Origin of the sequence: Rufibacter sp. XAAS-G3-1 (assembly GCF_013623775.1) — a bacterium.
Taxonomy (GTDB): Bacteria; Bacteroidota; Bacteroidia; order Cytophagales; family Hymenobacteraceae; genus Nibribacter.
Map to the genome: position 1 here is coordinate 1 of NZ_JABFAM010000005.1, position 57671 is coordinate 57671.

The 57671-nt window shown below is 48.6% G+C and carries 41 protein-coding genes (1 of these 41 running past the window's edge); 28 read left to right on the forward strand and 13 right to left on the reverse strand.

Annotated features, from left to right (window positions below; all coding sequences use genetic code 11):
- Positions 1-763: 763 nt before the first annotated feature.
- The gene (locus HHO50_RS04355) at positions 764-2479 is read right to left on the reverse strand and encodes a RagB/SusD family nutrient uptake outer membrane protein (RefSeq protein ID WP_181304791.1); all 1716 of its coding nucleotides are present in this window, start codon (positions 2477-2479) and stop codon (positions 764-766) included.
- Between the two features lie 11 nt (positions 2480-2490).
- Positions 2491-5745: a TonB-dependent receptor gene (locus HHO50_RS04360; protein ID WP_181304792.1), complete on the reverse strand. Its 3255-nt coding sequence runs from the start codon at positions 5743-5745 to the stop codon at positions 2491-2493.
- A 600-nt stretch (positions 5746-6345) separates the two neighbouring features.
- Between HHO50_RS04360 and HHO50_RS04365 the strand changes: the two genes are divergently transcribed.
- The 3 genes from HHO50_RS04365 (at position 6346) to HHO50_RS04375 (ending at position 9047) form a co-directional block, all read left to right on the forward strand.
- A complete protein-coding gene (locus HHO50_RS04365; RefSeq protein ID WP_370457521.1) occupies positions 6346-7521 on the forward strand; it encodes an acyltransferase family protein in 1176 nt (391 codons plus the stop codon).
- Between the two features lie 449 nt (positions 7522-7970).
- Complete coding sequence (locus HHO50_RS04370; RefSeq protein ID WP_181304793.1) at positions 7971-8363, forward strand: diacylglycerol kinase; 393 nt, start codon at positions 7971-7973, stop codon at positions 8361-8363.
- A gap of 198 nt (positions 8364-8561) precedes the next feature.
- Positions 8562-9047 (forward strand): DinB family protein, encoded by a 486-nt coding sequence (locus tag HHO50_RS04375; RefSeq protein ID WP_181304794.1) that lies wholly within the window; start codon positions 8562-8564, stop codon positions 9045-9047.
- A 917-nt stretch (positions 9048-9964) separates the two neighbouring features.
- Here the strand turns inward: HHO50_RS04375 and HHO50_RS04380 are convergent.
- Positions 9965-12985, reverse strand: coding sequence for an AsmA-like C-terminal region-containing protein (locus HHO50_RS04380; RefSeq protein ID WP_181304795.1), 3021 nt, complete (start codon positions 12983-12985; stop codon positions 9965-9967).
- A gap of 45 nt (positions 12986-13030) precedes the next feature.
- Between HHO50_RS04380 and HHO50_RS04385 the strand changes: the two genes are divergently transcribed.
- Positions 13031-14107, forward strand: coding sequence for a PorP/SprF family type IX secretion system membrane protein (locus HHO50_RS04385; RefSeq protein WP_181304796.1), 1077 nt, complete (start codon positions 13031-13033; stop codon positions 14105-14107).
- Between the two features lie 73 nt (positions 14108-14180).
- A complete protein-coding gene (gene gldJ / locus HHO50_RS04390) occupies positions 14181-15368 on the forward strand; it encodes a gliding motility lipoprotein GldJ (protein WP_181304797.1) in 1188 nt (395 codons plus the stop codon).
- Between the two features lie 76 nt (positions 15369-15444).
- Here gldJ and HHO50_RS04395 read toward each other — a convergent pair whose 3' ends face one another.
- On the reverse strand, positions 15445-16158 hold the full coding sequence (locus HHO50_RS04395) for a ComF family protein (protein ID WP_181304798.1): 714 nt from the start codon (positions 16156-16158) through the stop codon (positions 15445-15447).
- Positions 16159-16228: 70 nt separating this feature from the next.
- On the opposite strand from HHO50_RS04395, the gene HHO50_RS04400 reads away from it, so the two are divergent.
- The 10 genes from HHO50_RS04400 (at position 16229) to HHO50_RS04445 (ending at position 28034) form a co-directional block, all read left to right on the forward strand.
- Positions 16229-16582: a carboxymuconolactone decarboxylase family protein gene (locus HHO50_RS04400; protein ID WP_181304799.1), complete on the forward strand. Its 354-nt coding sequence runs from the start codon at positions 16229-16231 to the stop codon at positions 16580-16582.
- Positions 16583-16844: 262 nt separating this feature from the next.
- Positions 16845-17189, forward strand: coding sequence for a hypothetical protein (locus tag HHO50_RS04405; RefSeq protein WP_181304800.1), 345 nt, complete (start codon positions 16845-16847; stop codon positions 17187-17189).
- Positions 17186-17959, forward strand: coding sequence for an exodeoxyribonuclease III (locus HHO50_RS04410; protein ID WP_181304801.1), 774 nt, complete (start codon positions 17186-17188; stop codon positions 17957-17959). Before HHO50_RS04405 ends, HHO50_RS04410 begins: the two co-directional genes overlap by 4 nt.
- A gap of 359 nt (positions 17960-18318) precedes the next feature.
- A complete protein-coding gene (locus HHO50_RS04415) occupies positions 18319-21639 on the forward strand; it encodes a DUF4175 family protein (protein ID WP_181304802.1) in 3321 nt (1106 codons plus the stop codon).
- Between the two features lie 33 nt (positions 21640-21672).
- Positions 21673-22092 (forward strand): ATP-binding protein, encoded by a 420-nt coding sequence (locus HHO50_RS04420; RefSeq protein ID WP_181304803.1) that lies wholly within the window; start codon positions 21673-21675, stop codon positions 22090-22092.
- Positions 22073-22504, forward strand: a complete 432-nt coding sequence (ybeY, locus tag HHO50_RS04425) for an rRNA maturation RNase YbeY (RefSeq protein ID WP_181304804.1) — start codon at positions 22073-22075, stop codon at positions 22502-22504. The genes HHO50_RS04420 and ybeY overlap by 20 nt, the downstream gene beginning before the upstream one ends.
- Before the next feature lie 69 nt (positions 22505-22573).
- Positions 22574-24436 carry a tRNA uridine-5-carboxymethylaminomethyl(34) synthesis enzyme MnmG gene (mnmG, locus tag HHO50_RS04430; protein WP_181304805.1) on the forward strand — a complete coding sequence of 621 codons (1863 nt, stop codon included), beginning with the start codon at positions 22574-22576 and terminating at the stop codon, positions 24434-24436.
- A gap of 1 nt (position 24437) precedes the next feature.
- Positions 24438-25325, forward strand: a complete 888-nt coding sequence (locus tag HHO50_RS04435) for a class I SAM-dependent methyltransferase (RefSeq protein WP_181304806.1) — start codon at positions 24438-24440, stop codon at positions 25323-25325.
- A 67-nt stretch (positions 25326-25392) separates the two neighbouring features.
- Positions 25393-26982: an Ig-like domain-containing domain gene (locus HHO50_RS04440; protein ID WP_181304807.1), complete on the forward strand. Its 1590-nt coding sequence runs from the start codon at positions 25393-25395 to the stop codon at positions 26980-26982.
- Between the two features lie 572 nt (positions 26983-27554).
- Entirely contained in the window at positions 27555-28034 is a 480-nt protein-coding gene (locus HHO50_RS04445; protein WP_181304808.1) for a hypothetical protein, read from the forward strand.
- Positions 28035-28841: 807 nt separating this feature from the next.
- Here the strand turns inward: HHO50_RS04445 and HHO50_RS04450 are convergent.
- A complete protein-coding gene (locus HHO50_RS04450) occupies positions 28842-30248 on the reverse strand; it encodes an inorganic phosphate transporter (RefSeq protein WP_181304809.1) in 1407 nt (468 codons plus the stop codon).
- A 242-nt stretch (positions 30249-30490) separates the two neighbouring features.
- Between HHO50_RS04450 and HHO50_RS04455 the strand changes: the two genes are divergently transcribed.
- On the forward strand, positions 30491-31987 hold the full coding sequence (locus tag HHO50_RS04455) for a glycine--tRNA ligase (RefSeq protein ID WP_181304810.1): 1497 nt from the start codon (positions 30491-30493) through the stop codon (positions 31985-31987).
- Between the two features lie 322 nt (positions 31988-32309).
- On the opposite strand, the gene HHO50_RS04460 is transcribed toward HHO50_RS04455, so the two are convergent.
- Positions 32310-33395: a dipeptide epimerase gene (locus tag HHO50_RS04460; protein WP_181304811.1), complete on the reverse strand. Its 1086-nt coding sequence runs from the start codon at positions 33393-33395 to the stop codon at positions 32310-32312.
- Between the two features lie 598 nt (positions 33396-33993).
- Between HHO50_RS04460 and ileS the strand changes: the two genes are divergently transcribed.
- Both ileS and HHO50_RS04470 read left to right on the forward strand, forming a co-directional pair.
- On the forward strand, positions 33994-37488 hold the full coding sequence (gene ileS, locus HHO50_RS04465; protein ID WP_181304812.1) for an isoleucine--tRNA ligase: 3495 nt from the start codon (positions 33994-33996) through the stop codon (positions 37486-37488).
- A gap of 99 nt (positions 37489-37587) precedes the next feature.
- Entirely contained in the window at positions 37588-38205 is a 618-nt protein-coding gene (locus tag HHO50_RS04470) for a lipoprotein signal peptidase (protein ID WP_181304813.1), read from the forward strand.
- Positions 38206-38258: 53 nt separating this feature from the next.
- Here the strand turns inward: HHO50_RS04470 and HHO50_RS04475 are convergent, their stop codons facing one another.
- Positions 38259-38750 (reverse strand): hypothetical protein, encoded by a 492-nt coding sequence (locus HHO50_RS04475; RefSeq protein WP_181304814.1) that lies wholly within the window; start codon positions 38748-38750, stop codon positions 38259-38261.
- A 363-nt stretch (positions 38751-39113) separates the two neighbouring features.
- Between HHO50_RS04475 and HHO50_RS04480 the strand changes: the two genes are divergently transcribed.
- From HHO50_RS04480 to HHO50_RS04505, 6 genes are all read left to right on the forward strand, one after another.
- Positions 39114-40937 (forward strand): ABC transporter ATP-binding protein, encoded by a 1824-nt coding sequence (locus HHO50_RS04480; RefSeq protein ID WP_181304815.1) that lies wholly within the window; start codon positions 39114-39116, stop codon positions 40935-40937.
- Positions 40938-41131: 194 nt separating this feature from the next.
- On the forward strand, positions 41132-43480 hold the full coding sequence (gene rnr, locus HHO50_RS04485; RefSeq protein ID WP_181304816.1) for a ribonuclease R: 2349 nt from the start codon (positions 41132-41134) through the stop codon (positions 43478-43480).
- A 184-nt stretch (positions 43481-43664) separates the two neighbouring features.
- Positions 43665-44639, forward strand: coding sequence for a polyprenyl synthetase family protein (locus HHO50_RS04490; protein ID WP_181304817.1), 975 nt, complete (start codon positions 43665-43667; stop codon positions 44637-44639).
- Between the two features lie 168 nt (positions 44640-44807).
- A complete protein-coding gene (locus HHO50_RS04495; protein WP_219921441.1) occupies positions 44808-45428 on the forward strand; it encodes a rhomboid family intramembrane serine protease in 621 nt (206 codons plus the stop codon).
- A 93-nt stretch (positions 45429-45521) separates the two neighbouring features.
- Positions 45522-46031, forward strand: a complete 510-nt coding sequence (locus HHO50_RS04500) for a fasciclin domain-containing protein (protein WP_181304818.1) — start codon at positions 45522-45524, stop codon at positions 46029-46031.
- A 297-nt stretch (positions 46032-46328) separates the two neighbouring features.
- A complete protein-coding gene (locus HHO50_RS04505) occupies positions 46329-47057 on the forward strand; it encodes a head GIN domain-containing protein (RefSeq protein WP_181304819.1) in 729 nt (242 codons plus the stop codon).
- Positions 47058-47473: 416 nt separating this feature from the next.
- On the opposite strand, the gene HHO50_RS04510 is transcribed toward HHO50_RS04505, so the two are convergent.
- The 4 genes from HHO50_RS04510 to HHO50_RS04525 all read right to left on the reverse strand — a co-directional run bounded on the left by HHO50_RS04510 (position 47474) and on the right by HHO50_RS04525 (position 53018).
- Positions 47474-47752 carry a hypothetical protein gene (locus HHO50_RS04510; protein ID WP_181304820.1) on the reverse strand — a complete coding sequence of 93 codons (279 nt, stop codon included), beginning with the start codon at positions 47750-47752 and terminating at the stop codon, positions 47474-47476.
- A 114-nt stretch (positions 47753-47866) separates the two neighbouring features.
- On the reverse strand, positions 47867-50182 hold the full coding sequence (locus HHO50_RS04515) for a patatin-like phospholipase family protein (protein WP_181304821.1): 2316 nt from the start codon (positions 50180-50182) through the stop codon (positions 47867-47869).
- Positions 50183-50612: 430 nt separating this feature from the next.
- Positions 50613-51995 carry an HTTM domain-containing protein gene (locus HHO50_RS04520; RefSeq protein WP_255478595.1) on the reverse strand — a complete coding sequence of 461 codons (1383 nt, stop codon included), beginning with the start codon at positions 51993-51995 and terminating at the stop codon, positions 50613-50615.
- A gap of 699 nt (positions 51996-52694) precedes the next feature.
- Positions 52695-53018, reverse strand: a complete 324-nt coding sequence (locus HHO50_RS04525; RefSeq protein ID WP_181304822.1) for a hypothetical protein — start codon at positions 53016-53018, stop codon at positions 52695-52697.
- Between the two features lie 113 nt (positions 53019-53131).
- On the opposite strand from HHO50_RS04525, the gene HHO50_RS04530 reads away from it, so the two are divergent.
- The 3 genes from HHO50_RS04530 to HHO50_RS04540 all read left to right on the forward strand — a co-directional run bounded on the left by HHO50_RS04530 (position 53132) and on the right by HHO50_RS04540 (position 55070).
- Positions 53132-53287, forward strand: a complete 156-nt coding sequence (locus HHO50_RS04530) for a DNA cytosine methyltransferase (protein ID WP_181304823.1) — start codon at positions 53132-53134, stop codon at positions 53285-53287.
- A 54-nt stretch (positions 53288-53341) separates the two neighbouring features.
- Positions 53342-54088, forward strand: a complete 747-nt coding sequence (locus HHO50_RS04535) for a protein NO VEIN domain-containing protein (protein WP_181304824.1) — start codon at positions 53342-53344, stop codon at positions 54086-54088.
- Between the two features lie 325 nt (positions 54089-54413).
- The gene (locus HHO50_RS04540) at positions 54414-55070 is read left to right on the forward strand and encodes a hypothetical protein (RefSeq protein ID WP_219921442.1); all 657 of its coding nucleotides are present in this window, start codon (positions 54414-54416) and stop codon (positions 55068-55070) included.
- Here the strand turns inward: HHO50_RS04540 and HHO50_RS04545 are convergent.
- Both HHO50_RS04545 and HHO50_RS04550 read right to left on the reverse strand, forming a co-directional pair.
- Positions 54999-55862 (reverse strand): hypothetical protein, encoded by an 864-nt coding sequence (locus HHO50_RS04545; protein WP_181304825.1) that lies wholly within the window; start codon positions 55860-55862, stop codon positions 54999-55001. The genes HHO50_RS04540 and HHO50_RS04545 overlap by 72 nt on opposite strands.
- Before the next feature lie 161 nt (positions 55863-56023).
- Positions 56024-57400, reverse strand: coding sequence for a M20/M25/M40 family metallo-hydrolase (locus HHO50_RS04550; protein WP_181304826.1), 1377 nt, complete (start codon positions 57398-57400; stop codon positions 56024-56026).
- 228 nt (positions 57401-57628) lie between these two features.
- On the opposite strand from HHO50_RS04550, the gene HHO50_RS04555 reads away from it, so the two are divergent.
- Positions 57629-57671, forward strand: partial view of a Glu/Leu/Phe/Val dehydrogenase gene (locus tag HHO50_RS04555; protein ID WP_255478597.1) — the start only. It continues 1382 nt past the right edge of the window; the window shows 43 of its 1425 coding nt (coding positions 1-43); the start codon lies at positions 57629-57631; the stop codon falls past the right edge of the window.

Here is a 57671-nt window from a genome sequence, read left to right on the forward strand (position 1 = left end):
CCCCAGAAGGGTTCCTGCTCAAGATAGTCCTGTTCCTTTTTGCCTACACAATCAACAAATGTATTTAATCGCAACTTGAGTTAAATAAGTAGTCGCCCATTTTTCCCTACAAGATCAGCCTGGGAGCGAGGGGTAGGTTCTGCCTCTCCACCTCGTTCTAAGCGCACCAAGCATTCAGTAAGGGACAAATACATTTCAAAAGAAGTTATCCTTTGTTTTAGCTTGAAGCTGTTTAGAGTTTTGCGCCTGTTTTCCTAAAAACACCCTGAAAACGGCGGTACAAGCGGATGCTTGCGGTAGTATGCAAATAACGGCCTCTGGTTTTTGGCCTATTTTCATAAAAATAGCCTAAAAACCAGAGGCATAACCGGACGTTTGCCCCAGAGGAATTGCTTTAAATACCGGTTCATGAAAAACTCTAAACAGGTTCCTTGATTAGAAAACGAACCTGTTTAGTAAAGCCGAACTAATACCCTCGCCCTTGCTGCGTGTTTTCACCCGCAAGCGAAAAGGCCTATTTCCTCTGCATGAGTACCTCGCTACAGGGTAAAGAGGCTGACATTATTTGGTTTTCCGTAGCGACGTTCCCCTGTAACGTCATACGCATTCCTCTCCTAAGCCTAACGCCTAGGTGAAAACACCAAAATGGTGGCTGAATTGGCTATTCTTGTGCTTTCCTGAACAGCCTCAACGGCAAAAAAAGAAGGGCCTGCATGACGCAGGCCCTTCTTTAAAATTTGCTAGTGGTTTAGTAAGAGAAAGATTATTCCCACCCAGGGTTCTGGGTTAACGTTACTCCTTTTTCTTTGTAGAGAACAATTTGATCCAGCGGGATCGGGTTCAGATAGTACTTAGGATTTATATTGGTTCGCTGGGTGGCAGCAGTCCAGGCTGGCGTAATATAACCTTCCACATCGGTTTGGCTCTTATCCAGTACCACGGCAGCGCTAATACCCGGATGATCAGCTTTTCTAATCCAGGCTCCCATGTTGATCTCAGGGTTTGTTACAGTATTGGTATACTCTAACTTCTTCCATCTTTTCAGGTCATCTAGTCTGAAGCCTTCAAAGACCAGTTCAATTCTTCTTTCGCGGCGAATTTCCCAAATTAAGGATGGTACGGTTGCATCTCTTTCTGGATCATCATACACTTGACCATTCACGGCTGGCTGGCCACCCATTACCTGTAAGTGGGGGATATTGATGCCTGGTCTGCTTCTCAGTACATTGATAGAGATATTCAGATCATTCTGAGTTAAAGCAGGCCCGCCAACGGTGGCTAATTCTGCCGCCGCCTCAGCGTAGTTGATAAGCACCTCTCCGTAACGGATAACAGGAGCATCAGCATAGCCACCACTCAAACTTCCTTCAGGCAAATCTTTTATCTCTTCATTCAGGAATTTATGGGTGGCAACACCTGTGGTAGAGTAATTACCCGCTATCCCATTCAGCCTTAATTGATTTGAAACAAAAGTTTGGGTGATTCTTGGGTCTCTATTGGCCATTAACTTCGTAATGCCTTGATCGCCCTGGTAGACTGGAGAAATTCTCACTGGAAGTCCATCATTGGCTAAATAAGAATCTAACAAGTCTTTGGATGGCCCACTCTGAGGCTCTTTGTTGTTATAGCTATTAAGGGCATGGGTAAGTATACCAGGCGCATATTCTCTGTAGAGAATCACTTCAGGATTTCCTGCTAAGTTAAGAGAGTTGAATACTTCTCTGTAATTGCCTAAACGGTATCTGCCTGATTTGATTACCTCATTGGCAGCCCACTTAGCTGCCTCAAGGTATTCTGCTGCTTTGGCAGAATTGTTAAGGTGGTATTTCTGCCAAGTACCTTCAAATAAGAATACTCTTGACATGTGGGCTAACACCACATCTTTATTCACAGTAAGACCTTTAGTACCATTGCTGAGACGTACATGTTCAGCCGCATACCTAAAATCAGCCAAGACACTGTCCATCACTAGGGTACGGGAATCTCGTGGTTTATAAAGTTCCTCAAGATCAGTTTCTACCAGTGCATTACTGTACCAAGGAACATCACCAAAACGCTTAGTCAAATCATGGTACTCTAATGCTCTGAAGAAACGGCCAATGCCTCTCCAGTGGTTGATGGCTGCTTGATCCATTGGCACCGTTTGTACCCGGTTAATGAAGATATTAGCCTTTCTAACCCAAGTGAAAGTCCAACCACCACCAGAAGATGGAACAGCATTGGGTGTGAATTGGACTGGGGTAGTAGGAGCAAAATCATCATTCAATGCTTGCCCAGTAAAGTACCTACCCCAGGTATTACCAGAACCATACCCGGTAAAGTAAGCGGTATAGAACCCGTAGGAAAAGGTTCTAACACTATTTTCATTTACCCAATAGGTTTCGTCCCTTAATTGATCTATAGGGGGGGTTTCAAGATAGTCTTCACAGCTAAACAAGGTTAGCGCAAAGAAAAAAACTGCTATTAATCTAGTTTTCATGTAGTTACGTATTAAAGGGTTACCTGAAGACCAAAGGAAAGATTCGTTTGGTAAGGGTATACCCGGCCAAATGTTGCTGGGTCATTCAAACCAGAAGTTGTATAATTCACTTCTGGGTCAATTGGAATATCACCTAAGTTGTCAAAGGTAAGAAGGTTCTCCCCGCTAAAGTAAACCCGTACGCGCTCAAGCTTTGCTCTACGGGTTAACGTTTGAGGCAAAGTATACCCAATTGCTAAGTTCTTAACTCTCATGTAAGAAAGATCAAGCAAATACTTAGTTTGTGGCAGGAAGTTTCTGAAAGCCGTTGATTGTTCAGCATCTGTAGGGCGAGGGTAGAAGGCATTTGGGTTCTCTTCTGTCCAGTAGTCTGTTTGATGGGCAAAATAGGTTGCTTCACCAGCCCTGAAACCAGGGATAATGATCTGTCCTGATCCCCAGAAATCACGTTTTCCTACTCCTTGGAAGAAAACACTCAAGTCAAATCCTTTCCATTCTGCCCCAAGGCGTAAACCATACTGGTAACGGGGAGTAGAGTTACCTATCACTTTCTGATCGCCAGGGTTAGTTACCGTTCCAGAACCACGGTCAATTTTACCGTCACCGTTTAAATCTTTGAATTTAATGTCGCCTGGGCCGTAGAAGAAACCAGCATTTTCAAAAAGTGTCTGGGTAGCAATTCCTTCTTTTAAGACATACTTGCCGTTTTGTAGGATGAGGTTTCCATTAGCATCCTGTCTAAAATCATCTTTGGTGAAATAACGATCTGTTTCAAATCCCCAGATTTCGCCTAGAACTCTACCAGGTCTATTGGCAGTAAGGCCTGTGTTATTAGCAAATTCAGTGACTTCTTCTTTGAAGTCAGACAACATGGCCGTAGCAGTGAAACGTAAATTGTTTTTAAACTCGTGAGTAAAGTCAACCGCTAATTCCCAACCAGTAGTGGTCAATTCACCAAAGTTCCTGAGCGGAACCGGGGCACCTAATGTAACTGGTAGTACTTCTCCTGCGCTGTGTATATCAGTGGTTTTTCTTTGATACCAGTCAAAAGTAATCCCAAACTTATCTCTGAAGAATCTTGAATCCAACCCGAAATCAAGGGTAGTTACTGTTTCCCAGGTCAGCGCCTCTTGTATATAAGAAGGAGTTCCTACTTGAGCAGTATTCACTCCGCCTATCACCCAACCGGACGTACCCGGCGTCATAGTAGAGTAGATGTTGTTAATGTTAGCGTTCTGGTTACCTATAGATCCCCAAGAACCTCTAAGCTTTAAGAATGTCAAAACTGGCTGAGTAAATTCCATGAAGGACTCTTCACTGATCACGTAACCAGCAGACATGGATGGGAAAAAGCCCCATTTCTGGGCCCTAGATAATCTAGAAGACCCGTCATATCTTCCGTTTACTTCCAAGAGATATTTATTCTTGAAAGAGTAGTTGATACGCCCAAAGAAACCAAGGGTAGTCCATTTGTCACGGTTTCCGCCTACTAGTTGGTCTCCTGTGGCAAGAGGAAGTTCTCCTTGATCTGGGTTTAAAAGGCCTCTTCTCTCAGCGTAATTCCACCAGTACTCCATCTCCTCTACATCGCCCCCGGCTATCACTTTGAAGGAATGGTCATTGACATCTTTCACATAAGTAGCAAAAGCCTTACCTGTTAACATTTCTCTGCGGCTGTTCTCATACCGCACTTTATCATAGGCAGCCGTAGTATAAGGCCCATATGGCCAGGTTCCTCCGCCAGTCCAGTAATTATAGGCTGTGACAGCCCCACCTGTCTGGTGAACCTGACCGGAAGTATTGTTATAAGTAAAGTCTGCGTCTACTGTTAAACCAGGCATTGGTTTTAGGGTTCCACCTACCGCAATTCTAGATAAAGAGGTTCTATTATCATTCATTTTGGCCTGCTCTACTTCTGTAATGGCACTTCTGAATGGCCTACCTTCATAGGTACCATATGGGAAGTTGCCAGGCCATCTGAATAAATAAAACCAAGGATCATACGTAGCAGAACCGTAGTTGAAGGGCTCAGTAGTCAAAGTGTTTGCATACAGAACTCTGGCTCTGGTATCTAGCCAATCTGTCACCGCAGTGGTAACGTTAAGGTTAAGGGTATATCTATTGAACTCATCTGGGTTCACTTTCAACACTCCTTGTTGTCCTAGAAAACCAGCACCAATACGGAAGGTGGTTTTTTCACTTCCGCCAGAAACAGATAAGTCATGCTTTTGCATAGGCGTCCATTCACGTATGAACATATCAGCAGGGTCCCAGGTTCTATAGAAAAACAAACGTCCGTTTCTAACCTCAAAGTCACGGCCCATTACCATTTCAGGCCCTAAGTCCTGGCCTCCGTATTGCTGCTCCCAATCACGTATTTTCTGGATAGCAACGTCATCAAAGTAAACCCCTACAATCCCCATCTCGGTTAAATTAGGGTTTGTTCTTCTGGCAGAAGCAAGCGCCATTTCACCGGCGTCAGCCGCATTGGCCATTTCAGCCGTTTGCGTTGGCCTGTTCCAGGAGAAGTTATTGTTGTAGTTCACCCGGGTAGGTGCGCCTTTTTTCCCTGTTTTAGTAGTAATCAAGATAACACCCCAGGCAGCTCTGGCTCCGTAAATAGAAGCAGAAGCTGCATCTTTCAAGACAGAGATAGACTCAATATCTTCAGGGTTCACCAATTGCAAACTAGGCACCTCCACGTTATCTACTAAGATCAATGGCTGCGCACCTCCTCCACCACTCAAAGTACCGGCCATACCCCGTAAGTTAATGGTAGGGTTTTGCCCAATCTGACCGGTAGGACTGGTGATCGTTAAACCTGGGGTGGTTCCCTGCAAAGCACGTCCCACATCAGTAACTGGCCTAGATTCCAGCACCTTAGTATCTACAGTAGAGACCGCGCTAGTTACATCACTTCTTTTTTGGGTACCGTAACCTACTACCACTACCTCATCAAGTGCTTTAGCATCTGATCCTAATCTCACATCAATGGTATTAGCAGCCCCTATTGTATGCTCCTGCGGAAGCGCTCCAATGAAGCTAAACACTAACACACTGCCTGGTGCCGCTTGTATTGAATACCGGCCATCAACATCAGTGGAGGTACCGTTGGTTGTTCCCTTCACCACCACACTAACCCCGGGCATGGCGGAGCCGTCATCGGAAGAAGTCACTCTTCCGGTTATAGTTTTGCTTTGGGCAAAACCTGCCTGAGCAATACAAATGCTCAAAGCAAATAGCAGTAGCCGTAACATTATTTTCATAAAAAAAGAATTAGGGTATTAAGTGATTTTGTTGAAGATCTGCGGAATTCTTGAAACATTGGAAAATCAATTCATAAACATGAAACTACATTAGGTTGGCAGGACTTCTGCCAAATACAGATTCTAATGAAACCAAGTGCAATATTAAGGAATTGTTAAAAACTCTTCCTGTTATGAAGCTGCAATTATTTTTTCCATGCGAAAATACCTTGATTTAGGTAAGTTTTCAATAAAACCAGGTATAAACGAGGGCCTTCAGGCATAATTTAAGTGAGCTTCTCCCTGCTACAAGCAATAATGGGGAAAATTTAAAAAAGCTTTTGTAGCCACACAAGAAATATTAAGTATTTTTATCTTAATTCTTTGATGAGTTAAATTTTTTTTTAAAATTTTATATAGTTCCTAAATTTATTTATTAATTAGCCTTTCCTGATTTAATAACAAATCAAACAAATAACCTCTAAATCTGTAAAAGTCCCTACTCGGGCTCAATTGCTGTCTTAGATATAGAAAATCTGTCTCTCCTAACACCCTAAGTGCCATTACTGCTCTCTGAAACCACTTTCCCTGTTTTACTACCACCAAAAAAAGCACCCTATTGTGACAACAACTTCTACCTCAACCCAGCCCTCAGAAGACACCATCTCTCCAGACAAGCTTGCGGCACCCACCAAGGCAAGGCTCAGGTCACTGGATGTATTCAGGGGAATCACGGTTCTGGCCATGATTCTGGTGAATAACCCTGGAAGCTGGGGAAAGATCTATGCCCCGCTCAGGCACGCGGCCTGGCACGGGTGCACGCCCACCGATCTGGTGTTCCCGTTCTTTCTCTTTATAGTAGGGGTGTCTATTGCCTATGCGCTGTCTGGGGCCAAGCTGATGCCGGAAAAACATACGTCTACCATCTTAAAGATCGTTCGGCGGGGCCTTACCTTGTTTGCCCTGGGTCTGTTTCTGGCCCTGTTTCCCAAATTTGACTTCGAAACAGTCCGGATACCGGGGGTACTCCAGCGCATTGGGGTCGTGTTCATCATTGCCGCCATCATCTTCCTGAAGACCGAACGCCGTACCCAGATATTGATCTCCATTTTCTTACTGGTGGGTTATTGGGTTTTGATGATGTTCGCACCGGTACCCGGCATAGGCCAGTCTAATTTGTTACCCACTACTAACCTGGCAGCCTGGCTGGACAACACCTTGCTGCCTGGCCATCTGTGGAAGTCTACCAAAGTATGGGATCCGGAAGGCATTTTAAGTACGTTGCCCGCCGTGGTCACCGCGCTCTCTGGGGTGCTGGTAGGGCAGTGGCTCAAAAAGAAAGACGATGCCGGAAACAAAATAGCCTGGTTAATGGTGTGGGGCGTCATTTGCACCTGCCTGGGACTGATCTGGGACTTGCACTTCCCCATCAACAAAAGCCTCTGGACTAGCTCTTACGTATTATATACCTCTGGTTTGGCCATGTTGGGGCTTGGAATGTGTTACTGGCTCATAGATGTGAAAGGCTATCAGAAATTCACCACGCCGTTTCTGGTTTATGGCGTCAATGCCATTACCGTCTTCTTTCTCTCTGGGCTTATCCCCAGAATCCTGGGCATGATCAAGGTCAATACCCCAACCGGCGAGGTAGACAGTAAGACGTATCTATATGAATCTTTCTACACGCCCCACCTAAGCCCTTATAATGCTTCCCTGGCCTGGGCCTTGACCTGGATCTTCTTCTGGATGGTCATTCTCTGGATCATGTACAGAAAAAACATCATCATCAAAGTGTAACGTCGTACACTATATATAATAGAGTGACAGGAAGGGCCATTTTACAGTGGCCTTTCCTGTACGGCACCAAATTAGGTACAAAGTTTACAGATAACTTCTTCTTTTATATCTCACCTGCAGGTGCCAAACCTGTTTAGAGTTTTCATTCACCGGCAGTGTACCGCTAAACCTTTTGTTTTTAGGCTATTTTTATAAAAATAGCCTAAAAACAAAAGGTTTAGCGGTACACTGCCGCATGCAGAAGCTTGTACCCTCGTTTTCAGGCTACTTTTACAGAAACAGGCCTGAAACTCTAAACAGCCTCGCCTATTACTTCCTGAGAGTTCTCCGTTTTCAACCCGATTTCACAAAAACTGCCGTAAAACAAGAGCTACAGAAAACCGGCTTGGTAAGATTTACGGAATAGCAGAACTTGCACCCGCCACATCGGTATTCCGTAAGTTCTGAAGATGGAAAGACAACGCCCCACGTTTATAAGAAGTAGGCTGAACAGCTTTGGCTATGCCCTTAAAGGGATTTCGGCGGCTTTCAGGTCTGAGGCAAACATGCGCTGGCACGTGCTTTCGGCGGGAGCCGTAGTGGCGGCTGGCTTCTACTTCGGGCTGACGAACATGGAATGGGTGGTCATCTGCTTCGCGATTGGGTTGGTCTGGATGGCCGAACTCTTCAACACGGCTTTAGAGGTAGTGGTCAACCTGGTTTCGCCGGAACGGCACCCGCTGGCGGGCAAAGCGAAAGACATTGCCGCCGGTGCGGTATTGATCGCCTCTCTCACAGCCGCAGTGGCGGGACTTCTGGTATTCCTGCCTTATCTGTGGGCTTTGCTGCAAATGTACACCTAAGAGCAAGCATGTTTACATTTCATCTTTGCGCTGCTACGCGGCTCCAAAAATGCCTCCGCAGCACCTTTCTCTGGCCGTTTTCGCCTGCAAACCTCAAATTTAAACAAGCTCTAAACATTCTTTCTAAACGCCACGTTTACTACTTTTGCCCGATTCCAAAAACCGGAAGTCTCTTCTGTTCCTCAATTTACCTGACCAATGACTACAAACGACGTTCTTAGAAACCTGACCGAATATAACGTATGGGCTAACTGGCGCATCCTCAAAAGCCTAGACCGCATTGAAGGAGAGCTTCCAGATTATGCTCAGCTCATGTTCAGCCACGTGTTAAATGCCCAAGCCATCTGGATTGCCCGTATCACCGGCACCAAAAGCCCGGTAACGGTTCTGCAAAGACACAGCTTGCAGGAGCTGCACCAACTGCATGAACAGACATCGGCGAAGCTGATAGAGCTGTACGCCAACGCAGATGAGGCCGAACTGAACCGCACCATTGAGTACACCAACACGCAAGGCAAAGCTTACTCCACCAAAGTGCAGGACATTCTTACCCACGCCATCAACCATGCCACGTACCACCGGGGCCAGGTAGCCCGTGAACTCCGTTTAGCCGGCCATGAGCCCATCAACTCAGACTACGTGACCTACGTGCGCATTCAGTACGGACAGGATCTGGAGATCTGATTTCCAAATACTCTGTTTTCAGGCTGATTTCTGAAAAGAAGCTTAAAAACACATTCATAAAAAGAAAAGGAGGAGGGAAGGCCGCTATGGCTTTCCCTCCTCCTTTTTATTTATACAATTACACCTTTACAGGGGATGGTGCAGAAGAACCCACCCCTGCCCCTCCTCGGAAGGGAAAACGCCTTTGTATAGGAAAGGAATGCGTGTGACCGGCAGGTGTACACATCCCCCTTCGCCCCCTTCAAAGCTCATCCTACCCCATATGTCTAAAACAAAGGAGCACGATATGTGAACGTCCCCCTTTGCAGGGGTAGGGGGATGTTTACTCCTGCTGATAATGGCGTTCCCTGTCCTTTACACCGGCTGTTTAGCATTGAACGAAAGCTTGCTCTGCCTCTTCTTCCGCCTTTCTCATCCCCTTACCCCCTTCAAAGGGGGACGGAATGCGTACAAAAGCCTGTGGGGGGGTAGGATGAGCTTCAAAGGGGGAGTATCTGCTTTAGTGAGGGATTCCTCTGAAGGAGAAAGCAATGCGCGACAGAGACAAGGCAGTGCCTGGTCTCTACAGGCTCTATCATACCACTTCCACTACTTTCCCCAGTTCCAGTCTTCCCCGAGCGCGCCTCGCTTTTGGCCCTGGATAGACAGAGACTAAGAGAGACAGACTTCTCAGGCCGAAAGGGCAGTGCGAGAGGGGAAGACGGGGCCCCGCGGCCGTGAGCGCTTAGCGGAACAGATGGAACAATACAGCACCTGCACCCACGCAAAAAGCAGCCAAGCCGAGGGAACAGCGTATTCCGTGCACCTTCTAAGATAACAAGCGGAATTGTTTAAACTGCCTCTCTACTCAAATGAACAGGAGAGAAACCGTTTTTCACCTACTTTTCAGAAAAACAGGTTAAAAACGGTTAGTCTTTTTACTGCTGCTTCGTGGTATCTGTGGGCGGGGTGGCCGCTGGCTTTTTAGGGGTAAGCAATTTGTTCAGCCTGGACTTGGCCTCGGCTCTGATTTTCTGCTCAGCCTCCTGTCGTTTTTTCTCCAGTTCCTGCCGCGCCTTCAGTTCAACCTCTTGCTGCCGTTTAGCCAACTCAACTTTGATGCTGTCTTTGTTGGTGGGCACGTTCACGTTGAGCTTGTCTTTGACACCTTCCAGTTTGCTGGCCACTACCTCTTTCACCAGAGAGGAAGCTCCGGCCTTAAGGCTGCTGCCTTTTAAAGCAACCGCCGGATTATTATAGTCTCCCGTTACGCCTAATTGCAGCGTTACCCGCTCAAGACCATTCAGGTTTTGCACACCGGTCAAGCTGGTAATCTTGCCCGCCAGGGCGTTTCCAACCTTTCCCGAAGGGACATCCAGGGCTACCACGTAGTCTACTTTTCCACTGACGTTATTGGTTCCGCCCACGGTCATTTTGATGTCGCCCACAGAGAAATCAAAGGGTTTCACCACCAGGTTTCCGCCAATAATCTCGGCGGCGAAGCCCCGGTTCTTTAACGAGAAATTCTGCACTTCCTTGAGGTTGGTCAATTGGCTGATTTTGGCTAGCGCCTGCACGTTGGCTACCACGGCTTCTACCACTTCTATCATGCCTTTACCGGTAAGGGAACTCATGACTGGCATCATGTCACTGCCCAGTTCTCCACTGAGATTGAATTTAGAAGAGAACTCGCCCTTCAGCAATCTGGCAATAGGTGCCAGCTTCTGAATAGTGTTGAAAGAATTGAAGGATTCCTGAAAATCGAGGTTCTTGATGTCTAGGCCGAAGGAAAATTTAGGGTGCATGAGGTCTCTGGAATCATAAGAACCGGTGGTGGAAAACTGACCACCCAACGTATTGAAGGAAACATCTTCCAGCTTGGCTACCTGGTTCTTAAGCGTTACTTTCCCCTGTAGGTTCTGTAGCTTTAAGTTGTCATACAACACCATTCCTGCCTGGGTTATCAACACCATATCTAAGTTAGCCGGAATCTGCACTACGCCTTGGGCTTCTTGGGTGGAAGATGGAACCGTTTGGCCGGTATGTTCATCTACCATCCATTCGTTTACGTTGAAGCTGCTGGTCTTTAAGGTGAAGTTTCCACGCAAGGGCTGGTTTTCAGAGAGCAGGTAGCCCATGTAGTTGGAAACCGTGCCATTCATCTGCACATCACTCTTGCCCAGAAAACCGTTCAGTTGCTGAAGGGCCACCTGGTCATTGTTGAACGTGGCCTTCGCCGAGTTGATGCGCATGCCTTGCGGCAGATCCAGGCTCTTGTAATTGAGTTGGGCAATCTGCACTGTTCCGCTGGCCTGCACGTTTCCGTAACGCCCGGCATCCACATCGGTCATTTTCCCTTTGGCCAGAATGTTTCCGCTCAGGCGGCCGCTGAGGGTGGTGCCTTCCAGGGGGAAGATTTTGGTGAGTTTGGTTAAATCCAGAATTCCCTTGATGTCTACGTCAAACTGCGGCTGGGCCAGGTTCTTAATGGCGACCCGGCCTTCCAGCGGTTCTTTGTCCAACAGCATTTTAAAGCGGGAAATCTGAATGTCTGTGTCGGCGGCGTTACCGGTGCGGTTGGTGACCGTAGACGCCACGGTTACCTGTTCCAGCGGGGCCGGGAACGAGGCGGATTTCACGTAGCCGTTGGTAAGGTTGAGGGTAGCGGTCACTTCGGGCATGTGGTTCTCAAAGTACACGCCTTTGGCCTGGGCATTTACGTCCAGTAACCCGCGCAGCGTAGTACCTTCCAGCGGGAATACTTTCGTGACTTCCGCCAAATCTAGTTTGGCCCGTAGGTTTCCGTCAATTTTCATCGGGTCTAGACCATCTATCAATACGCGGCCGTCTATGGGGTTCTTGCCTAAGTCCAGATGCAGTTTGCGTACATCAATCAAGGTGTGATCTACGTTGCCATCGGTGTTTTTCACGCTCATGTCAAGGTTGATGTTGCGGGCTGCTTGCGGAAGGTCTGGGTATTGGAAGGTGCCGTTGTTCACTTTCAGGTCTACCCCAAAGCCTGGCAGGGAGGTTTCGTTGAAGATGCCTTTCACGTACCCGTTGAAGGCTACTTTGCCATCGGTCTTCACGTCTTTGAATTTATCGGTGAACACGCCGGGCACCAGCGAGAAGATATTCTTGAAATCGGTCTCTAAGGCTTTAAAGGTTAGATCAAGGTTGATGTCACTGGTGGGCATGGCAATGGAACCGGCCATGCCCAAAGCGAAGTCATTGATGCGGAAGTTGTTGTCTTTAAAGGTGTATTTGGCATTGGCCAGATCCATGGCTAGGATTACATCGGCATCCAGCGTCTTGTTCTCAAGGTAGTTTATTCCGCCATACGTGACGGTGAAGCGCTCGGCCTGGGTGCTGGTTTCCATGTCGAAGATGTCCTGGGCGAGATCGCCGCTGCCGGTATGCTGCACGTTATGGGCGTTTACCCCAAACGGGATGCTCAGGTCTTGGTAGACAATCTGCCCATTTGTGATTTTCCACTCGTCAATGGCCATCTTAAAATCAGTGGTATCCTGCGCCTCAGGGGTAGTGGCAGCAGAGTCTGGAATGAAAATGTCCCAGTTGGCTTTTCCGCTTTTGAGTACCAGTAGTTTCAGGCGCGGCTGATCCAGCTGCACAGAGTTGATCTCTATCTCATTGCCCGTGATCACGCTCATCAGGTCAAGGCCCAGGTTGAAATCCGGCAAATAGGCGAGGGTGTCCCGCTGGAAAGAGTCTTTTCCTACAATGGTCAATTCTTTCACGCTTAATCCCAGATCTGGGAATGTGCGAAAAAGGGACAGACTTACGTTATTTGTTTCGTATAGAACCCGGGCGTTAATACTTTTGGCGATTTCTTCATCCAGGCGCTCTTTGATTTTATCTTTGAAGAAGACCGGTATAAGTGCCGCGGCGGCCAGCAGTACCACTATAAATACGGCCAGACCTATAAATATTTTCCTCATGTTGGTAATGATCTATTTTCAGCTTGTAAGTTTAGGTATTTTCAAATGAATATACTCTTAGGCGGGTTCCTGCAATTTATGTGCCGTAGGTTCATCAAACAGCAAGCGGGTAGGGGAAGGCTATTGTTGACGAGTGCTATTATACTGTTTACCTTCCTGAGGGCCCAAGCGCAGGAAAGCACCAGCACGTTGCCCTATGCCCACCGCCTTTTCCTTAACCCGGCTTTCACCGGATTATTGTCTGACTACAGCGTAACCGCCGGGCACCGGTCGCAATGGACTGGCATAAATGGGGGGTACAGCACGCAGTGGGCCAGTGGCGAATACCGGTTTGAGGAGAACAAGAATGCCATTGGGACTACCTTTATGGCAGACAAGGCCCCGGCGGGTGGGTACCAGAAAATGCAGGCGGGCCTTTTATATGCCTATCATACAAAAATGAGGAGTAACCTGGATCTGAGCGCGGGCATGCAGGTAGGGTACGGCTCCCAGAAACCATCTGCCAACGGGCTCATTTTTGAAGACCAACTAAACCCCAACGGAGGCGTAATCAACCCTACTGCCGAGACCTTTGGCCTAGATAGAACTTCCTACTTCACTGTCTCTGGCGGACTATTACTTTTCACAAGACAGTTTTGGATGGGAGTATCGGGGCACCATTTGAATAATCCTACTGTAGGGGAAATGTCACAGAGTACGGCCGCTCCGGCATTCCAACTGCAAACCGGGTATAAGTTCTACGTGAAGAGCTATTTTCAAAAAAATCACTTTGAAGAGATAAGCTTTATTCCCACTCTTTCGTATACGCACCAACGAAGCTATAACCGCTTAGATGCCACCATTTATGCGAACATTACACCTGTGACCATGGGACTGGGGATGACACTGTTACCGGGCACAAAAAATACTTCGCTGGCAAGTACTATCCAGGGGATAGTTGGCGTTACACATAAAGGATTGAAAATAGGATATGCCTACCGGCATCTGCTGGCGGTAAGCCCCGTGGCCCTAGGCCCAACCCATGAGCTCGTTCTTTCCTTTGAGAAAGTGGATTACTTGAAGATTTTTAAAAGATCAGGCACAAACAAAAAATACAATCGGATTGCTTGTCCAGCATTCTAAATTTCGGTATTATTGCATGTTAAAAGCCACATTTGACCAAAAGAATACAATTTTACTGGTATTTACCAATTTTATGAAACTTTCTAAACATTTTATGTACGTGTTGGCTGCGGGAGCGGTAATTCTCTCCTCCTGCTCCAGAAACAACCGTCCTACTAGCCTAGACCCAGGTAAGGAAAGTACAGCAACCGGCATTTCTTACGAAGATGAAGAAGGTGGCTTTGCTGTAGCTGACTATAGCGACGTACCTGAAGGGCCCGGTTTGGTATTTATCGAAGGTGGTAGAACTACCCTTGGGTCTGCTGAGGAAGATGTGGCCATGACCCGTGACAACATTGAGCGTACCGTCACCATCGCCTCTTTCTACATGGATGAAGCCGAGGTAGCCAACATTCACTGGCTGGAGTACCTGCACTACATCAGAAAAGACTCTTCTGAGGAAATCTACGCGAAAGCCCTTCCAGACACTACCGTGTGGGAGCGTGAGTTGTCTTTCAATGACCCGTACGTAAGCTATTACCTGCGTTACCCTGGTTTCCGCTACTACCCGGTAGTAGGCGTGAGCTGGTTACAGGCGCAGGATTACTGCACCTGGCGTACGGCCATGGTAAACAAAAACCTGGCGGCCAACTATGACGGCGAACTGGCCGAAGGTGCTACGCCTCCGGTTGAGTCTGGCGCTGTTTTGCCCAACTACCGTCTCCCTACAGAGGCTGAGTGGGAGTATGCTGCCCAAGCCTTGATTGGAACCCAGTTGAGCGAAGAAGAAAACCAAACCAACAAGCGTATCTATCCTTGGGATGGCCACCAGGTGCGGAACCCGTACGGCAAAGGCCAAGGACAATTCCTGGCTAACTTCAAACGTGGCCGCGGTGACTACGCCGGTATTGCCGGTTCATTGAATGATGGTGCCATGATCACAGAGTACATCTACGCTTACCCACCAAATGACTTTGGTCTGTACAACATGGCGGGCAACGTGAATGAGTGGGTACAAGACGTATACCGTCCGCTTTCTTTCCAGGACGTGGAAGATTTGAACCCAGTTCGCCGCAACGGGGTAATGGATGATTCCTCTATGTATGACGTAGGTGGCTTTCAGTCTCTGATCACCAACACCGTACGGGTGTTCAAAGGTGGTTCCTGGAAAGACGTAGCGTACTGGCTATCTCCAGGTACCCGTCGTTTCATGGAGCAGGATTCTGCTACCTCTACTATCGGTTTCCGTTGCGCCATGATCAACACAGGCTCTAACAGATAAGAAGAAATACTCTCAATCATAAAAAAAGGAAGGCCAGATAAACTGGCCTTCCTTTTTTTATGTGGTATTTATAAGGTTACAAGGTGTAGGCAATGGACGCCACGCTCACGGCACTAGCCCCGTGTTGTAAAAGTATCTGGGCGCACGCTTCTATGGTAGCCCCGGTGGTAATGACATCATCTACTAATAATACATGTTTCCCCTTTACTTTTTGGGCCTGGTGAATTGCATATAATTGCTGCATGGCCTCCCATCTGTCTTGCCGGTTCTTAGCAGTTTGGGTAGTAGACAATCGATTTCTCTGGAGAGCATCTGCTGCCATGGGAATTTCCAGACTCTGGGCAATGGCCTGCGCGAAGCCTTCTACCTGGTTATAGCCACGCTGCCTCAACTTACTTGGATGCAACGGTACCGGCACCACTACGTCAATGGTTCTGAAGTCTTCCTGTTCCCGCAGCTGCACCCCTAACCATTTACCCAGCACTTTTCCTACTTCTTCCTGCCCTTTGTATTTCAATTGGTGCAGCAATCGTTGCACGCGTCCTTTCTCCTGAAACTTGAGGTAAGCCGTGGCTAACTGGAGGGAAACTCTGCCCCAGAAAACTTCATGCAAAGGATTGGCAGTAGGGGAGAGGTGGAAGTCGGTGTACGGGAGTTTGATGCGGCAATGGCTGCAAATCACTTCTTCACCCATGGCCAACTCGCCGGCGCAGGCCCGGCAATCCTCGGGGAAGAGCAACGCCATGAAATCATGGTATAACGTATGGAGGCCCAACTGCAGCTGCGGCATAGACTACTTGCGTATTTTGGTGTAACTTTACAGTAGCGGCGCAGAATGCCGCCATTAATGACGCACAACAATGAGCCAAGTAAAAGAATTCAATGACTACCGCACCCGCATGAACGAGAAGATCATGGCCGCGGATAATAAAGTAATCAAACGCTTTTTCAACCTAGATACCAACGCCTACGCCGAAGGCGCGATAGACGTAAAAACCAAGGAAATGCTGGGCCTGGCCTGCTCCATGGTGTTACGCTGCGATGACTGCATCAAGTACCACCTGGGAAAATGCTTTGAGTGCGGCCTCTCTGACGAGGAAGTGTACGAAGTCTTCGCCATTGCCAACCTGATAGGCGGCTCCATCGTTATCCCGCACTTTAGAAGAGCCGTGGAATACTGGGAAGAACTGAAGACGGAACAACAAGCACAATAAAGACGAGTCATTTTAGTAAAAGCGCTTTCGACCTGTTTACAGGAAACTGGCTGTGAAATGAAAGCTTTTTCTGCTGTGGATTACTTTATCAGACCATAGTAGATTATACATTTAACGAAACGGGCTAACTGACTCAAAACCCGTTTTTAGCCTTATTTAAGTAAAATAGGCAGAAAAGGTTTGTAGAAAATCAGTGGATAAGGAGTAGCTCATCAACATACCAGCTAATCCTGAACGCATTCACTTATGCACATAGTAGCTTATGGAGAACGAAGAAGATTTTGATGTAAGATGGGCCGCTTTGCGCCAGGACATCAAGAAACATTTTGGGAAGAAGCCAGACTTAAATGCCATTCTATTTTTGGTGGGCGTACAGGAACTAGGGCAAGGGGTAAGGGAGTTCACCAAAGAAGAGAAGCAGGACTTGATGCACATTGCCACCTGCAAATTGTTGAGCTTGTCTGGCTATTACGAGTTGGAGGGAACAGACCAGGAAGGATGGCCGCACTGGAAATCGGTGAAGCCGCTGCCGGCCTGCAACTTGAAAGAGCAGGAACGCATGCTCAAATGGCACGCGCTGGAGTATTTTGACGAAATGGGTTCATGAAGATTATCAGCTATAACGTAAACGGCATTAGGTCTGCCATCTCTAAAGGCTTTGTGGATTGGGTGAAAGCCGCCAACCCAGACGTACTGTGCCTGCAGGAGATCAAAGCCGATGAGACCAAGTTTGACAAAGCAGTTTTTGAGGAACTTGACTACCACGTGTACATCCATCCGGCCGTGAAGAAAGGGTACAGCGGGGTGGCCATCCTTTCCAAAAAAGAACCCAAAAACGTGTGCATCGGCTGCGGCATAGAACAGTATGACCAGGAGGGAAGAGTGATTAGGGCAGATTATGACGGCTATTCGGTGTTGAATGTGTACATGCCTTCGGGCTCCAGCGGCGAACACAGGCAGGCATTTAAGATGGAGTGGCTCCGCGATTTTCAACAGTACATTCAGGGTTTAAACGACACGGTGCCCGGTTTGGTCATTTGCGGCGACTACAACATCTGCCACCAACCCATTGATATCCACAACCCTAAATCCAACGCCAATTCCTCCGGCTTCCTGCCCGAGGAACGAAATTGGTTCTCCAATTTTCTGCAGGACGGGTACATTGATTCGTTCCGGCACTTCAACCCAGAGCCGCACCAATACACGTGGTGGAGCTACCGGGCCAACGTTCGGGCCAAGAACCTGGGCTGGCGGATTGATTACCTGTTGGTCTCAGAACATTTGAAACCGCTCATGAAACGGGCCGCCATTTTACCCGAGGCCAAGCACTCAGACCACTGCCCCGTGCTCCTGGAGATGCACCCCGTGGAAAACTAAGCTTTCTTCTTACAACATTACCAATGCGTTTTTAGGCTGATTATTGGAAAACAGCCTAAAAACGCATTTTTATTTTCACACATCTGTGGACATCGCACACCTTATTTGACAGAGTCAGAGGGAAGCCTTTCTTAGAAGCGGCAGGAACCATTTTCATGGGTAGGTTCGTTTTTGCCCTGATTTCAGGAAAATAGCCTAAAAACGGGGCAACATGCTTTCAAAGCAGAGAATTAACAATAAATTAGTAAGCAAAAGAGTTACTACTCTGTTGATTAACTACGTATGACAATACAACGAAACGGCTGGTACTCTTTCTTCTGGTACCACGGTTCCAGGCCACTCTAAACCTTTCTTTACCTATGCGGGCTGCCAGTTCTTTAGATACAGTTTTACAGCAGCTTCAGGCGTTTAAGCGCAAATTCTACCTGAACCTGCTTTTCAAAGGCGCTTTACTCACGTTGGGGTTGGTGCTTTCTTCTTATCTGCTCATCACCGTTCTGGAATACTTCTTCTATTTTCAGCCGGAGGTGCGCGCTTTCCTTTTCTTTTCGTTTCTAGCCATCAGTGCCTTTGCTGTTATTCGGTGGCTTTGGGCACCCATTATGGCGTTGACAAACCTGAAGAAGCTGCTCACCGATGAAGAAGCCGCCCAACAGGTAGCCCACTATTTCCCCGAAATCCAGGATCATCTTCTCAATCTGCTGCAATTGAAAAATGTGGCTATGAGCAATGACCTGGTAGCGGCCAGCGTAGAGCAGCGTTCCGAGGAGTTGGTGGGCTACCAATTCCCTGAACGGATTAAATTCACCCAGAACCGTTCTTACTTTAAATACCTGTTGCTTCCGCTCACGTTGGTGGTGGTGCTGGCCTTTATTTATCCCGCTTTGTTTGTGCAAGGCACGGAGCGCATCATCAATTTTAAAACCCATTACGCGCCCAAAGCCCCTTTCCAGTTCCAGATTCAGAACTCGTCTTTACAGGCGTTCAAGGGCGAAGACTTCCAGTTGAAGGTCAACATTGAAGGAAAATCGGTTCCCGAAGAGGTGTTCTTGGTAATAGACGGACGGCAAATGCCGCTCAAGAAGCTCAAAGACCAAACCTACGTCTATGACTTTCAGGAAGTGCAGGAGTCCGTCGATTTCCAGCTGACCGGTGCGGGCTTCTATTCCGAGGAAAACCGCCTGAACGTAGTAGCCCGGCCCATGCTTCGGCAGTTAAAGGCCGAGTTGAGGTACCCCGCTTACACCAAAAGGCCCGCCGAAACGCTGGACAATACCGGTGACCTGACCATTCCCGAAGGCACGCACGTCACCTGGCGCCTCGCCGCCGATAACGCCGATTCGCTCTGGCTCCAGTTTGACGCTCCGGCCCAGAAAGTGAAAGCCCAAACCCGTGATGAGGAATACGTGGTGAACAAGACCTTCGTGCAGAGCCAACGCTATAGCATGCACCTTAAAAATCGCTACTCAGAAAACAAAGAGCAAATCTCCCACCAGATCACCGTCATCCCAGACCGCAACCCTGAGATTACCTTAGAGCAGTTCCGTGACTCGGTGCTGTACTCTTATTTGGTAGTAGGAGGGACTATCTCTGATGATTACGGTTTCAACAGCTTGGCCTTGCACTACCGGGTTCTCAGAGGAAACAAAGCCGCTACCGGTTATAAAGCCGTGGCCATTCCGTTCAGCGGATCGCTGGCTACCCAGTCGTATTTCCGGCAACTAAACCTGAAACCCCTTAACCTTCAGCCCGGCGATAGACTGGAGTATTATGTGCAGGTAACCGACAATGACCAGGTACCCCAGCCGAAGAGCGCCCGCACGTCTACCTTCATCTTCAAGTACCCCGATCCGTCTGAGGTGCAGAAATCCATTGAAGAGTCTTCACAGCAGGTACAATCCCAAATGAAGTCTTCGCTCACCAAAGCCGAGGAACTGAAGAAATCACTGGAGCAGAACGAAGAGAAGACCAAGCTGAAGAAAGAACTCTCCTACCAGGACAAAAAAGCCCTGCAGGAACTCGCCGAGAAGAAGAAAGCCCTGCAGGAAGAATTGGCTCAGTTGCAGAAGATGAACGAGCAACTGAACCAACAGCAGGAGCGTTTCTCGCCTCAAAACGAAGAACTAGCCGAAAAACGCGACCAGCTCAAGAAAATGATAGACCAACTGCTGGACGATGAGACCAAGAAACTCTACGAAGAACTGGAGAAGCTCCTGCAGCAGAAGCAACCAAATCCAGCCCAGATTCAGCCGTTGCTGGACAAACTAAATAACAAAGAAGAGAACCTGCAGAAAGAGCTAGACCGGCTACTGGAGATGTTCAAGCAACTACAGGTAGAGCAGAAACTGGATAACGCCCAACAAAAGCTAGACGACCTAGCTAAAAAGCAGGATGATCTGGCCAACAAAACGGCTGAGCAAAACAACAAACCAGACCAGGGTTTACAACAAGAACAAAAGCAGCTTCAAGAGGAATTCAAGCAGATGCAGGAAGAACTCAAAGAAGCCGAGAAGATGAATGAGCAACTGGAGAACCCCGAAGACATTCCTGACACTGAGAAGATGGAGGAGCAGATAGAACAGGAGCAGGAGAACGCCCAGAAATCTATGCAGAAAGGCCAGAATAAGAAAGCAAGCCAGCAGCAGAAATCAGCGGCCCAGAAGATGCAGCAAATGGCGCAGCAGATGCAGAGCCAGGAAATGGAAAGCGACATGCAGCAAGCCCAGCAGAACCTAGATCATTTGCGCGATATTCTGGAGAACCTGGTCACGCTTTCCTTTGACCAGGAAAAGCTCATGAAAGACTTCCGGAACGTACAGCAGAGCGACCCAAGGTTCATCGGCTTGGCCCAGCATCAGGTGAAACTCTCAGATGATGCCCAGATTATTGAAGACAGTCTGCTTTCGCTGGCGAAACGCGTTCCGCAGATTCAGTCGTTTGTGACCAGGGAAGTGGGGGCTATGGAAGAGGAAATGGACAAGAGCTCTGAGTCTATCAAAGACCGGAACGTTTCCAAAGCGGGCAACCACCAGCAACTAGCCATGACCTCCATGAACAACCTGGCTTTGATGCTGAGTGACGTGCAGCAGCAGATGCAACAAGCCATGATGGCCATGCAGCAAAGCGGGCCAGGCAAAAAGAAAGGCAAAGGCAAGAGCGGTAAAAACCAGCCAGGGGCCATGGGACAGATGCAGCAGCAGCTGAATGAGCAGATTCAGCAGCTACAGAAAAGTGGCCAGAGCGGCCAGCAATTATCTGAGCAGTTGGCTCGCTTAGCGGCGCAGCAGGAAATGCTCCGTAATGCCATGAAAGACTTGGCTCCGTCGCCCACTTCGCCAGGCGGAAAGGAAGGAGGGGAGAAACTCAGTGATTTGGGCAAGCTCATGGAACAAACCGAAACTGATCTCGTTAATAAACGTCTTACAGAGCAGACCATGATGCGGCAAAAAGAGATATTGACTCGATTGCTGCAAGCTGAGAAAGCCGCTAATGAACGCGATCTGGACGAGAAGCGGGAGGCGAATACGGCGAGAGAATTGCCGGCCCGCATCCCGCCATCGCTTCAGAAATACCAGGAACGGCAGAAACAGCAGACAGAATCGCTCCGTCAGAACCTACCTGCTTTAACACCTTATTATAAAAAGCAAGTAGATGCTTATTTTAAGCGATTAGGTTATTAGATTTGCAGACATTTCAGATATAGTAAACATATTATGAATCAAGTAAAAATTCAGATTCCTTCTATCATTGAGAATATCCGTATTGTGGAGAGTTTTATTGACAACTCCCGGGAGAAATTTCAGATTGAAGATGACATCTATGGTAATATCATGGTTGCCGTGACCGAATCTGTGAACAACGCCATTAGACACGGCAACAAGTTTGATAAAGATAAGAACGTCTATCTTTCTCTTTTCGTGGAGCCCAACCAACTGCGGTTTGAAGTACAGGACGAAGGAGCCGGATTTGACCCTGAAACTTTATCTGACCCCACCGCCCCAGAAAACCTGGAGAATCCCGGCGGCAGAGGTATCTTCTTAATGCGTAACCTCTGCGACGATGTTTCTTTCAGCAATGACGGCCGCACGGTTTCCTTAACCTTCAATATAGAGAATGCAGGAATTGCCAATTGAGTTCTTTACTGAAGAGGTAGAATTTGAGGTAAAAAACGAAGAGAAGGTCAAAACATGGCTTTCCCAAATTATCTCGAAATATTCTTTCGAATTAGAATCTTTGAACTACATTTTTTGTTCCGATGAATATCTTCATCAGATGAATGTAGAATACTTGGAGCATGATACCCTTACTGATGTCATCACCTTTGATAATTCCGACTTTGAAGGAGTTATTGAAGGTGATGTTTTCATTAGTATTGACCGCATTGTGGACAATGCCGCTACTTTCAACATTACCCCCGAAGAAGAGCTCCACCGGGTCATGGCCCATGGCTTGCTCCACTTGCTCGGGTTTGATGATAAAACACCAGAAAAGAAGGAGTTAATGCGTTCCAAAGAAAATGAGTGTTTAGAGTTCCTTAAGTTGTAAACACCTCCTTCTCTAGTTATCCTCACTTATCAACAATGTTTCACGTGAAACATCACACTAATCCACACTATGTTCACAAGTTATGATGTAATAGTAGTTGGGGCGGGACATGCCGGGTGCGAAGCAGCACATGCGGCCGCCACCATGGGATCGAAAGTACTACTCGTAACCATGAACATGAACACCATTGCCCAGATGTCCTGCAACCCAGCCATGGGGGGCGTGGCCAAAGGGCAAATAGTGAGAGAAGTAGATGCCTTGGGCGGAATGAGCGGAATCATCACAGATAAGACTATGATTCAGTTCCGGATGCTCAATATGTCTAAAGGCCCCGCCATGTGGAGTCCCCGGGCCCAAAGCGACCGCATGCGTTTCGCGGAGGAATGGAGAATGGCGTTGGAACAAACACCCAACATAGATTTCTGGCAAGAGATGGTCTCTGAAATTTTGGTGGAAGATGGCCAGACAGTAGGAGTAAAGACCAGCTTAGGAATCGAGATCAGAGCCAAAGCCGTAGTCTTGACCAATGGTACCTTCCTGAACGGCATCATCCATATAGGGGAGAAAAAATTGGGCGGCGGCAGAGCTGCCGAAAAATCTGCGAAAGGCATCACTGAGCAATTGGTGTCTTTGGGTTTTGAAGCCGGACGTATGAAGACCGGAACTCCACCACGCGTAGACGGCCGCAGCCTGAACTACGAGGTGATGGAAGAGCAGAAGGGTGACGAGAATCCTTCCAAGTTTTCTTACACAGATACCCCAGCACTCCAGAACCAGAGAAGCTGCTACATCACCTATACCAATTCTAAAGTCCATGACATCCTGAAAACCGGGTTTGAGAAATCGCCCATGTTTCAGGGAAGAATTCAGGGATTGGGCCCGCGTTACTGCCCGTCCATTGAAGACAAGATCAACCGCTTCGCGGAACGCGACCGTCACCAGATCTTCGTGGAACCGGAAGGCTGGAGCACCGTGGAAGTGTACGTGAATGGTTTCTCCAGCTCTTTACCCGAAGATGTTCAGTTGAAAGCCCTTCGGGAAATACCAGGATTTGAGAATGCCAAGATGTTCCGGCCAGGTTACGCCATTGAATACGACTTCTTCCCGCCTACCCAACTGAACCTGTCGCTGGAAACGAAGTTAGTGGATAACCTCTACTTCGCAGGCCAGATTAACGGTACTACCGGATACGAAGAAGCCGCTTGCCAGGGCCTTATGGCAGGAATTAACGCCCATAACAAGGTGCATAACTTAGAACCGTTCATCTTGAAAAGATCAGAGGCCTACATAGGTGTTTTGATTGATGATTTGGTAAACAAAGGTACAAACGAACCGTACCGCATGTTCACCTCGCGCGCCGAGCACCGCATCTTGTTGCGCCAGGACAATGCTGATCTTAGGTTAACCGAGAAAGGCCACCAATTGGGTCTGGCCTCAGAAGAGCGTCTGCAGAAGGTGAACCGCAAGAGACAAGAAACCCAGGAAGTGCTGGCGTATCTGCAGCAGAAAGGAATAGAGCCGGAAGAAGTAAATGCCATGTTGCTGTCTTTGGACTCAGCCCCAATCAGCGAAAGAGCCAAAGCGGGTAATCTATTGAAGCGCCCCAATGTAGAACTGGAACACTTGATGCAGTCCTCAGAAAGCCTGAATTTGTTCCTGAGCAAATATTTACCAGACAGCCTGGAGCAGGCGGTGATTCTTTTGAAATATGCCAGCTATATTGACAAAGAAAACCAGATGGCCTCTAAAATGGAAGAACTGGAAAACTACCGCATCAAAGATCGGCTGGACTACAAAGCCATCACCGCGCTTTCCAACGAAGCCCGTGAGAAGCTGCTGAAAGTACAGCCAGAAACCCTAGGACAAGCATCTCGCATCAGTGGCGTATCTCCCGCAGATATCTCTATTCTGATGGTATATTTAGGAAAATAGAATGAGCTACGAACGGCTAGACCATTGCCCCATTTGTTCCAAAACAGAGTTTAAGAATTTTCTAGTAGTACAAGACAAAAGCGTTAGCCAGGAGAGTTTCGTGCTAGTGCAGTGCCTCAATTGCCAGCTCAAATTCACGAACCCACGTCCGCCCGAAGAAAGCATTGCGCCTTACTATGCTTCTGAGGAGTACATCTCGCATTCAGACACCAGCAAAGGTTTGCTAAATAAAACCTACCGCTTGGTTCGGTCTATGGCCGTCAAGAACAAAGTAGAGTTGGTGAACCGGTTGGGAAACAAAGGCAAGATGCTGGACTATGGCTGCGGCGTGGGGTACTTCCTGCAAGCCTGCCAAAAACAAGGCTGGGAGGTAGAAGGAGTAGAGCCCAACGAAGCCGCTAGAATACAGACCGAGGTGAAAATAGGCAAGCCGCTGTTTCAGGGCCCTTTGGAGAATTTGGGCCAGGAAACGTTTGAAGTAGTAACCATGTGGCACGTGCTGGAGCATGTGCATACGTTAAATGAAACCTTGAAAGCTCTGGTGAATGCCACCAAAACCGGAGGTCATTTGGTCATTGCCGTTCCTAACGCAGATTCCTATGATGCCAAGAAGTACGGGGCCAATTGGGCGGCGTATGATGTACCCCGGCACTTGTACCACTTCAACAAAGCCAGCATGCAGCGGCTTCTGAAGAAGCATAGATTGGATTTGAAAGAAGTACTGCCCATGAAGTGGGATTCTTATTACGTGAGCATCCTGAGCGAAAAGTTCAAGCATGGGCAAACCAAGATGCTGGACTCGTTTTTCACGGGTTTCAGGTCTAACCTGCACGGAGCTAAGAACGACAACTCTTACTCCAGCCAAATCTTCATCGCTCAGAAAAAATAACCAGATACACTAAGCGCAATGACCTTACAGTTCTCCCTGTAAGGTCATTTCCATTTTAAAGCCGAAAATGAAAAAACAGCTTATATACGCCTTAGCAGGCATTGCTTTGTTCTTAAAAGGATGCGCCAGCATCAGTAGTCCAGAGGGGGGAGCCAAAGATGTAACCGCCCCCAAATTAGTCATGAGCTATCCGCGGGATGGGCAAACCAACGTAAAGCCGGAAGAAATCTCCTTAACCTTTGATGAAGCCATCCAAACCGTTGACTTAACCCGCCAACTCATCATTGCTCCCATTACAGACAATACCTACAAAAGCAGAGTAAAAAACGCAACGGTGCAACTCACCTTCACCCAGCCCTGGCAAGAGAACACCACCTATAGCCTAAACTTCAGAAACAGCCTGGCAGACATTACGGAGAAAAACCCGGCCCGTGACATGGTCATTACCTTTAGCACCGGCTCCTTCCTTGACTCTGGTAGAGTAACCGGAAGCGCTAATCTGGTATTTAGCAACACGCTGCCGAAGGAGATAAACGTACTGCTGTATCCGGTAACAGATACGTCGCAGGTAACCAAAGGCCGCCCGCTGTACGTGACCAACACAGACTCCACCGGAAACTTCACCTTCAAAAACATCAAGGAAGGCGACTACTTTATCTACGGTTTAGCAGAAACCAACAACAACCTGCGGTATGACAATGAGAAAGAATACATCGCCTACACCACAGATACCATCAAAGTAAGGCCAGCGGCCGAGGGAATTCAGCTGCGGCTGCACACCCAGGATGTCACCAGGCCCAACGTAATCTCCAGAAGAAGCTTCCTAAACGTGTTTGAGGTAGAATACAACGAAGGAATCGCCCAGGCCAACGTCACCGCCCCAGACAATGACCCTAACATCAAATGGCTCATTGGCAACAACGGGAAAACCCTGCGCCTGTTTCCGGGCAGCCCTGCCGAAAAACAGTGGCTGGTAGAAGTGCAGGACAGTGCCAGCAACGTTCGGCTAGACACTGTGGCCGTACGGCTCAGCGGAAAAGCGGCTCCCCGAAGAAACAACAGCTTTGCGGTGGCTAACGGAGCCACCATTAAGACCGGAGAACAGATCAGGCTTCAATTTGAAGTACCCACTAAAATTGTTGATCCGGCCGGTGCCTTTACGTTCTTGCTGGACTCTACCACCACCGTCACCACCAAAGACACCGCAGATTTCCGCTTCAACCAGGAAACAACGGAGCTGCTTTTAAGACTCCCTTTGCCGGCCAAACAGGAAATCTCCATTACCATGGATACCACCAAAGTAGTGCCTTTCATTGGAGATAGGTATGCCAACACCCCCCAGAGACTACAGATAAACGACAAAGTAGACGTAGGTAGCCTCAAGGTCATGCTGGCCACCGCGCAGGAGAACTTCATAGTGCAGCTCATGAGCCAAAACACCATGGTACGGGAAGCGAGGAACCAAAAAACCATTCTATGGGAAAACCTGAAACCCGGTGCTTACCAAATCAGGATACTGGTAGACGCAAACGGCAACGGAAAATGGGACAACGGGCTTCTGAGCGAGCGCAGATTACCTGAGCCCGTCGTGCTGCCGAAGGACATCTGGGAGATCAGGGCCGACTGGGAAATAGAGACCCAAACCATAGAATTCTAGCGTGGAAACCAGGTGGATAACTGTGGACAAGATTCTGGATAAGACGCGGGCAAGTCTGATAAACCAAAAACCAAAAACCAGAAATTCTACGTTCACAGCCTTAATTGTGGGTGAGCGTTCATAAAAACAGAAAATCCTGGAAGTTATGCACGTGCGTATAAACGTTGGCTGCTTTCCACCGGTTTTAATGTGAAGAAGTGGAAAGTTCACCTAAGTACCTGACAGAGACAGAAAAAGAATCCACAGCAGTGGGGGAATAATTGGGACTACTGAGAGGATATTCCAGAAGTGCGGGGAAAACGTGGGGAGAAGAAATTTTATCCACTTCTGCACAGCCCTAATGACGAACAAGATTCTTTTTAAGAAAAAATCATTTTATAATAGATATCAAGTTGACTCCGTGGAAAAGTGGGAAAAGCCCGCAGACCGGGAAAGAGAAAAGGGAGCTGGGGCGCGGCGCGGATTTTCCGGAAGGGGCCACCCGGCGGGCAGAATGTGGAAGAACCGCTATTTTTGACTAGTTTTAGGAAAATCAAGCCGGAAACGGAACCACCATATAACCAATAGAAACTATGGAACAGGACAGAGAACAATTTGACCACGAGATAAAATTAGGATACGGAATAGGCGACCTGCGCTTCGGACTGAACATGGACGACGTAGAGGAGATCATGGGCGAGCCCGAAGAAGTGGAAGAGTCTGACGAGGAAGACGAGTTTGAGCACAAGGCCTGGAATTACTGGGATAGCGGCTTTTCCTTCTACTTTGACAAAGAAGACGACTACCGCCTGAGCTGCATAGAAACCGCCAACCCCAACGTGACCCTGTTTGGGCAGAAGATCTTTGAAATGAGCCAGCAGGAAGTGGAGCAGTTGTTCAAGGAAAACGGCGTGCAGAACGTAGAGAAGGAAAAAATTGAGAACAACGTGACCTGCCTTTCTTACGAACGTGAGATGATTGACCTCTACTTTGAAGAAGGCAAGCTACTGGCCGTCAACTTCGGGGTACACATGGATGATAACCTGGAAGTTCTCTGGCCAAAAGAAGGCTAAAACAGAAAATACGAGTAACCAATCAGACAAAAGAACCGCCATGAGCGGTTCTTTTGTTTTTATCACTTCGCTGCGGGTGTTTTAAAGCTGATTTTCCTAAAATAGCCTTAAAACAACAAGATTCTTACTCTCATGAATAAGCCGCTTTTATGTATGAGAGGAGAAAAAGAAAATTTTTTCCGGTTCCACGAAATTTCCGTGGAACAACCAGTCTGGGGCATTGGTGTCAGAAGCCCTTTAAACTGCTTTAAAGCCATCAAACTGAAAACAGCGAGCTCTGGTGAGTAAATCCTAACGTCGCTTCGCAGAAGGTCTGAAAACACGAATTGATTTTAAGGTTCCGCGTTTTGCTAGAAAACAGCTTAAATCAAAAGTTTGGGTATGGGCCAGAGATACGTTTGCGGGTTAAAGGCCAATTGATAGTAGTTCATTTTTAGCCTCTGCTTGGAACTGACTTCTTTGGAGAGATTTGCAGGTGCACGCCTTATGCTGTTCCCTCGGTTTGGCTGTTATTGCGTGGGTGCAAATACTTTGCTGTTTCATCTTTGGCGGTATGCGCTCATGGCCGCGGGGCCCCGCGTCTTCCCCTCTCGCACTGCCTGTCTCTCTTAGTTTTGCCTGTCCAGGGCCAAAAGCGAGGTGCGCTCGGGGAAGACTGGAACTGGAGAAAGGAGCAATAGTGGTGATGCTGGAGTTTGGCTAATAACTCTGCTCTTTCGGATTTATCAATCTGCGGCGGTAACCACAAACCAAAAGAGCCGCCTTAGAAATGAGGCGGCTCTTTTGAATCGGAGATCTTAATATGATTTAAGCGAACATCCAGCGGAAAAGCAGGAACAGTGTTCCCGATAGGAACATGGAAACCGGCAGAGTCAAGACCCAGGCCAGGGCAATGTTCCGGATGGTGCCGGCATTCAGGTTTTTGATGCCTTTGTTGGCCACCATACTGCCCGCGATACCGGAAGAAAGGATGTGCGTGGTACTTACCGGCAGCTTGAAAACGAACGTGGAGAACCCAATCACGCTGGCAGCCATAAATTCGGCTGAGGCTCCCTGGGCGTAGGTTAAGTGCTCTTTGCCTATTTTCTCACCAATGGTTTTCACAATGCGCTTCCAGCCAATCATGGTTCCAATCCCCAGGGAGAGCGCAATCATCATGATCACCCAATCCGGGGCGTAGTCCGTGTAAGAGCGCATACCGGTTACGCCTGCCATCAACTGGTCACGGTCACGCTGACTTAACGTGATGTCAGGGCTGTCCATGAGTTTATCGGTGCCTTTGGTGATCAGAAGGATGTCGCGGCGCAAGATAAAACGGCTGTCTTGGGGCAGGCTGCTCATGTTAGGATTGGCCGTGAAGATGCTTCTCATCTCACTTACTTCCTCGTTCAGCAGGTTCAACTGCCGCGCATCTGAGGCCGAGAGGACGGTGCTGTCTACTTTCACCAGAATCTGCTCTACTTGGGTAATAGAATTTCTTAAACCGGCGGGGTCTTTTTCAATATCCAAGGCGTAATAAGAAGGCACAATGGCAATCAAGATCAACATAACCAAACCAACGCCTTTCTGGCCATCATTGGAACCATGGAAAAACGAAACCAGCGTACAGGTAATGATCAGGATAATCCGGATCCAGAGGGGAGGGGCTTTGCGTTTGTGGGGCTCTTTGAAAATAGCCTTGTTCTTTACAAACCGTTTCAGAATAAACATCAGGAAAACGGTTAAGGTGAAGCCCAGGAAAGGAGAGACAAGCAAAGACATCCCCGTTTTGGTGGCCTCAGACCAGGCGAAAGAAGCCTCGGTGGTGGAAGGCAGAAGAGAATAGGCAATCCCTAACCCTAGAATAGAGCCAATGAGGGTGTGGGAGCTGGAAGAAGGAAGACCGTAGTACCAGGTGCCCAGGTTCCAGAGAATGGCACTTATCAATAAAGCCCCAATCATGGCAATCCCGTGCCAAACGTCCTGGTCAATGAGCGTTTCAATGGGCAGCAGGTACACAATTCCCATGGCCACGCCAATTCCGCCGGCAAAAACGCCAATGAAGTTCCAGAAACCAGACCAGACCACGGCCGCCCAAGGGCGAAGGGTATTGGTGTAAATAACGGTGGCCACAGCATTAGCCGTATCATGGAAACCGTTCACAAATTCAAAAGCACACGCGGCCAGTAAGCAAATTACCAGCAAGATCAACAGATCTGTTTCTAATCCGAACATAATGTAATATAGGTGAGAAAAAGGTGCCAAAAGTAAAGGATTAAATTCCTGGTAATGTTACCGAATTGTTAAGGAATGTTTCCTCTGCTAAATTGTGACGGAGTAAAAGTACGAACTAACCACAAACCCATTTCATACTCTGGCCGCTTGACAGAACATTTAAGCGGCAGATGCGGTATCTCTCTAACCAAAGCAATACGGTGTTTTAGAAAAGTGCCAACGAAACCTCTATATTTGCGCCCATGAGCACACCTGAGAAAACCACAGAAAACGCACAGTTAAAAGACATCATCTCGCACGCCAAAGAATACGGTTTCGTGTTCCCCTCCAGCGAGATCTATGACGGTCTGCAAGCCGTGTATGATTACGGCCAAAATGGGGTGGAGTTGAAAAACAACCTCAAAACGCTTTGGTGGAAATGCATGACCCAACTGCACCAGAACGTGGTAGGCATTGACGCCGCCATCTTCATGCACCCCAGCACCTGGAAAGCATCGGGCCACGTAGACTCCTTCAACGACCCCATGGTTGACAACCTGGATTCCAAGAAGCGTTACCGCGCCGATGTGCTGCTGGAGGAGAAAGCCGCCGAGTACGAGAAGCAAGGCGATGTGGAAAAAGCCCAAGCGCTGCTACAGGAAATGGGCCGTTTGCTGGGTGCCGAAGATCTGAAAGGCGTACAGCAATTGATTATCTCAGAAAACATAAAGTGCCCCATCTCAGGTACTTCCAATTGGACGGAGGTGCGCCAATTCAACCTGATGTTTTCCACCCAGGTAGGCTCGGTGGCCGAAGACTCCAGCACCATTTACCTACGGCCCGAAACCGCCCAGGGAATCTTCGTGAACTTCCTGAACGTGCAGAAATCTGGCCGTATGAAAGTGCCCTTCGGGATTGCCCAGATAGGCAAAGCGTTCCGGAACGAGATTGTGGCCCGCCAGTTCATCTTTAGAATGCGCGAGTTTGAGCAGATGGAGATGCAGTTCTTCGTGCGCCCCGGCACCGAGATGGAATGGTACCAGCACTGGCGCACCATGCGCCGCAACTGGCACGAGGCGCTGGGCGTGCCTACTGAGAAACTCCGTTTCCATGACCATGAGAAACTGGCCCACTACGCCAACGCCGCCGTAGACATTGAGTTTGAGTTCCCGTTCGGTTTCAAAGAAGTAGAAGGCATCCACTCCCGCACCGACTTTGACTTAACCCAGCACCAAAACCTGAGCCGCAAAAAGCAGCAGTACTTTGACAATGATTTAAACGAAGACGGCAAACCTTACGGAAACTACGTACCCTATGTGGTGGAAACCTCTGTGGGCGCCGACCGTCTGTTTTTGATGACGCTCTGCAACGCCTACCAGGAAGAGGAAATCACCGAAGGCGAGAACACCAAGACCCGTACCTTCCTGAAATTCCACCCCGCCATTGCCCCGGTGAAAGCCGCCGTGTTCCCGCTCGTGAAAAAAGACGGCCTGCCCGAGAAAGCCATGCAGATTTTCGATAACCTGAAATTCGATTTCAACATGATCTACGAAGAGCGCGACGCCATAGGCAAACGCTACACCCGCCAGGATCTGATCGGAACCCCGTTCTGTATTGCCGTTGACTATGAGACGTTGGAGAACGACACCGTCACCGTCCGGGAGCGCGACAGCCGCGAGCAGAAGCGTATGCATCTCTCAGAACTCCGCCAGTACATCGGCGATGCCGTAAGTTTCAAACGCATCTTCGAGAAATTGTAATTGTGCGTTTTAGGCCTGTTTTTAGAAAAACAGGCCTAAAGCAGAAAATACAAAAAAGGCCTTTCCAATTTGGAAAGGCCTTTTTTGTTGTGGAAAAGTATATTGCCTGTAGGGGCGTATCGCATACGCCCAATGCGCCTGCCACCGGCAGTTCAGTTGCATCAAGGAATTAAAGCTGATTGCGTACGCGTACGCGAATAGATCAGGAATGCTGGGCGTATGCGATACGCCCCTACCATAAAATGCGTCCACTTCTTTATTCCTGTTTTTAGGCTTGTTTTTAGAAAACAGGCTTAAAACGCACAATTGAATTAAACGTCATCTACAAAGCCTCTGCCAACCAAACCCCATGCCCTGCAGTTCCTGCATCAAGTCTAATGTTTTCTCCCTCTTGCTGAAAGCCGCCCGTAAACGGATGCTCCGCAATAAACAAAGGCGTATCCAGATCCACGAAATCAAACCCGCCAATGCCCGCGGCGAAGTGAGCCGAGAAGGTCATGGCTAGAATACTTTCCACCATGCCCCCAATCATCAACCCCAATCCGTGCACCTGGGCCAAAGCCGCCATCTGCAATGCTTCCAGCACCCCGCACTTCATCAATTTTATGTTGACAACCGAGGCACTTTGGTCTTGCGCCAGCCGTGCCACGTCGCTGGCACTACGCGCCGATTCGTCTGCCGCAATGGGGAAAGGGCAGGTGCTTGCCAACACGGCCAAGTCTTCCCAAGATTCACGCGGAAGTGGCTGTTCCAGTAAGATAACCGGGATTTTCGATTCCGACAGACTGTGCACAAACCGCTGGGCACGCGGCAAATCATAACCGCAATTTCCGTCCACAATCAGTTTAGCGGTAGGGGCAGCCGTGTGGATAGCTTGTAGGCGGCGTAGGTCATACTCCACATCCACTCCTTCGGTCTTCACCTTTATAATAGAGAATCCGCGTTCCACGATTGACTTGGCAGAAGCCGCCGCATGGGCCTCATCTCCGGCGGTAATGGTGAGGTCGGTGATTAACTGAGTTTTTGCTCCGCCAAAGAAAACGTACAGCGGCATCTGGTAATGTTTGCACAAAGCATCCAAGACCGCCATCTCCAACCCGCAGCGGGCGGCGGGCGCCTGTGGTGCGAGTTCATCCAATTCTTTAGCCAGGGTGCGCCAGTTTTTGACATCTTTCCCGAGCAGGTGGTTTTCCAACTCCTGCAACACCGCCAAGGTACTTTCCTGCGTCTCGCCGCTCACCGCCGGGAAGGGAGCCGCCTCGCCCAGCCCAAAGGTGCCATCGGCGAGCTGTACCTGCACCACCACATTCTCTACCTGGTACTGGGTGCCCGTAGCAATGGCGAAAGGTTCTAGCAAAGGCAAATTCAGCGGTTGATAACTGACGGAGGTAATCAGGGTGGAAGACATGGTTATATGTTTATAAGTGTGCTGGCAAAGAAACAAAGAAAGGAAATGCTGCGGTTAAGAAAATGGCGAATAAAATCTGTTAAGGCAGAAAGCTGAGAAGTTATCCTGTGAAAAACTGTATTTTCCGTTTCCAGGCTGATTTTAGAAAAACGGTTCTAAAACGGAGAGTTTTCAACGGTATCTATTCTGCTCTGGTAAACTTTGGCTAGTAGTGCTAGAAAAGTGATGATTTCACTCGCTTGCGTCCCGCGAGTGTGAGGTACCTGCGGCCTCTGGCCGCTTTAGATAAACAAAGAGGGGGTCAGAGGCCACAGAACCCACACGCGTCTGAGAGGCAAGCTCGCGCCAACGGAGAGAATCATTTAACCAGCGCATTCCTATTTTAAGCCTGTTTTCAAAAAAACATCCCTAAAACGGAAAAAAGCGTTGGAATCCATTCACAAGTTATTTATTGTTTAACTTTGCTTTATTATGCCTTGCGGGAGATTGTTTCTTTCAGCACGTAAAGCTTTAGCTAGTATTTGCTTTGACAGAATACCTTTTCAGAAGCGATACTATTATAATAGAATAACACCTACCACATCCTATAGACAAAAAGGTGAAGTACAACGAGTATAAACAACTAGACTATGCGGGTCTGGCCGAGGAGGTGAGAGCCTACTGGAAGCAGAACCGCATCTTTGAGAAATCGGTGGAGACCCGGGCGGGTCAGCCCACTTTCGTTTTTTATGAGGGGCCACCCTCGGCCAACGGCGCACCGGGCATTCACCACGTGATGGCCCGCGCCGTGAAAGATATTTTCTGCCGCTACAAAACCCTGCAAGGGTTCCAGGTGCAGCGCAAAGGCGGCTGGGACACCCACGGTCTGCCCATTGAGTTGCAGGTAGAGAAGGAACTGGGCATTACCAAAGAAGACATAGGGAAAACCATCACGGTAGAGGAGTACAACGCCCGCTGCCGCGAGACCGTGATGCGCTTCAAAGACCAGTGGGACGACCTCACCGAACGCATGGGCTACTGGGTAGACCTGAACAATCCGTACATCACGTTTGAGAACCAATACATAGAGTCTAACTGGGCGCTGCTCAAAAAGCTCTATGACAAAGGCTACCTGTACAAAGGCTACACCATCCAGCCGTTCTCTCCGGCGGCCGGTACCGGTTTGAGCTCGCACGAGTTGAACCAACCCGGCACGTACCGCAACGTGAAGGATACGTCTATTGTGGCGCAGTTCAAGATTATCAACAATCAGAAATCAGCGTTTCTATTTGAAGCTGCCGCAGAGAACTATTTTCTTGCGTGGACAACTACGCCTTGGACGCTTCCCGCCAACACCGCTTTGGCAGTAGGTAAGAACATCAAGTACGTGCAGGTGCAAACCTTCAACCCATACTTGTACACACCAGCTACGGTGATTCTGGCCAAAGATTTATTGGGTCAATACTTCTCTCCTAAAGCTGCCGAGTTAGAACTGGAGGCCTACCAGCCCGGTGATAAGCTAATTCCGTTCAAAGTTCTGGGTGAGTTCACCGGTGAGCAATTGGCCGGAGTTGAGTACGAGCAACTCATGCCATATGTGCAGCCAGATAAACCAGCCTTTAGAGTATTGATCGGTGATTTCGTGACAACGGAGGATGGTACCGGTATTGTGCATATCTCGCCAACGTTTGGGGCCGATGACTTTAGGGTAGCCGCGCAGAACGACATTCCGGCATTGTTGGTAACCGATGAATTCGGGAAGCCAACACCGTTGGTGAACCGCCAAGGTCGCTTCGTGAAAGAAGTGACGGACTTTGCCGGCATGCCGGTGAAGAACTATGACGGCCTGGACGAGAACGATAAAGAATACAAGAGCACCGATGTTCTTATCGCCATCAAACTGAAAGAAGAAGGAAAAGCCTTTAGAGTTGAGAAGTACGAGCACAGCTACCCACACTGCTGGCGCACCGACAAACCCGTACTTTACTATCCGCTGGATAGCTGGTTCATCAAAACCACGGCAGTGAAGGCACGGTTGATTGAGCTGAACAAAACCATTAACTGGAAACCAGAGTCTACGGGCTCGGGTCGTTTCGGGAACTGGCTGGAGAACCTGGTGGACTGGAACCTGTCGCGCTCGCGCTACTGGGGAACGCCGCTGCCTATCTGGCGCACCGAGGAAGGCGACCAGGAAATCTGTATCGGCTCCGTGGCCGAGTTAGACCGCGAGATTGAGCGCAGCATTGCCGCCGGATTCATGACGGAGAACCCCTTGCGGGCAGCCAAAAAAACTGTGGAAAAACCTACGGGCCCTAAAGCTGAACATGAGGTTAATACCTTATTGGAGTTTGCCGGTGAGTTTGTGCTTAGCCCCACCGGAACCGAGGAACCACGCGCTGAGCTAGGAATTACTGATTTCAACTACGAAGGCTTCGACCTGCACCGCCCGTACGTGGATAACATTGTGTTGGTAAGTCCGAGTGGCAAACCTATGAAACGTGAGTTAGACCTCATTGATGTGTGGTTTGACTCCGGTGCCATGCCCTATGCGCAGTGGCATTACCCCTTTGAGAACAAAGAAACCTTTGACGCTAACTTCCCGGCAGACTTCATCGCCGAGGGCGTGGACCAGACCCGTGGTTGGTTCTTCACCCTGCACGCACTGGCCGTAATGCTGGAAGACAGCGTGGCGTTCAAGAACGTGATCGCGAACGGTCTGGTGCTGGACAAGAACGGAAACAAGATGAGCAAGCGCCTCGGCAACGCCGTTGATCCGTTTGAGACCATCGGCCGCTTTGGCCCCGATGCCACCCGCTGGTACATGATTGTGAACGCGCCACCCTGGGACAACCTCAAATTCAACCTAGACGGTATCACCGAGGTACAGCGCCGGTTCTTCGGGACCTTGCAGAACACGTACTCGTTCTTCGCGCTGTATGCCAACCTAGACGGCTTCACCTTTGAAGGCGAAGAAGTACCGGTAGCGCAGCGCACCGAGAGTGACCGTTGGATCATCTCCCGTTTGAACACGCTGGTGAAAGAAGTGGCTGGCTACTTTGATGATTACGATCCTACCAAAGCGGCCCGTGCCATCCAGGAGTTTGTCGCCGATGAGCTGAGCAACTGGTACGTGCGCCTCAACCGCAAACGTTTCTGGAAAGGCGAGCTGAACCAAGACAAACTGGCCGCCTACCAAACGCTGTACACCTGCCTGGAAACCGTGGCGAAACTGGCCTCACCGATTGCGCCGTTTTACATGGATCGTCTGTTCCTGGATCTAACCCATGTGAGTGGCCGGAGCAAATCAGAGTCGGTGCATTTAGAGTTGTTCCCACAGGTACAGGAAAACCTGATAGATGTAGATTTGGAGCAACGCATGCAATTGGCGCAGAGCGTTTCGTCTTTGGTGCACTCGCTGCGCAAAAAGCACATGATCAAAGTGCGTCAACCGTTGAGCCGTATCTTGGTGCCCATCTTAGATGAGAAGATGAAGACGCAACTGCAAGCGGTGGAAGATCTGATTCTCTCTGAGGTGAACGTGAAGAGCCTGCAGTACCTGGAAGACACCACGGGCATTCTGGTGAAGAAGATCAAGCCTAACTTCAAGCGCTTAGGCCAGGTATTTGGGCCGAAGCTGAAATTGGTGGCTGCGCAGATCCAACAGATGAGCCAGGAAGACATTGCCAAGATGGAACGCGAAGGTTTCTTTGAGATTCCGGTGGAAGATGACACCACGGTATTGAGCCGCGAAGATGTGGAGATCATGTCTGAGGATATACCCGGTTGGTTGGTAGCTTCTGAGGGAGCGTTGACCGTAGCGCTGGATATTACCATTACCGAAGAACTTCGTCTGGAAGGGATGGCCCGTGAGTTGGTGAACCGCCTGCAGAACCTGCGCAAAGACAGCGGTTTGGATGTACAAGATAAAATAAGAGTGTTCCTGCAAGGTGGCAATGAAGAAGTGGCCGCCGCCGTTCAAGCTTTTGGGGGGTATATCTCTGAAGAAGTACAGGCGGTGGAACTGACCTTGGTACCAACTTTAACGGAAGCAGATGCCGCCGTGTTGGACATGGAAGGATTCAGTTTGCCGGTACGCTTAGAAGTAGCCAGGTAATATTCCGCTTGCTCAGGAATTAAAATGAAGATTGAACGCCAGCCGTTTAAGGCTTCTTTTCAGAAAAAGAGGCTTAAAACGGCAGGTAAAACCTTAATCATGAAGTATACTAAATATTATCTGGTTGCCTTGCTGGTAATCGTCATTGACCAGGCCGTGAAGATGCTGGTGCACAACAACATGCAAATGGGAATGGCTGGTCAGATTCCGGTATTTGGGGATTGGTTCAAGCTGCATTACACGCTGAACCCCGGCATGGCCTTCGGGGTGGAGTTGGGCTCAGACTACGGCAAGATTATCTTAACCGTCTTTAGAATGGTAGCAATGGTGGCCATTGGGTATTTAGTATACTACTTAGTGCAGCACCGTTACCCTAAAGGTTTGATCTGGTGCGTAGGCTTAATCTTGGGCGGTGCTGTAGGCAACCTGATTGACAGTGTGTTTTATGGGGTTTTACTGGACAATGCTCCGTATGGTGTTTCTACTCCGTGGCTGCACGGGCAGGTGATTGATATGTTCTACATTGATATCTGGGAAGGTATCTTGCCACATTGGATTCCTATCATCGGCGGAACGCCCATGTCTTTGTGGCCAATCTTCAACATAGCAGACGCCGCTATATTTGTGGGGGTTTTGATTATTATCTTCAATCAGAACCGGTTCCTGAACCATCCGCCCGCCAAAGAGAAACACGAAATCAATATTGTGGAAGCATAAAAAAGAGGGCTGTCTGGCAAAGGCAGCCCTCTTTTTTATATAACTGTCTAGACCTAGAAAGAATAGCCCATGTTCACTTGCATGGCAAAGATGGATGTTCCTTGGTCATACATATAACCAGAAGCCCTCAAGCCAAAGAAAAGACGGTTATCATTGAAGAAGTCGGTTTCAACCACTAGTTTCCCACCTATATCTTTTTCTCTGATATGGGCAAATACATCACCAGGAGCTAAGCCAGGCGTAGTGACAGTCCCTTCGGGAACACCTCCTCTAACCAAGTCCAGTTCTGAACGCCTTCTTACGGCAGGCCCAACCCCAAATTTAATCGTGTACCTGCCTGTCTCGGTGATATCATAGAAAAGGGAAGCATCAAACATGACAAAGGCTTTTCTGGAGGTAAAAAGCAGTGCTTGCTTATCATAGCGGGAGGAACTGAGGTACTCGCCAGAAAAGGCAACGTGTAAATGGTCGGTTAGTTCGCGGGTATATTGCTGGGAGAACAACGCGCCGCTGTTATCGCCTTCTAAGATATACGCAAAACCCACCCCGGTTCTAAAATGGTTTGGATAACGGTGCTGGGCAGAAGCACTGGGTACTAAAAAAAGGAAGAAGAACCCTGCTAAAGCACTTTTTAGAAAAAAGGTGCGTAGGGAGTGAACGTGTTTCATAAGACTTTAATAAAGACGAAAGAAAGGGTATAGGGCAAAATGTATTGTGAATACTTAGGTTTAATTATTTAAGTTGTGTCTTAAAATAAATTAGGGGTAGGGAAAGCCTTTGGAAGTTCTCTGGGTAAACCCAACATTGCAGCTACTCAGGCAATCTGTTCCTTAAAAGGCTAACCAGAAGTAAGGCCTTCAGGCACTTTTTCTGGACTGAATTCAACTTATACCACCACATAGGGTAACATGGCTTTCTCCGCTCCTTTATTACAGGTAACTGATTTGAGCATCAGCTTTCAGGGCAGGCAGGGAGAGGTGCAGGCCGTAAAGGATATTTCTTTCCAGGTCAGGAAAGGGGAAGTTGTAGCTCTTGTGGGTGAATCGGGCTCAGGCAAAACGGTGACGGCCTTGTCATTGATGCAGCTTTTGCCATCTGTTGGGGTACATACCTCTGGTACAGCTTTATTCAACTTTCCGCAGTTAGCCTTAGTTGATCTACTTACCCTTACAGAGAAGCAACTACAGAAAGTAAGGGGCAAGGAGATTGCCATGATCTTTCAAGATCCTATGTCTTCGCTTAACCCAGTTATCTCCTGTGGAAAACAGGTGGCCGAAGCATTGCTGATTCACCTGCCTATTTCCAAAAAAGAGGCTTATTTACGTACGATCGCCCTTTTTGAGTTGGTAAAGCTTCCGGATCCAGAAAAGGTTTTCAGGAGTTTTCCACACGAGCTTTCCGGCGGGCAGAAGCAGCGCATCATGATTGCCATGGCCATGGCCTGTGAGCCCTCGCTCTTGATTGCCGATGAACCAACCACCGCCCTGGATGTAACCGTGCAAGGGGGTATTTTACAATTGCTAACAGAACTACGCTTAGAGAAACAGATGGCCATGCTGTTCATCTCCCATGATCTTGGGGTGGTAGCCCAAATAGCCGACCGTATCTTGGTCATGTACCAAGGCCGGGTAGTGGAAGAAGGTTCAGTGACGCAAATCTTCTCCAATCCTCAGCACCCGTATACCAAAGCCTTGCTCGCCTGCCGTCCTACTTTAAAGACCCAGGTGGCAGTGTTACCTACCGTCTCAGATTTCATGGCAGTAGACGCTCAGGGAAATATCCAGGATAAAAGCCTGTCTGAGTTACCTCCTTTGAAAGTGGTGGAGAACCAACAAGCCAAACCCATTGATTCAGGGAATTCACATACGCAAAGTGCCTCCCGGGAGCCTCTCTTGAAAGCTCAGGATATCCACGTGGAATTCACCAGAAGCAGAATGTTCTTCTGGCAGAAAAAAGAGCCCATAAAAGCGGTAAACGGAGTTTCCTTTGAAGTTTTCCCGGGCGAGACCCTGGGCATTGTGGGCGAATCTGGCTGTGGAAAAACCACGTTAGGCAGAGCCTTATTACGGTTAATAGAACCTACCCAAGGAAAGGTAGTTTTCAACCGAAAGGATTGGGCCACGTTGCCCAAAGAAGAGCTAAGAAAAAGCCGCAAAGACTTCCAGATGATCTTTCAAGATCCCTTGGCTTCGCTCAACCCCATGATGAAAATAGGGGAGTCTATCATGGAACCCATGCAGGTGCATCAGGTGTTACATACCCAGCGGGAAAGAAAGCAGCGCGCCATAGAGTTATTGGAGACCGTCAACCTTTCACCCGAACATTTTCACCTTTATCCCCAAGAATTTTCCGGCGGTCAATTGCAGCGCATCTGCATTGCCAGAGCGTTGGCGCTGGAACCCACGTGTATCATCTGTGATGAGATAGTATCGTCTTTAGACGTGTCTGTGCAGGCGCAAGTCTTGAACCTGCTCAACCGTTTAAAGCGCGAGCTTAACCTCACGCTCCTCTTTATTACCCATGACCTGTCTGTGGCTAAGTTCATGTCAGATCGCCTGTTGGTGATGGACAAAGGCCAGGTTGTGGAGCAGGGCCCCGCGCAGCAAATTTTCTCTTCTCCGCAGCAGCCTTACACCAAGGCCTTGCTCCAGGCTATTCCGGCCGGAGAACTTACTGATATTTTAGCGGCGCAAGAGAAACGAAAAACGTACAATGCAAGTATAGACGAATAGGTATATTTGCAAACGCCTCCTCCGCAAGGGCGTTTTTGGCCTATTTTCCTAAAACAAGGGCGTAAACAGCAAAACATAAATGCTTTCATAGGGAGTGGAAGGAAAGCAGGAATGAAATAAAACAGGTAGCGGAATTCGCTGCCGCCTAGGTTCTGCGCTTGAAAACAGAGCCTATGAATAATTGAAAAGAATTAATGGAAAGAAAAAGAAGAGGCCCGGGTGCCGGCAGAGATTCAGCCCCGCGGTCTGGTAACCCCAGAAAAGATAAAGGCGCTCCCCGCCGTGAAAAAGGAGGAACATCTGGAAGACGCAGCGAAGGCGGAGCAAACACCGGCGACGTGTCTAGAGAGATACTATTGAATATTTTTATCCAGGAGCCTAAGAAAGTTTTCACGTACCGTCAGTTGCATCGCCGCCTAGGCATCACCGCGAAAGAAGGCCGTGAGGAAGTATCTGGGCTTCTGAAAAAGATGAGCAAAAACGGTGAACTGATCTTTCTGCCAGATGACTCCTATATTCTCAACCCTGAGTTCAGAGAAAGTCTGGAAAGAAGCACCAACCGACCAGAGCGCAGCAGCCGGAGAGAATCTGAGCGCGGCGCGGCCACCGTCTCCCGTAGAGGCGGGCCTACCATTGTAGGCAAGGTTGATCTGGCCAATGCCCGCCACGCCTACGTGGTAAGCGAAGAAAGCGAGCAGGACATCCGCGTTCCGGTAGAGCGCCTCATGTTTGCCATGGACGGTGATACCGTACGCGTGCAACTGCGCCGCAGCCGCCGGGCCAACGAGCGCCCAGAGGGTGAAGTGGTAGAAGTGATTCAGCGCCAGCGCGAGGAAATTGTGGGCCGACTGCAAATGTCAAAGGGCTACGGTTTTATTGTGCCTGACCAGAAACGCATGTACTTTGATGTATTTGTGGGTGAGCGCGGCCTAGCCGATGCCAAGCACAACGACAAAGTACTGGTGAAAGTGACCGATTGGCCAGAAGACCCCGAGAAGAAACCTACCGGTGAGATCATCCGGGTGTTCGGCCCGGCCGGGGAACACAACGCTGAGATCCACGCCATCATGGCCGAATTCGGTTTACCGTTCGAATTCCCTGAATCAGTGGAGAAGGAGGCCGAGGCTATTCCCGAGGGAATCACCCAGGAGGAAATTGCCAAGCGCCGTGACTTTAGGGCCATCACTACGTTCACCATTGACCCCGCCGATGCCAAAGACTTTGATGATGCGCTCAGCATGCGTCAATTGGAGAACGGCAACTGGGAGATAGGCGTGCACATTGCCGATGTGACCCACTACGTGCAGCCTGGTAGCAAGCTGGAGAAAGAGGCTTACCGTCGCGCCACCTCGGTGTATCTGGTAGACCGTACCATTCCTATGTTGCCAGAGCGCTTGTCTAACGGCCTGTGTTCTTTGCGGCCGCATGAAGATAAACTCACGTTCTCAGTGGTGTTTGAGATAGATGACAACGCCAAAATCCATGAGTACTGGATTGGCCGCACCATCATTCACTCAGACCGACGGTTCTCCTACGAAGAAGCCCAGCAGGTGATTGAAACCAGCGAAGGTGACTTTTCCCAGGAAATCCTGAAGCTGAATGAACTGGCCAAGAAATTCAAAGACAAACGCTTCCAGAACGGAGCCGTGAACTTTGAAACCATTGAAGTAAAATTCAAGCTGGATGAGAACGGCAAGCCGCTGCATTTGTACGTGAAAGAACGCAAAGACGCGCATAAACTCATTGAAGAGTTTATGTTGCTGGCCAACAAATACGTAGCTGAGCATGTGTACAAGCAACGCAAAGGCAAGAACAAACTGCCAATGGTGTACCGTACGCACGGCGCCCCAGACCCAGAGAAATTGATGAACTTCTCTATGTTTGCGCGCAGGTTTGGCTATAAAGTTGAGTTAGAGGAAGGCCGTGACATCTCCAAAGAGCTGAACAAACTAGCCGACCAAACGCTAGGCAAGCCCGAGCAAAGTGTGCTGCAAAGCCTGGCTATCAGAACCATGGCGAAGGCCAAGTACAGCACCGAGGAGGAAGGCCACTTTGGTCTGGCGTTCGCGCACTACTCGCACTTTACGTCGCCTATTAGAAGGTACCCAGATATGATGGCGCACCGGTTAATTCACCAGTACAGCCAGAAAGACTTTACCGCCGAGAAGGAGGAATTTGAAGAGCGCAGCTTGCACTCCTCAGACATGGAGAAGCGCGCGGCAGATGCTGAGCGGGCTTCCATCAAGTTCAAGCAGGTAGAATACATCAGCGGCTTTATTGGGCAGCAGTTCAAGGGCATTGTCTCTGGTTTAACAGACTGGGGCATGTACGTAGAGATTGAGGAGAACAAATGCGAAGGCATGGTTCGCCTGGCAGATCTGCAGGACGATTTCTACGAACTGGACGCTGCTAACTACCGCATCATCGGGCAGAACAACAAACGTATTATCTCGTTTGGTGATGAGGTGATCGTAGAGGTGAAAGCGGCCAATGTATTGGAGCGCACCATTGACCTCACGTTAATTGATACCGTGAAGAAATAAGGAATGGACGTGAAGGCGTTTCCGGTCACTTTTTACAAAAAGAGGCCCGAAACGCTTCTTTAACTTACCTATAAAAACTAAAATGCGGTTTCTTTATTTTACTGTAGCTTTGACAGTAAAATAAAGAAACCGCATTTTCATCTCAAATAAAGGCTTTTGCCTGGCAGCTTAAAATTAAATTCTTGTGGATATCTCACAATTCTCGGAACGCATAAACCAGACATTGTCCACGCTCCAGTACGGGCAGACTCCAGACGAGCTGTACGCGCCTATTCGCTATATGATGGAACTGGGGGGGAAAAGGGTGCGTCCGCTGTTGACTGTATTAGGGGCTTATCTTTTCCATGACGATGTGGAAAAGGCCATGATGCCCGCCATTGGCGTAGAGGTTTTCCACAACTTCACGCTCATGCATGATGACATAATGGACAATGCCCCGCTCCGCCGAGGCCAGGCTACCGTGCACGAGAAATGGAATACCAGCACCGCTATCTTAAGCGGAGATGTGATGCTGGTGCGGGCGTATGAGTGCTTTTTAGGAATTGAGCCCCAAAAACTGCCTACCGCACTGAAGCTTTTCAGTACCTGTGCCGCCGAAGTCTGCGAAGGCCAGCAACTGGACATGAACTTTGAGGCCCGGCAAGACGTGCAGATTCAGGAGTACCTGAACATGATTAAGTTGAAAACGGCGGTTCTGCTGGGCTTTAGTCTGGAACTGGGCGCGCTGTTGAACAACGCGGCCCCTGAAGATGCCAGACACCTCAAAGAGTTTGGGATTAACATGGGCATTGCCTTCCAGCTCCGCGATGATCTGTTGGATGTGTACGGTGACCAGGCCAAATTTGGAAAACGCGTAGGCGGCGATATTGTCTCTGACAAGAAAACCTATCTGCTCCTGACCGCTCTGGAACGCTGCTCCGCCACCCAGCGAAAAGAACTGAGAAAGTGGCAGGGCCAGACCGCCAATGGGCAGGAAAGTGAGAAAGTGCAGGCGGTAAAAGCCATCTATGACGAATTAGATATCCAGGGCACCACCCATAGCCAGATCAATCACTACTTCCAGAAAGCGCTGCATCATCTGAACGAGGTAAATGCCTTGAACAGTAAAAAAGAGCTGCTTCGGCAATTAGCCATCCAGTTAATTGAACGCGATAGTTAAAATCATCTATCCTTGAAAGGGGCAAGCCTGAAGAAAAAACAAACTTCCTCTTGAAAAACAAAGAGGTGTTTTCGGCGCTTTTACGTGATTAAGAGTTGTTTTCAGGCTTATTTCTTTAAAATACCTCCAAAACGAGGCATCCTTTATTCTTAAACCTACTTGACCATCATGCCCATTAGCATCACTATCATCATTATTGCGGTTACCGTGCTTGTCTCTCTGTTCGCCTGGCGGAACCAGAACCTGATGGAGAACTGGGTGCATCACCCACAATCTGTGGCGCGCAACAATGAGTGGTGGCGCCTGCTGACCTCGGGCTTTCTGCACGCCGACTTCATGCACCTTTTCTTCAACATGTTCTCGCTGTACATTTTTGGGGGCGTGGTAGAGCAGCAGTTCATGGGGGCTTTCGGCTTTACCACCGGGGCTGCCTTCTACGTGTTGCTTTATCTGGTAGCCATCATTGTATCAGACCTGCCTACTTTCTTCAAGCATAAAAATGACAGTAGGTATTATTCCTTAGGGGCATCGGGCGGGGTGGCGGCTATTATTTTCGCCAGTATCTATTTCAATCCTCTCACAGAACTCATCATTTTCCCTATTCCAATTCCTATCAAAGGCTATATTTTTGGGGCGCTTTATCTTTTCTACTCTTATTACCTGAGCAAAAGAGGCAATGACGGCATTAACCACAGCGCGCACTTTTACGGGGCGGCCTTCGGGTTTGTGGTAAGTGTGATTCTGGTGCCGGGGCAAATCCAGAATTTTATCAGTGATATTATTGGGTAGCGTATATTGTATTTCCTGTAGAAGTTAAGCTTCGGCCTTTTCTTCTTTAAAAGCGTATACTGTTGTATAGCAGTATTTTTAAGGAGGCGGGGTATGAAAGCAGGGTTGAATGATACAAAGTTATGGCTGGTGCTTTGCTTTTGCCTGTGTATACAGGCCAGCGGCAAAGCGCAGTCATTGACGGCCCAAGTGGCCGCAACTTCCAGAATTGCCCAGGTAAGTTTGGGCGAGGGTATTGCGCAGAAAGATCAATTGCTCTTAGACCTGGTAACCAAAGCCGGACTGATGCCGGTGCTCTCTAACGGCGAAGAACATACTTTTTTTGCTCCGTCTGCCAAGGCCTTGGCGCAACACAAAAGCGATTCACCAGAACAGCTAAGGGCATTTCTGGAGCAACACATTGTCAAAGGCAATTTCACTACCCATGATCTCCGTGACGGGGCAGATATAAAAGCAATCAGTGGGAACAACCTGCGCATCTGCCGGAAGAAAGGGTCTCTTCTGGTGAGCGGTGTGCGCTTACTTAAATCAGATCAGCTTTTTATGAATGGGGTTTGGCACCAACTGAACGGCGCCATCCCATCCAATGCTTCTTCCTTATAATACCAGCGTATGTGAATGCAAAAAGGGTCTGCCTCTAGTGGCAGGCCCTTTTTGTTTATAGTAGTGTTTTAGGCTTGTTTACTGAAGAACAGGCATAAAACACGTTTTCCTGACTTGAAACAAGCTCTAACTGAAAACACTATTGGTTTATTGCGGAACCTACCTGAATCAGCCTTTCTCTCTGCACAACTTCTCTGGTGTAACAGCTTGCTTTTAGATACCTCAGATAAATTAAGGCTCAGATGCAACCCTGGGTGCTGTCTTCTCATCTTTAGGATGAAACGTAATCCTACTGCTATGAAAAAACTGAACATCTTCTCACTTCTGACGGTGTTAGCCCTGTTTGCTTCTCTGTCTTCGTTCCGGGCCGCTACCAATACCGCCATAGTAGAAGAGGAAACCCGCACCGTGGCTCCGTTCAAAAAAATAGGTCTGGCGTATCCGGCTAATGTGATCTTACGCAAGGGCGACACCCAAAGCGTGAAAGTAGAAGGAGATGCAGAGCAACTAGACCAACTGATTACTGAAGTAGAAGACGGCAAACTCACCATCAAGAGAAAAAACCGCCAGTACAGCAATGACGGGTCTTCAAACAACAAGCGCGTGAATATTTACATCACCGTGCCGCAGGTAGAAGGCTTATCAGTGAGTGGTTCTGGGAAGATCAGAAGCGAAGATACGTTCAAAAGCAATTCTTTGGATCTGGCGGTAAGCGGGTCTGGTAATATTCAATTAACCGCTAACGCAGAAAATGTCACCAGCCGTATCTCGGGCTCGGGCAGCATTGAGCTGAAAGGCCAGGGCAAGCAAACCACCGTAGCCGTGAGCGGTTCGGGGGCCATGCGAGGCTATGACTTCACAACCAGCGACGCGCAGGTAAGCATCAGCGGCTCCGGTTCCTGTGAGATAACCGCCACCAACCGGCTTAAGTCCTCCATCAGCGGCAGCGGCCGGGTTTTGTACGCGGGTTCTCCCAGCGTAGACAGTCGCGTGAGCGGCAGCGGTTCCGTTAAAAAACGCGGGTAACCTAAACTTCTATCCTAACTATTGCTCTGGGTTGCCTGGGAGGGGCGGTTTTAGCCGGTCCGTTTAGAGCGAATTCCCACAAAACGGCTATGAAACGCACTTCCCGGGCACATCCCTACCAGAGCCAAAGCCAAGTTAGCAAAAAGACACCCGACGGATTTCTCCAGGTCCTGGATCTGATGTTTGTAGAGAAACATGAAATCACGTCGCGGTTTCTTTTTGCTTCTGGTGAACCTATGTTTGAGGTTAAGAAGTGGTAAGCTAGTGCACTACTCTAAAATGGAGAAGAATCATTACAACTCTGTGAAGCATGTTTTTACTCAATTCTCCCTATTTAAGGCAGTATGCAAAAAGAGCCTTCCAAGTGGTTTCTTTGACCATTTGGAAGGCTCTTTAATGATTTCCTAGAAGAATTATTACTTAGTAGTAGAACCGTTTGCTGGCTGTACAAACACCGATGGCTGTTTTGGCTGTGGTTTATAGATTGCTCCAGTGGCAAAATCTATGATACCTCCAGGCCAAAATAAAAGAATGTCAGCCACCAAAGCACCTGTACGAATTTGTCTTTGAGGCTGCCCAGGTGCTGGCTTTGTTCTTTGATATTCAGTCACAGGCCCACCGAATACAGTTGCACAACCGGAAAATGAGCCAGCAAGCAGCAATAATGCTGCAATTTTAGTAAACGTTTTTTTCATGTAAACACTATTAAATGTAGTTAAAGATTTTATTATTTTTTTTACAATAATAACTAAATATATAATTAAATCAATGGGCCAGATAATTTATTTTACAAATAATTAACTTTCATTTCACTGCAACGTGCGGCTCCTGAACAGCAGGAAACCTACGTGCCCAAACACGCTCCACCGGTTCTCATCATTGTCATAATGGATAAAGTGTAAAGCGGCCGGGCCGATGGGCAATTGCATGATAATGCCCGTGCTGGCGGTAAGCCGGGGCCTGTCAAACCCATTGGCTCTCATGGCCTGCTGCATATTTCCTTCCTCCAACGGCCGGTGGATAAGGTGCATGAACGCTTCGGTACGCCACTCAAATTTGGTGAATAGGTTTTGGGAGAAACGCAGGCCGGCGGCTCCGTAGCGGGCTGCCCGGTACGTGTCCAGAAACAGTGTACGGGAATCTGGCAGGGGAGAAAACGCCGGGGCCGAGGTGAGCGAAGACCGGTAGTTGGAGAACAGGCCCTGGGTACTCACCATGCCTTCAAAGAAGTACCCCCAACTGTTCTTGTCATTGTTGAAAGGATAATACCCCTCATAGGTAGCCGAGAATTGCAGCCACTTGTGGTCAGTAGTACGGTTGTCTGGCATTAGAGAGGTGGAACCGGGTTTATAGGCTTCTTCTCCCATCACGGCCCGTAAACCCAGCACTGCCCGGTGCCCTCTGGTAGAGTACATTTTCCGGTTCAAGGAGTTGCGTTCAAAGCGTACCGCCGCGGTGAGCCCTACAAAATCCGTTTCGTCCAGCACATCATCTGAGGAGACGTTTTCCACATTGGCGTACTCGTCTTCATTGGAGAAATACGCGCCTTCCAACACAAACCTACTCCTGAAATTATGGCTGAAGCCGGTTTGCAGTCCTACCTTGAAATCACGCTGACTCACCTGGGTACTGGCCGCGTCCCGATCCAGGAATGTTTTAGTACCCTGGTAGTTAAGGCTGCTGTACATAACGGAGGGTTCTATATAGAAAGGAATTCGGCCAGGTATATTCACCCTGAAACCGAACTGCCCCGCCGAATAGAATCTACCCAGGTTGGCGTTGATGCCCACGGTGTACAACAAGCGGTTTAGATAGCGATACTCCAGGCCCACGTAGAGGTTATCCACAGGACGGGTACTGAACACGGCACCTACCTCGGCGGTAGCGTTGTTGCTTTGTTGGGCGTCAATACTGAGCACGTAGCCCCGGGTGGTACTGTCAAACTGAATACGGGGATAAATGCCCCTGAAAAAGTCATTCGCCGCCAGGCGGTAGTAGCCTTCCTCAATCTCATCAATGGTGTAGTGGTCTCCTTTGCGCAGAAAGAATTTGCTTACGTATGTATTCTGATTCTCTTTAAGGCCTTTCACCTGCACCCGGTCAAAACGCGGGGGAGGAGCCTGCTTCTGGAAGGCGTTTCGGCGTTGCGCCAGTTGCGCAGAGTCCACTTCGCGGGGAATGCGCTGTTTTAGGGTAGGTAGTTTAGCCTCGGCAGACTTTACGCCTATGTCAATGAGGTCTTTCACCTTGGCGAAATCAGTGGTGGCGAAGCCTTCCAAATCGGGCTGAATCAACACACCATTAGGGCCTAAAGCCAAGGTGTCGGCTACGTCAAAACTCAGGAAAATGAGGGAACTGCCCAGTAATTCATCGTCCTTGTCTGCGGGGTATTTCTTATAGGAAACATCGCCCACGTTCACGCCAATCATGATGTCTGGCTTGAACTCTGAGCGCATCACATCGGTAGGGAAGTTGTTGAAAAGCCCGCCATCAAACAAATAACGGCCATCTGCCTGCCGGATGGGCCGGAACGCCAGCGGAACCGCCATGGAATTACGAACCGCATCAGCTAACGAGCCTTTGCGTTGCACAATCTGCTGCCGGGTAAAGATTTCGGCGGTCAATGCCCGGAAAGGCACGAAGAGCTTGTTGAAATCATATTCAGCAATGGCTCCGCCCGCGGCCAGGGTAGAAGCCAGCGCGTAGTTGAGGTTCACATCACTGATGAGGCCACCGGTGGTCTGTACTTTGAGGGTAGATTTAAGGGTGAGCGGCAACCGCAAAGCCGCCGGAGAAGGGTCTAAGCTGAAGTAGTTGAACGCCCGGTCTTCCAGTTGCCTCCCAGAAACCCAGTACTGGAACTTGGGCGACAACACCAGGTCTTCAATGTCCTGCGGCGAAAAGCCCGCCGCGTACAGAGAGCCCACCACCGCGCCCATGCTGGTGCCCACAATGTAGTCTATGGGGATCTGGTTTTTCTCCAGCACCTTGAGCACGCCCACGTGCGCCAGCCCTTTGGCCCCGCCACCGCTCAAGACCAACCCAACCTTCTGCGCCGATGCATCCACGGAAATAAACGCCAGCAGAAGCACTACTACCCTTAAATGCTGTAAGAGTTTAAACATATAATCTATTCTGGAAAATGATTTGGTAAAAGGCTGATAGGTTTGCTTTGTTATCCTTCTGGCAGAAGTAAGGGAAGTATTCTGGTTAACGCAGAAGGGTTGCTAACGTACTCTAAAAGCCGTAGGTAAAGCCAATTAGCTGCACTTACTACAAGCAGTAAGAAAAGGTTAGTAATATTAACGGGAAAAGAACCAGATGAGCTTTCCTTGTCCTGTAAAGCAGGGGCTCCGCACGCATTCTTTCTTGTGGCATGTTTCTCTTTACGATCTTTCTTCAAATGCTAGTCCTAGCAAAAAACGGTAAACTAAAGCAGAACACTCGCCAGAGGCGAGCGAGTGAAATCATTGCTTTTCTAGGACTATCCTTCAAATCCTCGCGTTTCTGGCACCCTGGGGCAATATTCAGCCCAAAGGATAACAAATTAAAGGCTTACTCTTCCTCCCGAAGCGGCACCAACCAGCGAGAGGAGGTATGCGGCCGCCACGGAACGGCCGCCAGGTTCACCGTAGAATCTACCAGCAGCTGAAAAGGGCGTTTGTTGAGGCTAACGTTGGTATGCGCAAACACCTTTACCTCTGCGTACCCAAGCTTTTGGTAGTGACGGGCCAGAAACTGGCTATATTGCCAGATCAGGTCGGGGCGGGTGGCCACGGTACTGGTTTGTTTGGGGGTAAGGTGTTTTTCGGGGTACTCCCAGAAGACTTTGCCATCGGCTATTACCTTGTATTTCGCATATCCGCTTTTGGAGCGCAACATCATGTGCCAAGACATACGGTGGCCCTCTTCCGTCCAGTTGGTGTTCCCCGGAAACCACCATTGCCGCATGGGCAGCGCCACCTGCAAGATGAAATGTAGGGCTAAGAGCGAAAACAGTAGTTTTTCTCCCGTGCGCAAAGCCGGGGCAGGAGCCTGGGGTACTGCAAGGGGAGGTTTCCTGCGCAACAGCGTTCTTCTAATGGTTTCGGGCGGAAAAAAGAACACGCACAGCGCCAGCGCCAGATACGGGAAAATGCCAATGTGGAACACCGCCGAGTTAAACCCATGGAAGAAAATAGCCAGCAGAAACGCCCACCTTCTGGTTCTGCGCCACAGCAGCAGCGGAACAATGAAGAGATCAAAGAAGATACCGCCGTACACCACCAGCTTCTGAAACCAGGCCTGCTGCAGGAGTTCTCCAATCAGATAAAAATGACGCTTCGCCGAAAACCAAATGCTGACCGGAGTGCCCGCGAGCCAATCGGGGTTTAGCTTGGCAATGGCGGCGTAGGTATAGACAATCCCCATCTGGGCCACAAAGAGGAGCAGGCACCAACGCGGGCAGCTTAAAGACCGCAGAGCCGGGTTGCGTTTGGCATCAAGGGAGGCGTAGGCGTGCGCGGGCACCAGCAGCATCAGGAAACAGAGTACCAGCAGCAGGTAGTAGTGGTTGTTGTAGCTGGACTTCTGCATGAGGTACGCGCCCCACCACAAGAACGTAAAGGCGGTAATGCTGGCCCGGTAATGCCAGCCCACCATCACCAGCAACCCCAGAAACGCCATGGCCCCGTAATAGAAATACATACCGTTGCCCGGCAACGGCCTCAGCCACTCAAACCCGATGAAGGGAAAGAACACGGTGGGGTCTATCATGTTCTTCTTCACCCAACCCGTGGCAATGGCCCCCGCCGTTTCCAGAAACAAGAGCAGCCCGAACCCCCACCGGAACACAACCAACGGCGCGTTGTCTACGGGCTGGCGCAGCCACGTCAAAAAAGAAGGTTTCACACCTAAAGCAGTAGGAACGGAGTGCATCTGGAAGAACATTGTAATCATCCGGTTCTCATTGTACGTACTTCTGAAAGAACGATTCAGCAAAACTTCCAGCAGATTTGCTCAAATATAAAACAGGCCCGACAATTAATATTGTCAGGCCCGTTTTTAAGGTGTTTTTAACGTGAACTCGGGAATTAAAGGGATACGATAATCCATTTTGTTTCCATTGTTTGCCTTTCTACTATGCTGTACACGCATTGCGTCCCCCTTTGAAGGGGGTAGGGGGATGCCAAAGGCGGAAGAGGGCGGAAATCCGCCTGTCCAATGGTACATCCTCCCCCTCTTGGAGCTTCCAAAATGCCGTATTCAGCACGAGTAATCATCCCCCTACCCCCTTCAAAGGGGGACGGAATGCGTGAGAATTTCCGAGTTCACGTTGTTTTTACAAAAAGAAGCTATAAACGGGTGCTGGGTAGTTCATTGCTGTTCGGGATTTTTAATCCGAGAGAGCGTAGTTGCATTTTTATAATTTTCTCGTAGCGTCGTTACCCTGTAACGACGTGGTTCTATGAAACGACCATGTTTCAACCACACACAAGAACCGTTCTTTGCAACAGAAATCCTTTTTGCCCGGGAGAAAAGCCTTTTCGGCCGGAGACATTTCTGTTTCATGGAGACACGTCGTTACAGGGTAACGACGCTACAGACCTGTTTTGGGCCTGTTTTTTGAAAAAGAGGCCCAAAACAGGAACGCCACGGCTAGGCTTCTACCAAGGCGATTTCCTCGGGCGTGAGGGCGTAGAGTTGGTACACCAGTTGGTTTATCTCTCGGTCTGTCTGGGCCAGTTGCGTGGTGATCTGCTGCGCCAGCTGCTGCTGCGCCGTGAAGAACGCCAGCCAGTCTGACTTCTGCGCCAGCGTGAGCTTTACCTTGCATTTGCCCAACTCTTGGCTGAAGGCCTCCCAAGAGAGGGTGTACCATTTCTCCAGCTTCTGGCTCAGTTTGCCCACGCCCAACTCTGACTGCAACAGCGTCAAGAACTTCTGGCTGAGCGCCTGCAACTCCTGGTTCTTCTGCATCATGATTTTCTACGGATTTGTAAAGCTAAATTGTAAAATAGAAAATTTATAGGATTGCTAATCTGTTCTTGTACAAGAGAACGTATAACTCTATATTTGAAAAAGCCTTTGATTTAATGGAAAGAATAAAATTTATTGACCTGTTTTGCGGTATAGGCGGTTTTCGTGTGGCAATGGATGAAGCTTGTCAAGAAAATGACCTTATACCTACTTGTGTTTTTTCATCAGATATAGATACATTTTGTCAAGATAGTATATTATCAATTTACTAAATAAAAGAAGCATATTAATATCAAAAAAATTACAGTTCTTCCATAGAGATTATTATGTCCAGCACTTTATCAACTAGAGACAAATCAATCCTAATTGGGCTATATTTATCTAAATTTGATGAAGAGGCAATAAAAGCATTTGATTTTAAAGGCTTCAATGAAGCTTTCAATGCTCTAGGCTATTCAATAGGCGCAAGACCAGCTTCTATAAAGAATTATCGTGATGAGTTTGACCCTCTTTTCCCTAACCCAAGAAAAGGATGGCACAAAAGACCATTAAGAGAATATTGTAGAGTTTTTTATGACAATTTCTCTGCTTTGGATTTTTATTCATTTACAGAATTGGTAAAGAGTTTTGTATTTAGCAATTACGAGATTGATAAAATAATTGAAAGAATAGAAAAGAAGGATAGAAGCGAAAGCGTAGCCAAAAGATTAATAACAGGAAGAGCTGCAGAGGAGTACTTTAAAACTAAATTTAATTCAGTTGATAGTTTTAAAGGCTTCAACTTAACTGATACAACTGTCATGGCTTGCGGTTTCGATTTTAAATTGTCCTTGAATGAAAATTTTTATTGCGTTGAAGTTAAAGGGTTAAGTACAAGTTCTGGTAATATTTCATTAACAGAAAAAGAGTTTCATGTAGCAACTGAACTCAAACACCAGTTTTGTCTTTTCATAGCTATGAATTTCAGCGAAAAACCTTTCCATGAAACAATCTTCGACCCTGTAAATAGCAGATTGAAATTTAAGAAGATTGAGAGGCAAATTACTCAAGTAAATTACTCTTCTGTGGTATGAATAGAAATTGGGAATGTTATTTATGTGGAATTGAAAACGGCTTTAATAATTTACCGCACGGATATTTAGCCAACTATCATCCTCTTTGCATTAATTGTGCCGATAGGATTTTGAATGATAGAAATCATAAGCGGAGGAACCAAATTTCCTTCCACTCAAGAATTGGTAATTTAGTAGTAATAGGGAATAATATATTTCCGATTACATATATTAATTAATAATAGCTGTATCAATTGTATAAATTTAATCTCCAAAGCTTAGAACTGTAAATAAGTCAGTAGCACCTTATCCGCTTAATGAATTCCCCGCTGACTTTCCTTTTATCTTGGCGCGTGAAATAGTTTATTTACTTGCTTTCAAAGGAAAAGGCGCATTGGAAGGCGACGAGTGGGAAGAAATTTTCGCTAAATGTATTGGAGCAGATTGGAAACCGTCCAATGTGGGATTAGATGATGTAATCCTTGGCAATACGGCATGGGGAGCAAAAACAGTAAAAGCGACCAAGCCCTCATCACAGAAAAAGCTAAGACTGATTTCAGGCCGTAATTCACCGAATTATTCCTTTGGTGAGCAGAATGTTTCTGGTGCAGACCCTACTTTTATTGGTGGCTTAGTCCTTAACATCTGGAACGAGCGAGTATCTTCTATAAGGGAAAAGTTCAAGCATCTTAGGACGGTAGTTCTGGTAAAATCTAGTGATTTGTCAGAAGTCGTAGTTTTTGAGTTTGAAACTATCCGTTATGACTTGGAACTCTTCAGGTGGGAATGGAATAAAAATAACAATCTTGTGGGTTACGACAAGTCAACAGGAGAACACAGGTTCACTTGGCAACCACATGGCTCCCAATTCACGATTATAGAAGATGTGCCAAAACATAGTTTGCTTATTAAAATAAAGCAGCCGCCGAAATTAGACCAGCAAACGATTCTTGATACTCTTGGATTTGACAAGTCTTGGGTAACAGTTATAAAGAATAGCTAAGCCCTTCACCCGTTCATAGATTTTAGTCTCCTGCCGGTTGAAGCGGTCTTCTTTCACGGTCTTGAGCAAACCCCGGAACGTGTACGGCGGAATAATGGTCAAATCTTCACAGAAGCACACAAATACCACGCGATCCAGCAGTTTCTGGGTTTTCTGGAAGATGACCAGCTCCGGCACGTGGGGGTTCTGGCCCCGCAGGTGCTCAAACAGGTGCAGCCGAGAGGTCTTGTAGTCTTGGTAGAAGTCTTTGGTGATGTTCTGCTCTTCGGCTTGCCGCTCCCTGAAGAGTTGTTCTGTGGTGGCCTCTCCGTGTTCCAGCAGCAGCCGGTCTTTGTGCAGCAGAAACAGAAAACGCAGCAGCTCTTTCTCTTCGTGCAGGTGCATCACGTCAAAGCGTTCATAGCGGCTCTGGTCTGAGTGATGGTACAGGCGTATCTCCAGAAAATTACTTACCAAGACCCATTTGCAGTTACCGCCAGCCTTGGGCACGTAACTGAAGGCCTGCTCTACGGGGCTGCGCTTGTCATTGAGGCGGTTCTGCGGTTTGTCTAAATCTGAACGCGCGTCAGGGCTGTACACGTAATCCAGCACCTCACCAAAAAACGTGTTCAGAAACTCGCTCTGCAGCTCTTCTTCTTTCTGCTTTACAATTTTGCCACTCTTTATGCCCACCTGCCATTTCTGAATAAGATCCAGCTTGTGCGCCAAGTCTGGGAACTGGCTCAGTTGAAAGTTGCGAGTTTTGGTATCCAAGTATTTTCTGGAGAAGATGGGGGTATAAAGTTCAGCCATGGTGGAGGATAGTGCTCGCCAGGTTTATGTGCCCAGCGGTTCTGCATTAAAAGTAAAAGTTCTCCCTGTAATAAATTCCATCTATAACTAAAAACAGGCCCGGCAAACTAATTGCCGGGCCTGTTTTTAAGGAGTTTTTACAAAAGGAGCCTAAAACGTTTCTACCGGATAGGTTTTGGCATCACGGGCAAGCTTTCGTGGCCTTCCGCGTCCACCGCCTGTACGGCGAAGAAGTAGTTGTCTTTAGAGTAGGGCAGGGTGGTGGTGGTGCCTTCCACGTAGATTTTCTTTTCCCACATGGGCATGGAAGTTTCCCGCATGAGCACGTAGTAACCCGCTGGTCTCTCTCCTTTAACAGGGGCCTTCCAGCGGAGTTCAGTCTGATTGGTGAGGTTGCTGGTGACTACGCCTACTTCTTCCGGTGAATAGGGAGCCAAGGCCAGGTTAGCCAGGGTGGCCAGGTTCATGGCGGTGTTTTTGCGCACGTACTCAAAGTCTACGTGCTCTGGGAAATCGCCGTAGGCGATGCCGTTCTCGGTGCGTACGTTCTGGTGCTGGTACTGGTAGTTCTCGTTCATCTCACACACGCGTATGGCGGTAAAACCGGCCTGGCTGAAGGGCGTGTGGTCGCCACCGCGCAGGAAACGGTCTGTGCGGTAGTTGAGCACCACTTCCAGTTGGGGCACGTAGCGGGCGGTCATTTCTTTCATGTAGCGGGCCAGTTGGCGGCTGCGGCTGTCGTTCTCGCCGCCAGTGCTTTTGCGCAGGGCCGTCATCTCGGGGGTTTCCAGGGCGGGTACGCCTTCAGAGAAAATCCGCACGCGGGTATTGTCTCTAAGATTGGTCTCGTCTGAGAAGGAGTTGCCAATCATGTCATTGTTGAGCATGGCCACCAGGTTCCAGTTCTCTTTCTTGGCGCGGTCGGCCAGGTGCTTGGCTCCGTAGAGGCCCTGCTCTTCGCCCTGCACGCACACAAAGATGATGGTGGCCGGAAACTGCTGTTTGGCCATGACACGGGCCAGTTCTATGACGGCGGCGGTGCCAGAACCGTCATCATTGGCGCCGGGGGCTTTGCCTTTGGCATCCATCACATCGGTGTTGCGGGAGTCTATGTGGCCGCTCACAATGAACACGCGGTCATCATTGGGGTCAGTGCCTTTGAGGGTGGCCATGACGTTGGCGAACTCGGTGTCCTGCGGAATGCGGCGGCCATCAGCTTTTACAGTGTATTTGTCCTGGGTGACGGTCATGCGCCCGCCTGAGGTAGCGGCGGCTTTCTGCAGTTCGGCCTCGGCCCAGTTGCGGGCGGCCCCTATGCCTTTTTTCTTGTCTTTGACCGTGCTGAGCGAGTGGCGCGTCTCAAAGCTGACCAGGCCGCGCACCAGCCGTTCTAACTCCTGAGCAGATACTTGTTCCGTCAAGGTTTTGATGGTGGGGTCTTGCTTGACAATGTCTTGGGCCGAGGTAAGGTTTGAAAGGGAAAGCAAACCCAACGCAGCGGCACCGGCGCGGGCGAAGGTAGAAACGGGGTAAAACATACGTACGTAACGGCTTGGTTGAGTAATCTGATCTGTAATTTCAAGATTATTCCGCAGAAACCAATAGCTGGAAGGCGGCGGGCCCAGAAAAAGCGTTTTTGGGCTGTTTTAAGAAAACAGAGCAGAAAACGGGGTGGGCAGAAATGTTCTCCGTGGAACATTTTAAAAGGCAAGCAACGTGAGGCGGGGTTAGTACGTTTTAACCTACAATCACCAACTGCAGAAACTATGAGCCAAGCCATGACACCCGGCAGAGAATTTCTGGACAGCG

Excerpts from the sequence above, each read along its gene's own strand:
- HHO50_RS04385 (WP_181304796.1), top strand. The coding sequence starts at position 13,031 with ATGAATATACTCTTAGGCGGGTTCCTGCAATTTATGTGCCGTAGGTTC.
- HHO50_RS04400 (WP_181304799.1), top strand. The coding sequence starts at position 16,229 with ATGAGCCAAGTAAAAGAATTCAATGACTACCGCACCCGCATGAACGAG.
- HHO50_RS04370 (WP_181304793.1), top strand. The coding sequence starts at position 7,971 with ATGGAAAGACAACGCCCCACGTTTATAAGAAGTAGGCTGAACAGCTTT.
- HHO50_RS04520 (WP_255478595.1), bottom strand. The coding sequence starts at position 51,995 with ATGATTACAATGTTCTTCCAGATGCACTCCGTTCCTACTGCTTTAGGT.
- HHO50_RS04460 (WP_181304811.1), bottom strand. The coding sequence starts at position 33,395 with ATGTCTTCCACCCTGATTACCTCCGTCAGTTATCAACCGCTGAATTTG.
- HHO50_RS04355 (WP_181304791.1), bottom strand. The coding sequence starts at position 2,479 with ATGAAAACTAGATTAATAGCAGTTTTTTTCTTTGCGCTAACCTTGTTT.
- HHO50_RS04395 (WP_181304798.1), bottom strand. The coding sequence starts at position 16,158 with ATGCCGCAGCTGCAGTTGGGCCTCCATACGTTATACCATGATTTCATG.
- mnmG (WP_181304805.1), top strand. The coding sequence starts at position 22,574 with ATGTTCACAAGTTATGATGTAATAGTAGTTGGGGCGGGACATGCCGGG.
- HHO50_RS04505 (WP_181304819.1), top strand. The coding sequence starts at position 46,329 with ATGAAAAAACTGAACATCTTCTCACTTCTGACGGTGTTAGCCCTGTTT.
- HHO50_RS04375 (WP_181304794.1), top strand. The coding sequence starts at position 8,562 with ATGACTACAAACGACGTTCTTAGAAACCTGACCGAATATAACGTATGG.
- HHO50_RS04480 (WP_181304815.1), top strand. The coding sequence starts at position 39,114 with ATGGCTTTCTCCGCTCCTTTATTACAGGTAACTGATTTGAGCATCAGC.
- HHO50_RS04495 (WP_219921441.1), top strand. The coding sequence starts at position 44,808 with ATGCCCATTAGCATCACTATCATCATTATTGCGGTTACCGTGCTTGTC.
- HHO50_RS04550 (WP_181304826.1), bottom strand. The coding sequence starts at position 57,400 with ATGTTTTACCCCGTTTCTACCTTCGCCCGCGCCGGTGCCGCTGCGTTG.
- HHO50_RS04470 (WP_181304813.1), top strand. The coding sequence starts at position 37,588 with ATGAAGTATACTAAATATTATCTGGTTGCCTTGCTGGTAATCGTCATT.
- HHO50_RS04360 (WP_181304792.1), bottom strand. The coding sequence starts at position 5,745 with ATGAAAATAATGTTACGGCTACTGCTATTTGCTTTGAGCATTTGTATT.
- HHO50_RS04515 (WP_181304821.1), bottom strand. The coding sequence starts at position 50,182 with ATGTTTAAACTCTTACAGCATTTAAGGGTAGTAGTGCTTCTGCTGGCG.
- HHO50_RS04455 (WP_181304810.1), top strand. The coding sequence starts at position 30,491 with ATGAGCACACCTGAGAAAACCACAGAAAACGCACAGTTAAAAGACATC.
- HHO50_RS04435 (WP_181304806.1), top strand. The coding sequence starts at position 24,438 with ATGAGCTACGAACGGCTAGACCATTGCCCCATTTGTTCCAAAACAGAG.
- HHO50_RS04440 (WP_181304807.1), top strand. The coding sequence starts at position 25,393 with ATGAAAAAACAGCTTATATACGCCTTAGCAGGCATTGCTTTGTTCTTA.
- HHO50_RS04525 (WP_181304822.1), bottom strand. The coding sequence starts at position 53,018 with ATGATGCAGAAGAACCAGGAGTTGCAGGCGCTCAGCCAGAAGTTCTTG.
- ybeY (WP_181304804.1), top strand. The coding sequence starts at position 22,073 with ATGCAGGAATTGCCAATTGAGTTCTTTACTGAAGAGGTAGAATTTGAG.
- HHO50_RS04510 (WP_181304820.1), bottom strand. The coding sequence starts at position 47,752 with ATGAAAAAAACGTTTACTAAAATTGCAGCATTATTGCTGCTTGCTGGC.
- HHO50_RS04500 (WP_181304818.1), top strand. The coding sequence starts at position 45,522 with ATGAAAGCAGGGTTGAATGATACAAAGTTATGGCTGGTGCTTTGCTTT.
- HHO50_RS04545 (WP_181304825.1), bottom strand. The coding sequence starts at position 55,862 with ATGGCTGAACTTTATACCCCCATCTTCTCCAGAAAATACTTGGATACC.
- HHO50_RS04410 (WP_181304801.1), top strand. The coding sequence starts at position 17,186 with ATGAAGATTATCAGCTATAACGTAAACGGCATTAGGTCTGCCATCTCT.
- HHO50_RS04530 (WP_181304823.1), top strand. The coding sequence starts at position 53,132 with ATGGAAAGAATAAAATTTATTGACCTGTTTTGCGGTATAGGCGGTTTT.
- HHO50_RS04445 (WP_181304808.1), top strand. The coding sequence starts at position 27,555 with ATGGAACAGGACAGAGAACAATTTGACCACGAGATAAAATTAGGATAC.
- HHO50_RS04420 (WP_181304803.1), top strand. The coding sequence starts at position 21,673 with ATGAATCAAGTAAAAATTCAGATTCCTTCTATCATTGAGAATATCCGT.
- HHO50_RS04450 (WP_181304809.1), bottom strand. The coding sequence starts at position 30,248 with ATGTTCGGATTAGAAACAGATCTGTTGATCTTGCTGGTAATTTGCTTA.
- gldJ (WP_181304797.1), top strand. The coding sequence starts at position 14,181 with ATGAAACTTTCTAAACATTTTATGTACGTGTTGGCTGCGGGAGCGGTA.
- HHO50_RS04380 (WP_181304795.1), bottom strand. The coding sequence starts at position 12,985 with ATGAGGAAAATATTTATAGGTCTGGCCGTATTTATAGTGGTACTGCTG.
- HHO50_RS04535 (WP_181304824.1), top strand. The coding sequence starts at position 53,342 with ATGTCCAGCACTTTATCAACTAGAGACAAATCAATCCTAATTGGGCTA.
- HHO50_RS04405 (WP_181304800.1), top strand. The coding sequence starts at position 16,845 with ATGGAGAACGAAGAAGATTTTGATGTAAGATGGGCCGCTTTGCGCCAG.
- HHO50_RS04415 (WP_181304802.1), top strand. The coding sequence starts at position 18,319 with ATGCGGGCTGCCAGTTCTTTAGATACAGTTTTACAGCAGCTTCAGGCG.
- rnr (WP_181304816.1), top strand. The coding sequence starts at position 41,132 with ATGGAAAGAAAAAGAAGAGGCCCGGGTGCCGGCAGAGATTCAGCCCCG.